This window comes from Pseudomonas sp. MF5691, assembly GCF_016405645.1.
GTDB lineage: Bacteria > Pseudomonadota > Gammaproteobacteria > Pseudomonadales > Pseudomonadaceae > Aquipseudomonas > Aquipseudomonas shahriarae.
The window spans coordinates 1-57,671 of record NZ_JAEKDC010000008.1 but is presented as its reverse complement, the minus strand read 5'-3'; the positions used below and the strand labels follow the sequence as shown (position 1 = coordinate 57,671).

At 61.3% G+C, this 57,671-nt stretch carries 46 protein-coding genes (1 of these 46 running past the window's edge); 34 read left to right on the top strand and 12 right to left on the bottom strand.

Annotated elements, in window-relative coordinates:
* Both secF and JFT44_RS13590 read left to right on the top strand, forming a co-directional pair.
* Positions 1–514: the 3' portion of a protein translocase subunit SecF gene (gene secF, locus JFT44_RS13595; RefSeq protein WP_057960571.1), read on the top strand. 401 nt of this gene lie to the left of the window's left edge; only the last 514 of its 915 coding nucleotides appear in the window; its start codon lies beyond the left edge, outside the window; the stop codon is at positions 512–514.
* Positions 515–637: 123 nt separating this feature from the next.
* Positions 638–1,180 (top strand): glycine zipper 2TM domain-containing protein, encoded by a 543-nt coding sequence (locus tag JFT44_RS13590; protein ID WP_029298576.1) that lies wholly within the window; start codon positions 638–640, stop codon positions 1,178–1,180.
* A 203-nt stretch (positions 1,181–1,383) separates the two neighbouring features.
* Here the strand turns inward: JFT44_RS13590 and suhB are convergent, their stop codons facing one another.
* Complete coding sequence (suhB, locus tag JFT44_RS13585; RefSeq protein WP_003175971.1) at positions 1,384–2,199, bottom strand: inositol-phosphate phosphatase; 816 nt, start codon at positions 2,197–2,199, stop codon at positions 1,384–1,386.
* Positions 2,200–2,344: 145 nt separating this feature from the next.
* Here suhB and trmJ point away from each other — a divergent pair, with 145 nt between their 5' ends.
* From trmJ to JFT44_RS13480, 21 genes are all read left to right on the top strand, one after another.
* Positions 2,345–3,115, top strand: a complete 771-nt coding sequence (gene trmJ / locus JFT44_RS13580) for a tRNA (cytosine(32)/uridine(32)-2'-O)-methyltransferase TrmJ (RefSeq protein WP_057960570.1) — start codon at positions 2,345–2,347, stop codon at positions 3,113–3,115.
* A gap of 2 nt (positions 3,116–3,117) precedes the next feature.
* Positions 3,118–3,903, top strand: coding sequence for a serine O-acetyltransferase (gene cysE, locus JFT44_RS13575; RefSeq protein ID WP_057960569.1), 786 nt, complete (start codon positions 3,118–3,120; stop codon positions 3,901–3,903).
* A 299-nt stretch (positions 3,904–4,202) separates the two neighbouring features.
* Positions 4,203–4,694 (top strand): Fe-S cluster assembly transcriptional regulator IscR, encoded by a 492-nt coding sequence (iscR, locus tag JFT44_RS13570; RefSeq protein ID WP_038446306.1) that lies wholly within the window; start codon positions 4,203–4,205, stop codon positions 4,692–4,694.
* Between the two features lie 50 nt (positions 4,695–4,744).
* On the top strand, positions 4,745–5,959 hold the full coding sequence (locus JFT44_RS13565) for an IscS subfamily cysteine desulfurase (protein WP_057437931.1): 1,215 nt from the start codon (positions 4,745–4,747) through the stop codon (positions 5,957–5,959).
* A 99-nt stretch (positions 5,960–6,058) separates the two neighbouring features.
* Positions 6,059–6,445 (top strand): Fe-S cluster assembly scaffold IscU, encoded by a 387-nt coding sequence (iscU, locus tag JFT44_RS13560; RefSeq protein WP_028617851.1) that lies wholly within the window; start codon positions 6,059–6,061, stop codon positions 6,443–6,445.
* Between the two features lie 28 nt (positions 6,446–6,473).
* Positions 6,474–6,797 carry an iron-sulfur cluster assembly protein IscA gene (iscA, locus tag JFT44_RS13555; protein ID WP_010565230.1) on the top strand — a complete coding sequence of 108 codons (324 nt, stop codon included), beginning with the start codon at positions 6,474–6,476 and terminating at the stop codon, positions 6,795–6,797.
* Positions 6,798–6,805: 8 nt separating this feature from the next.
* Entirely contained in the window at positions 6,806–7,327 is a 522-nt protein-coding gene (hscB, locus tag JFT44_RS13550) for a co-chaperone HscB (RefSeq protein ID WP_057437935.1), read from the top strand.
* A gap of 51 nt (positions 7,328–7,378) precedes the next feature.
* On the top strand, positions 7,379–9,241 hold the full coding sequence (gene hscA, locus JFT44_RS13545) for a Fe-S protein assembly chaperone HscA (RefSeq protein ID WP_057960568.1): 1,863 nt from the start codon (positions 7,379–7,381) through the stop codon (positions 9,239–9,241).
* Between the two features lie 3 nt (positions 9,242–9,244).
* Positions 9,245–9,586, top strand: coding sequence for an ISC system 2Fe-2S type ferredoxin (gene fdx, locus JFT44_RS13540; RefSeq protein WP_016977666.1), 342 nt, complete (start codon positions 9,245–9,247; stop codon positions 9,584–9,586).
* A gap of 14 nt (positions 9,587–9,600) precedes the next feature.
* Complete coding sequence (gene iscX / locus JFT44_RS13535; RefSeq protein ID WP_057437937.1) at positions 9,601–9,801, top strand: Fe-S cluster assembly protein IscX; 201 nt, start codon at positions 9,601–9,603, stop codon at positions 9,799–9,801.
* Positions 9,802–9,892: 91 nt separating this feature from the next.
* The gene (gene ndk, locus JFT44_RS13530) at positions 9,893–10,318 is read left to right on the top strand and encodes a nucleoside-diphosphate kinase (RefSeq protein ID WP_017846179.1); all 426 of its coding nucleotides are present in this window, start codon (positions 9,893–9,895) and stop codon (positions 10,316–10,318) included.
* A gap of 28 nt (positions 10,319–10,346) precedes the next feature.
* Positions 10,347–11,495: a 23S rRNA (adenine(2503)-C(2))-methyltransferase RlmN gene (rlmN, locus tag JFT44_RS13525; RefSeq protein WP_057437941.1), complete on the top strand. Its 1,149-nt coding sequence runs from the start codon at positions 10,347–10,349 to the stop codon at positions 11,493–11,495.
* 12 nt (positions 11,496–11,507) lie between these two features.
* Positions 11,508–12,266: a type IV pilus biogenesis/stability protein PilW gene (pilW, locus tag JFT44_RS13520; RefSeq protein WP_057437943.1), complete on the top strand. Its 759-nt coding sequence runs from the start codon at positions 11,508–11,510 to the stop codon at positions 12,264–12,266.
* Positions 12,266–13,261: a RodZ family helix-turn-helix domain-containing protein gene (locus JFT44_RS13515; protein WP_198792266.1), complete on the top strand. Its 996-nt coding sequence runs from the start codon at positions 12,266–12,268 to the stop codon at positions 13,259–13,261. Before pilW ends, JFT44_RS13515 begins: the two co-directional genes overlap by 1 nt.
* Before the next feature lie 2 nt (positions 13,262–13,263).
* Entirely contained in the window at positions 13,264–14,373 is a 1,110-nt protein-coding gene (ispG, locus tag JFT44_RS13510; RefSeq protein ID WP_057437947.1) for a flavodoxin-dependent (E)-4-hydroxy-3-methylbut-2-enyl-diphosphate synthase, read from the top strand.
* Positions 14,374–14,396: 23 nt separating this feature from the next.
* Positions 14,397–15,686: a histidine--tRNA ligase gene (gene hisS, locus JFT44_RS13505; RefSeq protein ID WP_057437949.1), complete on the top strand. Its 1,290-nt coding sequence runs from the start codon at positions 14,397–14,399 to the stop codon at positions 15,684–15,686.
* A gap of 41 nt (positions 15,687–15,727) precedes the next feature.
* Positions 15,728–16,369: a tetratricopeptide repeat protein gene (locus JFT44_RS13500; protein ID WP_057437951.1), complete on the top strand. Its 642-nt coding sequence runs from the start codon at positions 15,728–15,730 to the stop codon at positions 16,367–16,369.
* Positions 16,362–17,513 (top strand): outer membrane protein assembly factor BamB, encoded by a 1,152-nt coding sequence (gene bamB / locus JFT44_RS13495; RefSeq protein WP_057437953.1) that lies wholly within the window; start codon positions 16,362–16,364, stop codon positions 17,511–17,513. Before JFT44_RS13500 ends, bamB begins: the two co-directional genes overlap by 8 nt.
* Before the next feature lie 134 nt (positions 17,514–17,647).
* Positions 17,648–19,117 carry a ribosome biogenesis GTPase Der gene (gene der / locus JFT44_RS13490; protein ID WP_057437955.1) on the top strand — a complete coding sequence of 490 codons (1,470 nt, stop codon included), beginning with the start codon at positions 17,648–17,650 and terminating at the stop codon, positions 19,115–19,117.
* A gap of 218 nt (positions 19,118–19,335) precedes the next feature.
* The gene (locus JFT44_RS13485) at positions 19,336–20,484 is read left to right on the top strand and encodes a pyridoxal phosphate-dependent aminotransferase (protein ID WP_120731741.1); all 1,149 of its coding nucleotides are present in this window, start codon (positions 19,336–19,338) and stop codon (positions 20,482–20,484) included.
* Positions 20,472–21,263, top strand: a complete 792-nt coding sequence (locus tag JFT44_RS13480) for an amidohydrolase (RefSeq protein ID WP_057438035.1) — start codon at positions 20,472–20,474, stop codon at positions 21,261–21,263. The genes JFT44_RS13485 and JFT44_RS13480 overlap by 13 nt, the downstream gene beginning before the upstream one ends.
* Before the next feature lie 853 nt (positions 21,264–22,116).
* On the opposite strand, the gene leuA is transcribed toward JFT44_RS13480, so the two are convergent.
* The 4 genes from leuA to JFT44_RS13460 form a co-directional block, all read right to left on the bottom strand.
* A complete protein-coding gene (leuA, locus tag JFT44_RS13475) occupies positions 22,117–23,796 on the bottom strand; it encodes a 2-isopropylmalate synthase (protein WP_057960565.1) in 1,680 nt (559 codons plus the stop codon).
* 393 nt (positions 23,797–24,189) lie between these two features.
* Positions 24,190–25,011: a M23 family metallopeptidase gene (locus JFT44_RS13470; protein WP_128593883.1), complete on the bottom strand. Its 822-nt coding sequence runs from the start codon at positions 25,009–25,011 to the stop codon at positions 24,190–24,192.
* Positions 25,012–25,014: 3 nt separating this feature from the next.
* Positions 25,015–26,394 (bottom strand): exodeoxyribonuclease VII large subunit, encoded by a 1,380-nt coding sequence (gene xseA / locus JFT44_RS13465; protein WP_057960563.1) that lies wholly within the window; start codon positions 26,392–26,394, stop codon positions 25,015–25,017.
* Positions 26,395–26,424: 30 nt separating this feature from the next.
* Positions 26,425–27,315 (bottom strand): LysR family transcriptional regulator, encoded by an 891-nt coding sequence (locus JFT44_RS13460; protein ID WP_057960562.1) that lies wholly within the window; start codon positions 27,313–27,315, stop codon positions 26,425–26,427.
* Positions 27,316–27,414: 99 nt separating this feature from the next.
* Between JFT44_RS13460 and JFT44_RS13455 the strand changes: the two genes are divergently transcribed.
* From JFT44_RS13455 to guaA, 4 genes are all read left to right on the top strand, one after another.
* Positions 27,415–28,182, top strand: a complete 768-nt coding sequence (locus JFT44_RS13455; protein ID WP_198830805.1) for a sulfite exporter TauE/SafE family protein — start codon at positions 27,415–27,417, stop codon at positions 28,180–28,182.
* Between the two features lie 134 nt (positions 28,183–28,316).
* A complete protein-coding gene (locus JFT44_RS13450; protein ID WP_057437964.1) occupies positions 28,317–28,865 on the top strand; it encodes a hypothetical protein in 549 nt (182 codons plus the stop codon).
* 159 nt (positions 28,866–29,024) lie between these two features.
* Positions 29,025–30,494, top strand: coding sequence for an IMP dehydrogenase (guaB, locus tag JFT44_RS13445; protein ID WP_198830804.1), 1,470 nt, complete (start codon positions 29,025–29,027; stop codon positions 30,492–30,494).
* 81 nt (positions 30,495–30,575) lie between these two features.
* Positions 30,576–32,153 (top strand): glutamine-hydrolyzing GMP synthase, encoded by a 1,578-nt coding sequence (gene guaA, locus JFT44_RS13440; RefSeq protein WP_017134673.1) that lies wholly within the window; start codon positions 30,576–30,578, stop codon positions 32,151–32,153.
* 79 nt (positions 32,154–32,232) lie between these two features.
* Here the strand turns inward: guaA and JFT44_RS13435 are convergent, their stop codons facing one another.
* The 3 genes from JFT44_RS13435 to treR all read right to left on the bottom strand — a co-directional run bounded on the left by JFT44_RS13435 (position 32,233) and on the right by treR (position 34,130).
* Positions 32,233–32,544: a hypothetical protein gene (locus tag JFT44_RS13435; protein ID WP_057437965.1), complete on the bottom strand. Its 312-nt coding sequence runs from the start codon at positions 32,542–32,544 to the stop codon at positions 32,233–32,235.
* 88 nt (positions 32,545–32,632) lie between these two features.
* Positions 32,633–33,403 (bottom strand): APH(3')-II family aminoglycoside O-phosphotransferase, encoded by a 771-nt coding sequence (locus JFT44_RS13430; RefSeq protein WP_198830803.1) that lies wholly within the window; start codon positions 33,401–33,403, stop codon positions 32,633–32,635.
* A gap of 22 nt (positions 33,404–33,425) precedes the next feature.
* Positions 33,426–34,130 (bottom strand): trehalose operon repressor, encoded by a 705-nt coding sequence (treR, locus tag JFT44_RS13425; protein WP_057960558.1) that lies wholly within the window; start codon positions 34,128–34,130, stop codon positions 33,426–33,428.
* A 200-nt stretch (positions 34,131–34,330) separates the two neighbouring features.
* Between treR and treP the strand changes: the two genes are divergently transcribed.
* From treP to JFT44_RS13400, 5 genes are all read left to right on the top strand, one after another.
* Positions 34,331–35,773, top strand: a complete 1,443-nt coding sequence (gene treP / locus JFT44_RS13420; RefSeq protein WP_198830802.1) for a PTS system trehalose-specific EIIBC component — start codon at positions 34,331–34,333, stop codon at positions 35,771–35,773.
* Positions 35,774–35,892: 119 nt separating this feature from the next.
* Positions 35,893–37,539 (top strand): alpha,alpha-phosphotrehalase, encoded by a 1,647-nt coding sequence (gene treC / locus JFT44_RS13415; protein WP_120731751.1) that lies wholly within the window; start codon positions 35,893–35,895, stop codon positions 37,537–37,539.
* A gap of 72 nt (positions 37,540–37,611) precedes the next feature.
* The gene (locus tag JFT44_RS13410) at positions 37,612–38,832 is read left to right on the top strand and encodes a carbohydrate porin (RefSeq protein WP_057444517.1); all 1,221 of its coding nucleotides are present in this window, start codon (positions 37,612–37,614) and stop codon (positions 38,830–38,832) included.
* A gap of 169 nt (positions 38,833–39,001) precedes the next feature.
* Positions 39,002–41,533, top strand: coding sequence for a phosphoenolpyruvate--protein phosphotransferase (ptsP, locus tag JFT44_RS13405; protein WP_198830801.1), 2,532 nt, complete (start codon positions 39,002–39,004; stop codon positions 41,531–41,533).
* 2 nt (positions 41,534–41,535) lie between these two features.
* Entirely contained in the window at positions 41,536–41,820 is a 285-nt protein-coding gene (locus JFT44_RS13400; protein WP_198830800.1) for a PTS transporter subunit EIIB, read from the top strand.
* Between the two features lie 138 nt (positions 41,821–41,958).
* Here JFT44_RS13400 and mltF read toward each other — a convergent pair whose 3' ends face one another.
* The gene (gene mltF, locus JFT44_RS13395; RefSeq protein WP_057960554.1) at positions 41,959–43,419 is read right to left on the bottom strand and encodes a membrane-bound lytic murein transglycosylase MltF; all 1,461 of its coding nucleotides are present in this window, start codon (positions 43,417–43,419) and stop codon (positions 41,959–41,961) included.
* Positions 43,420–43,706: 287 nt separating this feature from the next.
* Here mltF and purL point away from each other — a divergent pair, with 287 nt between their 5' ends.
* Positions 43,707–47,603: a phosphoribosylformylglycinamidine synthase gene (gene purL / locus JFT44_RS13390; protein ID WP_115127489.1), complete on the top strand. Its 3,897-nt coding sequence runs from the start codon at positions 43,707–43,709 to the stop codon at positions 47,601–47,603.
* 4 nt (positions 47,604–47,607) lie between these two features.
* Positions 47,608–47,919, top strand: a complete 312-nt coding sequence (locus JFT44_RS13385; protein WP_057437975.1) for a hypothetical protein — start codon at positions 47,608–47,610, stop codon at positions 47,917–47,919.
* A gap of 92 nt (positions 47,920–48,011) precedes the next feature.
* On the opposite strand, the gene JFT44_RS13380 is transcribed toward JFT44_RS13385, so the two are convergent.
* From JFT44_RS13380 to ptsP (JFT44_RS13370), 3 genes are all read right to left on the bottom strand, one after another.
* Positions 48,012–53,723, bottom strand: coding sequence for a membrane-targeted effector domain-containing toxin (locus JFT44_RS13380; RefSeq protein ID WP_198830799.1), 5,712 nt, complete (start codon positions 53,721–53,723; stop codon positions 48,012–48,014).
* An 81-nt stretch (positions 53,724–53,804) separates the two neighbouring features.
* A complete protein-coding gene (nagE, locus tag JFT44_RS13375) occupies positions 53,805–55,511 on the bottom strand; it encodes an N-acetylglucosamine-specific PTS transporter subunit IIBC (RefSeq protein WP_057960551.1) in 1,707 nt (568 codons plus the stop codon).
* Positions 55,512–55,537: 26 nt separating this feature from the next.
* The coding region (gene ptsP / locus JFT44_RS13370) for a phosphoenolpyruvate--protein phosphotransferase (RefSeq protein ID WP_198830798.1) at positions 55,538–57,671 on the bottom strand (2,134 nt) is incomplete at its 5' end.

Sequence of the window (57,671 nt, the reverse complement as noted above, 5' to 3'; positions counted from 1 at the left end):
GCTGATGGCGCTGGCCGGCATCATGGTCTACCTGGCGTTCCGCTTTCAGTGGAAGTTCGGCGTCGGTGCCATTATCTCGCTGATCCACGACGTGATCGTGACCGTGGGTATCCTGGCGTACTTCCAGATCACCTTCGACCTGACGGTACTGGCGGCGGTGCTGGCGATCATTGGTTACTCTTTGAACGACACCATCGTGGTATTCGACCGGGTTCGCGAGAACTTCCGGGTGCTGCGCAAGGCGACGTTGATCGAGAACATCAACATCTCCACCACCCAGACCCTGCTGCGTACCATGGCGACGTCGATCTCCACCTTGCTGGCGATTGGCGCGCTGATGATCTTCGGTGGCGACAACCTGTGGGGCTTCTCCCTGGCGCTGTTCATCGGCGTCCTGGCAGGTACCTACTCGTCGATCTACATCGCCAACGTGGTGCTGATCTGGCTGAACCTCAACAGCGAAGACCTGATTCCTCCTGTTGCGACAGACAAGGAGGTCGACGAGCGCCCTTGATGGGTTTTTGTTGATCGGCTGTTACAAAGAAGGCGCGAGTATTGAACTCGCGCCTTTTTTTTTGCTCCAAGGCTGGGTATAGCGCGGACGTTTCAGTCCGCTTGTGATGGTCAGGAGGTTCACGTGAACAAGTCGTTACTGGTTGGTGCGGTATTGGGTGCTGTCGGTGTGACTGCCGGGGGTGCTGTCGCCACCTACAGCCTGGTAAAAAGCGGCCCTGAGTATGCGCAAGTGCTGGCAGTGCAGCCGGTCAAGACCCAGATCAAAACCCCGCGTGAGGTCTGCAAGGACGTCACCGTAACCCGGCAGCGTCCGGTGCAGGATCAGCATCAAATCGCTGGTACCGTGGTCGGCGCCCTGGCAGGTGGTCTGCTGGGTAACCAGATCGGTGGCGGTACAGGCAAGAAGATTGCCACCGTAGCTGGCGCAGTCGGTGGTGGTTATGCCGGTAACAAGGTTCAGGAAGGCATGCAGAACCGTGATACCTACACCACCACCCAGACGCGCTGTAATACCGTCAACGACATCAGCGACAAGGTTGTCGGGTATGACGTGCGTTACAACCTGGATGGCAAGGAAGGATCGGTGCGCATGGAGCGTGATCCGGGTAGCCAGATTCCAGTGGATAAAGAAGGGCGTTTGATCTTGGGCCAAAATCAACAGTAATCCCAGGCCTGGCGCAGCTCAAAATGTGGGAGCGGGCTTGCCCGCGATGGCGGTGAATCAGTCAAATGTGTCTAACCAGGCACTCCGCTATCGCGGGCAAGCCCGCTCCCATATTTGATTTGTGTTGTCGCTGAAAGCGAGGCATGGCCAAATCCCAGGCATAAAAAAAGCACCCCGAGGGGTGCTTTTTTGTGCTCGCTCGCTTAACGCTTCAGCGAAGCCGGCAGGTGCGGCTGGATCGCCGTCAGGACTGCCTTGAAGCATTTGGTGTTGCCTGCTACCACGTGACCCTTCTCCAGGAAGTCGTGACCGCCGGTGAAGTCGCTCACCAGGCCGCCGGCTTCTTGAATCAGCAGGGCGCCTGCGGCCATGTCCCACTCGGACAGGCCCGACTCCCAGAACGCATCAAAACGACCGGCGGCAACGTATGCCAGGTCCAGGCTGGCGGCGCCGGCGCGGCGGATGCCGGCGGTCTGGCCAACCAGGGCGCGGAACATGCCCAGGTAGTTTTCCAGGTTGTCCATCTGGTCGTCACGGAACGGAAAGCCGGTGCCCAGCAGGGCGCCGTCCAGGCTGGTGCGACCGCTGACACGCAGGCGACGACCGTTCAACTGGGCGCCACGGCCACGGCTGGCGGTGAATTCTTCCTGGCGAACCGGGTCCAGCACGACGGCGTGTTCCAGGCGGCCACGGTATTTGCAGGCAATGCTCACGGCAAAGTGTGGGATGCCGCGCAGGAAGTTGGTGGTGCCATCCAGTGGGTCGATGATCCACAGGTAGTCTTCGCCTTCGCCGCTACCTTTGTGCAGGCCGGTTTCTTCACCGAGGATGCCGTGGGTAGGGTAGGCCTTGCGCAGGGCGTCGATGATTTTCTGTTCGGCGGCGCGATCCACCTCGGATACATAATCCTTGGCGTCTTTTTCGTCGACCTTGATGGTATCCAGGCGCTCGATGGAGCGGAAGATCAATTCACTGGCGCTGCGGGCGGCGCGCAGCGCGATATTCAGCATGGGCTGCATGGATGTGTCACCTAAGGTTGTTAAAGAAAGCCGGGCATTCTAGCAGAAACTTTCTTCAGGTGAAGGACGACGTTCGCTTTCATGGCATAACCTTAGGCTGTTCTGTAATATTTGCCCCCCTTTCCCATGTCCGAGAGCGCCTCCCTTGCTGCAAAACATTCGTGTCGTCCTCGTCAATACCAGTCACCCCGGCAATATCGGCGGGGTGGCGCGGGCCATGAAAAACATGGGGCTGACGCGCCTGGTGCTGGTGGAGCCACGGGTGTTCCCGCACCACGAAGCTGACGCTCGTGCCTCAGGCGCCAATGACATCCTGGAAAAAGCCCAGGTTGTCGCCACCCTGGAAGACGCCCTGGTCGGTTGCAACCTGGTGCTCGGCACCAGTGCTCGTGACCGGCGCATCCCCTGGCCGCTGCTCGATCCCCGCGAGTGCGGGGCCAAAGTGGTCGAAGAGGCTGCTGGCGGTGCTGAAATCGCTCTGGTATTTGGCCGTGAAGACTCCGGCCTGACCAATGACGAGCTGCAGCGATGTCATTATCACGTGCACATTCCATCAGACCCTGAATTCAGCTCGCTGAACCTCGGGGCAGCCGTGCAGGTGTTGAGTTATGAAGTGCGCATGGCCTGGCTGGCAGCACAAGGCCAGCCGAGCAAGATGGAGAAGGACGAGGTCGCATCCACCAAAAGTGGTGAATTGGCCACCATGGATGAACTGGAACGGTTCTATGAACACCTGGAGCAGACCCTGGTGGCCATTGAATTCCTTGATCCGGAAAAACCACGGCACTTGATGGCGCGCCTGCGCCGGCTGTATGGGCGCAGCTCGGTCAGCCGGGCAGAGATGAATATATTGCGTGGCATCCTCACGGAAACCCAGAAAGCGGCCCGTGGCGAGCTTCTTAAGCGGAAGGATTAAAAATGTTCGAGCGTTTGCGAGAAGATATCCAGAGTGTTTTCCATCGTGACCCGGCGGCGCGCAACGCCTTTGAAGTGCTGACCTGCTACCCGGGCATGCACGCGATCTGGATTCACCGCTTGTCCGGTGCCTTGTGGGGCATGGGCTGGAAGTGGCTGGCGCGGCTGGTGTCGAACTTTGGTCGCTGGCTGACCGGGATCGAGATTCATCCGGGGGCCAAGGTCGGTCGTCGCTTCTTCATCGATCACGGCATGGGCATCGTTATTGGTGAGACCGCCGAAATTGGTGATGACGTGACCTTGTATCAAGGCGTGACGCTGGGCGGTACCACCTGGAACAAGGGTAAACGTCACCCAACCCTGGAAAACGGTGTAGTGGTAGGGGCGGGCGCCAAGGTGTTGGGGCCGTTTACCGTGGGTGCCGGTGCCAAGGTTGGTTCCAATGCGGTGGTGACCAAGGCGGTGCCACCGGGCGCAACCGTGGTGGGCATTCCTGGGCGGATCATCGTCAAGCCGGAAGTCGGCGATGAGCAGGAGGCCAAGCGCAAGGCCATGGCCGAGAAGATCGGCTTCGACGCCTATGGCGTCAGCGAAGACATGCCGGACCCGGTGGCTCGCGCCATCGGCCAGTTGCTCGACCACCTGCAGGCGGTGGATGGCAAGCTGGACGGGATGTGCGGCGCGCTGAAGGATCTGGGTAGTCCTTACTGTGCGAAAGATCTCCCTGAGTTGCGCGAAGAGGACTTCGCTGAGATCAAGGATGAGGCCGGTGCCACCAAGGCTGGTTAGGTTTTAAGTCCGATAAAATGCCCTGTGGGAGCTGGCGTGCCTGCGATAGCAGTCTGCCAGTCACCCCTTGGGCTGCTGATCCACCCCTATCGCAGGCAAGCCAGCTCCCCCATTTGATCTCCATTGGTCTTGAGATTGAGCCCTGGCCCTGTTCCTGCTGTTCGATCCCACCCCATCCTGCTATGATTCGCGCGCCCTTTTTACGGGTATTCCTGACTAAAGTACTAGGTCTTATAGTTGACTTAAATACTCGGGAATCGCATACTTGCTCCCATTCTGAAACACCTTGGTACTTGTCCATGAGACTGACTACAAAAGGCCGATATGCGGTGACCGCCATGCTCGATCTGGCCCTGCACGCGCAAAACGGGCCGGTGTCCCTGGCCGATATCTCCGAGCGCCAAGGCATTTCCCTGTCTTACCTTGAGCAGCTGTTCGCCAAGCTGCGCCGCAGCAACCTGGTTTCCAGTGTGCGTGGCCCGGGTGGCGGTTATCAGTTGTCCCGCGATATGCAGGGCATCCAGGTGGCCCAGGTGATCGACGCGGTCAATGAGTCCGTCGATGCTACCAAGTGCCAGGGCCTGGGTGATTGCCATGCCGGCGACACCTGCCTGACACACCACTTGTGGTGTGACCTGAGCCTGCAGATCCATGAGTTTTTGAGTGGTATCAGCTTGGCTGATCTTGTGACTCGCCGTGAGGTGCAGGAAGTAGCCCAGCGTCAGGACCAGCGCCGATGCAACACCAAGGTGCCGCGTCTGGACAAGATTGAAGCGTCCGCCGTCGAGTGACAGCCGAAGAGCTAACGGCACGCCAGCCAGCCTGATTTAGGAGAAAGTCCATGAAATTGCCGATTTACCTTGATTACTCAGCGACCACCCCGGTTGATCCGCGTGTCGCGCAAAAGATGAGCGAATGCCTGCTGGTTGACGGAAACTTCGGCAACCCGGCCTCCCGTTCCCACGTTTTCGGCTGGAAGGCCGAGGAAGCGGTGGAAAACGCTCGTCGCCAGGTCGCCGACCTGGTCAATGCCGACCCGCGTGAAATCGTCTGGACCTCCGGTGCCACCGAGTCCGACAACCTGGCAATCAAGGGCGCCGCGCATTTCTACGCGACCAAGGGCAAGCACCTGATCACCACCAAGATTGAGCACAAGGCTGTCCTCGACACCATGCGCCAACTGGAGCGTGAAGGTTTCGAGGTTACTTACCTCGAGCCCACCACCGACGGTATCGTCACCCCGGCAATGATCGAAGCCGCGATGCGTGAAGACACCATCCTGGTTTCCGTGATCCACGTGAACAACGAAATCGGCACCATCAACGACATCGCCGCCATCGGCGAGCTGACCCGCTCCAAAGGCGTGTTGCTGCATGTCGATGCTGCCCAGTCCACCGGCAAGGTCGATATCGACCTGTCCAAGCTGAAAGTCGACCTGATGTCGTTCTCGGCCCACAAGACCTACGGCCCTAAAGGCATTGGCGCGCTGTACGTGAGCCGCAAGCCTCGCGTCCGTATCGAAGCCACCATGCACGGCGGCGGTCACGAGCGCGGCATGCGCTCGGGCACCCTGGCGACCCACCAGATCGTCGGCATGGGCGAAGCCTTCCGTGTAGCCAAAGAAGACATGGCTGCCGAAAATGTGCGCATCAAGGCTCTCAGCGATCGCTTCTACAAGCAGGTCGAGAACCTTGAAGAGCTGTACATCAACGGCAGCATGACCGCCCGTGTACCGCACAACCTGAATTTGAGCTTCAACTACGTCGAGGGCGAGTCGCTGATCATGGCGCTCAAGGATCTGGCGGTTTCGTCCGGTTCGGCCTGCACCTCGGCTTCCCTTGAGCCGTCCTACGTCCTGCGCGCCCTGGGCCGCAACGACGAGTTGGCGCACAGCTCGATCCGCTTTACGTTCGGCCGTTTCACCACCGAAGAAGAAGTCGACTACGCAGCGCAGAAAGTCTGCGAAGCGGTCACCAAGCTGCGCACTCTGTCGCCGCTGTGGGACATGTACAAAGACGGTGTCGATATTTCCAAGATCGAGTGGGCGGCACACTAAATATAGAAGCCGCCACCCAAGCTCTGTAGGAACGTGGCGGAAAACGCAGGCGTTTCTACAGGGTTCCAGAGCGGCCCTGATGAGTGAGGATTCAGTACCATGGCTTACAGCGAAAAGGTCATCGACCACTACGAAAACCCGCGCAACGTCGGCAAGATGGACGCGGAAGATCCTGATGTGGGCACCGGCATGGTCGGCGCTCCGGCGTGCGGCGACGTTATGCGCCTGCAGATCAAGGTCAATGACGCTGGCGTTATCGAAGACGCCAAGTTCAAGACCTACGGCTGCGGTTCAGCCATCGCCTCCAGTTCCCTGGCGACCGAATGGATGAAAGGCAAGACCCTGGATGAAGCTGTCACTATCAGCAACACCCAGTTGGCCGAAGAGCTGGCCCTGCCGCCCGTGAAAATTCACTGCTCGGTACTTGCAGAGGACGCCATCAAGGCGGCCGTTCGCGATTACAAGCAGAAGAAAGGCTTGATCTAAGCATTTGGCGACGAGTAAGGAGTCAACGATGGCTATCAGCATGACAGAAGCGGCTGCGCGGCACGTGCGACGCTCCCTGGATGGGCGCGGTAAAGGTGAGGGGATTCGTCTGGGTGTGCGCACCACAGGCTGTTCCGGCCTTGCCTACGTGCTGGAGTTCGTCGACGAGGTGGTTGCGGAAGATCAGGTGTTCGAAAGTCACGGCGAGAAAGTGATCATCGACCCGAAAAGCCTGACCTACCTGGACGGCACCGAACTCGATTTCGTCAAGGAAGGGTTGAACGAAGGCTTCAAGTTCAACAACCCCAACGTACGCGGTGAATGTGGCTGCGGCGAAAGCTTCAACATCTGAGGCTATTTGTGGGTACTCCTTGTCATTTCGCTTTATTCGAGCTGCAGCCGAGCTTTCGGCTGGACCTCGAGCAGCTTGCCACGCGCTACCGTGAATTGGCGCGTGGGGTGCATCCGGATCGCTTTGCCGACGCTTCCGAGCGTGAGCAGCGCCTGGCGCTGGAGCAGTCAGCCAGCCTCAACGAAGCCTATCAGACGCTCAAAAGCCCTCCCAAACGCGCGCGTTACCTGCTCGCCATGGGTGGTGGCGAAATGCCGCTGGAAGTCACGGTCCATGACCCTGATTTCCTGATGCAGCAGATGCAGTGGCGTGAAGAGCTTGAAGACTTGCAGGACGAGGCCGATCTGGCTGGCGTCGCAGTCTTCAAGCGGCGTCTGAAAGTGGCCCAGGATGAACTCAACGAAAGCTTCGCAGCCTGTTGGGACGATGCAGCGCAACGTGAACAGGCCGAACGCCTGATGCGGCGCATGCAGTTCCTCGACAAGCTCACTTACGAAGTGCGCCAGCTAGAAGAGCGCCTCGACGATTAACCCAGTGCTGCACAGATTGCACGCCTGATAGACAGATAAGACCTGATTACCATGGCTCTACTGCAGATCGCCGAACCCGGCCAAAGTCCTCAACCGCACCAGCGTCGCCTGGCGGTTGGCATCGACTTGGGTACTACCAATTCACTGGTCGCCGCACTGCGCAGCGGTCTCTCCGAGCCGCTGCCCGATGCTGATGGCCAGGTCATCCTGCCATCCGCCGTGCGCTATCACGCTGACCGCATCGAAGTGGGCGAGTCCGCTCGGTTGGCGGCGTCTGCCGACCCGCTGAACACCATACTGTCGGTCAAGCGCTTGATGGGTCGTGGGCTGTCCGACGTCAAGCAATTGGGCGACCAACTGCCGTACCGCTTTGTCGGCGGCGAATCCCATATGCCGTTCATCGACACCGTGCAGGGGCCGAAAAGCCCGGTGGAAGTGTCGGCCGATATCCTCAAGGTACTGCGCCAGCGTGCAGAAACTACCTTGGGTGGCGAATTGGTCGGGGCGGTCATCACGGTCCCGGCTTATTTTGATGACGCCCAGCGCCAAGCCACCAAGGATGCGGCGAAACTCGCCGGTCTGAACGTGCTGCGCCTGCTCAACGAGCCGACGGCGGCAGCTGTGGCCTATGGCCTGGATCAGCACGCTGAAGGCCTGGTTGCTATCTATGACCTGGGCGGCGGCACCTTTGATATTTCGATTCTGCGCCTGACTGGCGGTGTGTTTGAAGTGCTGGCCACCGGTGGCGACAGTGCCCTGGGTGGGGATGACTTCGACCACGCCATTGCCGGTTGGATGATCACCAGTGCCGGTTTGTCCGCCGACCTGGATCCGGGCGAGCAGCGTAACCTGCTGCAAACCGCCTGCGCCGCCAAGGAAGCGCTGACTGACGCCGCATCTGTTGAAGTTTCCTACGGCTCCTGGTCGGCCCAACTGACCCGTGAAGCCTTTGATGCGCTGATCGAGCCAATGGTCGCCCGTAGTCTGAAGGCTTGCCGTCGCGCCGTACGTGATTCCGGCATCGAACTGGAAGAAGTTGGCGCGGTGGTCATGGTTGGCGGTTCGACCCGTGTGCCACGGGTTCGCGAAGCGGTAGCCGACGCCTTCGGCCGCCAGCCGCTGACCGAAATCGACCCGGATCAGGTGGTGGCCATCGGTGCCGCGATCCAGGCCGATACCCTGGCCGGCAACAAGCGCGATGGCGGCGAGTTGTTGCTGCTTGATGTGATTCCGTTGTCCCTGGGCCTGGAAACCATGGGCGGCCTGATGGAGAAGGTGATTCCGCGCAACACCACCATTCCCGTCGCCCGCGCCCAGGACTTCACCACTTATAAAGATGGTCAGACGGCCATGATGATTCACGTGCTGCAAGGCGAGCGCGAGCTGATCAGCGACTGCCGCTCCCTGGCGCGTTTTGAATTGCGCGGTATCCCGGCCATGGTCGCGGGGGCGGCGAAGATCCGCGTGACGTTCCAAGTTGACGCCGACGGCCTGCTCAGCGTGGCAGCACGCGAGCTGGGTTCGGGCGTTGAAGCGAGCATCCAGGTCAAGCCGTCCTACGGCCTGACTGACGGCGAAATCGCCAAGATGCTCAAGGATTCGTTCCAGTACGCCGGTGATGACAAGGTCGCCCGGGTGTTGCGTGAGCAGCAAGTCGATGCCCAGCGCCTGCTTGAAGCGGTGCAGGGCGCCCTTGAGGCCGACGGCGAGCGCCTGCTGGATGCTGAAGAGCGTCTGGTCATCGACCTGCAGATGCAGGAACTGGCCCAATTGATGAAAGGCACCGATGGCTATGCCATCGAACAACAGACCAAGCGCCTTTCACAAGTAACCGATGCCTTTGCTGCCCGTCGTATGAACCAGACGGTGAAAGCCGCCCTGGCGGGACGCAACCTGAATGAAATCGAGGAATAACTGATGCCACAGGTCATTTTTCTGCCACACGCCGAGCATTGCCCGGACGGTATGGTCGTGGAGGCTGAGACCGGCAAGTCCATTCTCGAAGTTGCCCATGACAACCATATCGAGATCGAGAGTGCGTGTGGTGGTGTTAACGCCTGCACCACCTGTCACTGCATTATCCGCGAAGGTTTCAACAGTCTCGAAGAGGCTGATGAGCTGGAAGAGGACTATCTTGATAGGGCGTGGGGCCTGGAACCGACTTCGCGCCTGAGCTGTCAGGCCAAGGTGGGGACAGAAGACCTCACCGTCGAAATTCCAAAGTATTCGCTCAACCATGCCGCCGAAGCGCCGCACTGATTCAAGGAAGTGTCATGAGTCTTAAATGGGTTGATGTGCAAGAAATCGCTATTCTGCTGGCCGACGGCCATCCGGATACGGATCCCTATTCGGTGAACTTTGTAGCTTTGCGTGACATGGTCATGGCGTTGCCAGGGTTCGAAGACGAGCGGGATCGTGGTGGTGAAAAGGTTCTCGAAGCGATCCAGACTGCCTGGAAAGAAGAACAGGACTGAAGCCTCCCTTACGCAGTTAGGCAATACCCAAGAACCCGCGTATAATTCGCGGGTTTAATTTTTCGCAAATTACCGTTTCTGGAGTTACACCATGGCTGTTCAACGTACTTTCTCCATCATCAAGCCTGACGCTGTTGCAAAAAACGTCATCGGCGAGATCACCACTCGTTTCGAAAAAGCCGGCCTGAAGGTTGTAGCTTCGAAACTCAAGCAACTGTCCAAGGCTGAAGCTGAAGGCTTCTACGCTGAGCACAGCGCTCGTGGTTTCTTCGGTGACCTGGTTGCCTTCATGATCTCCGGTCCTGTTGTTGTTCAGGTTCTGGAAGGCGAAAACGCTATCGCTCTGAACCGTGAGCTGATGGGCGCTACCAACCCTAAAGAAGCAGCTGCCGGCACTATCCGTGCTGACTTCGCTGATTCCATCGACGCCAACGCTGTACACGGTTCGGACTCCGAAGCCGCTGCTGCTCGCGAAATTTCGTACTTCTTCGCAGCTACTGAAGTAACCACTCGCTAAGCATTGGCTTAAGAGTGAAGGTGAATCCATGACTACATCGACTGTAAAAACCAACCTGCTGGGTCTGACTCAACAGGAAATGGAAAAATTCTTCGACTCAATCGGGGAGAAGCGTTTCCGTGCCGGTCAGGTAATGAAGTGGATTCACCACTTTGGCGTCGACGATTTCGACGCCATGACGAACGTCAGCAAGGCCCTGCGCGACAAGCTCAAGGCGATTGCTGAGGTCCGTGGTCCTGAAGTGGTCAGCGAGGACATCTCCAGCGACGGCACCCGTAAGTGGGTGGTGCGCGTGGCGTCCGGCAGCTGCGTCGAGACCGTCTACATTCCCCAGGGCAAACGTGGCACCTTGTGCGTTTCGTCCCAGGCAGGCTGTGCCCTGGATTGCAGTTTCTGCTCCACCGGCAAGCAAGGCTTCAATAGCAACCTCACCGCCGCCGAAGTCATTGGCCAGGTGTGGATTGCCAACAAATCCTTTGGCAGCGTCCCGGCGACCGTCGACCGTGCCATCACCAACGTGGTGATGATGGGCATGGGTGAGCCGCTGCTGAACTTCGACAACGTGGTTGCGGCCATGCACCTGATGATGGACGACCTGGGCTACGGCATCTCCAAGCGCCGTGTGACCCTGTCGACCTCCGGCGTGGTGCCGATGATTGATGAGCTGTCCAAGCACATCGACGTCTCCCTGGCGTTGTCGCTGCACGCACCCAATGACGCATTGCGTAACCAATTGGTGCCGATCAACAAGAAGTATCCGCTTAAGATGCTCCTCGAATCTTGCCAGCGTTATATGTCGTCCCTGGGCGAAAAGCGCGTCCTGACCATCGAGTACACCTTGCTCAAAGATATCAATGACAAGGTTGAACACGCGGTCGAGATGATCGAGTTGCTCAAGAACACCCCGTGCAAGATCAACCTGATTCCGTTCAACCCGTTTCCCCATTCTGGCTACGAGCGGCCGAGCAACAACGCCATCCGTCGTTTCCAGGATCAACTGCACCAGGCTGGCTTCAATGTGACTGTGCGCACCACCCGTGGTGAGGACATCGACGCCGCTTGTGGCCAATTGGTAGGACAGGTGCTGGATCGCACCCGTCGTAGCGAGCGTTACATCGCAGTGCGCGAATTGAGCGCCGACAGCGATCTGGCGCAGAACGCCGCGACACGAACCTGAGAGAGGATCTCTATGCCCTTGCGCCTTGCGCTGCTGTTGCTTGTTGCCAGCCTGTCGGTTGGCTGTGTTTCATCGGGCTCTGATAGTCCGTTGCAAACCGGCAAGGGCCGTGACGAAGCGCGTGCTGCCTATGTGCAGTTGGGGCTGGGATACCTGCGCCAGGGCCTGAGCGAGCAGGCCAAGGTGCCGCTGCAAATGGCCCTGGCCCTCGACAACCATGATGCCGACGCGAATGCGGCGTTGGCCCTGGTGTTCCAGGCCCAGGCCGAGCCCGAGCTGGCCGACCAGTATTACCGCAAGGCCCTGGCTGTTCGCCCCCATGATCCACGCCTGCTCAACAACTACGGCAGCTTCCTGTTTCAGCAGGAGCGTTATAAGCAAGCGTCCGGTTATTTCCAGCAAGCAGCCACTGATACCCTATATCCTGAACGTTCGCGGGTTTTCGAGAACCTGGGAGTGACCTCCGTGCGTCTCGGCCAGCGTGAAGATGCCCGCCAGCAACTGGAAAAAGCCCTGCACCTGAATCAGCGCCAGCCACGGGCCTTGCTCGAAATGGCCCAGTTGTCGTTTGAAGACAGGCATTATGTGCCGGCACGTGACTATTACGAGCGTTTTAGCCTGCTCAGTGGGCAAAATGCACGTAGTCTATTGCTTGGTGTGCGCCTGGCCACGGTTCATGAAGAACGCGACAAGGCCGCACGTTTTGGTCAGCAATTAGAACGACTCTATCCCGGTACCCCGGAATATCAGCAATACCTGTCGGAGCAATGATGAAAGCCGCGCACCCGGAAGTTGTAGCCGCTAATCGCGTAAACCCAGGCGAGACCTTGCGTCAGGCCCGCGAAAGCAATGGTTGGTCGCTGGAAGAAGTGGCCCTCAAGCTCAATTTGACCACCACTTCCCTGGGTAACCTGGAAAACGGCGCGTTCGACAAACTGCCAGGGCATACCTTCGCCCGTGGTTATATCCGCGCCTATGCCAAGCTGCTGGGCACTGACCAGGCCATCCTGGTCCAGCAATTCGACCAGTTCACCGGTACGGATTCCCAGGGCAGTAACGTACACGGTCTCGGTCGTATTGAAGAACCGGTGCGGGTTTCCCATACTATTTTGCGAATTGTCAGCCTGTTATTGCTGATTGCAGTGATCGGTGGTGGTTTTATCTGGTGGCAGGACCAGACCTCGCTGCGCAGCAAGGATCTGATCAGCAACGCCCTGGAACACGTCGAAGTCGAAAGCGCTGACGGTACCACCCAGATTCACCCCTTGGACGAACCGGAAGACCAGGCTGTCGTCCAGGGCCAGGCTGCCCCTGAAACCAATCTTGAGCTGCAAGCGGGCCAGCAGCCTGCCGAAGCCAGCGCTGAGCCAGCTCCGGCCGCCGTTGCACCGGCTCCAATGGCTCCCGTGGCCCAGGCCCCGGCCGCCACGGTCCAGGCGCCTGTTGTACCGGCCCAGGCTCCGGCCGCGCCAGTCGCACCAACAGTCGCTGCACCTGCCGACCAGGCGCCTGCCGGCGTGGCGGGGGATGGCCGTCTCCACATTACCTACGTCGCTGACTGCTGGACACAAGTCACCGATGGCAATGGCAAAGTCCTGTTCAGTGCTTTGAAGCGTAAGGGAGATACGCTTGAGCAGGTCGGCAAGCCTCCTTTGACGCTGCGTCTGGGCTTTGCCCGTGGCGCGCAAGTGGCCTATAACGGCCAGCCTGTAGACGTGGCGCCGTTCACCAGTGGCGAGACCGCTCGCCTGAAGTTGGGACAATAGTCATGCACGGCGAATCTCCAATCAAACGTCGCGTATCGCGCAAGATCTGGGTCGGCTCCGTGCCGGTGGGTGGTGATGCCCCCATCGCCGTGCAGAGCATGACCAACAGCGACACCAATGACGTAGCGGCCACCGTGGCCCAGATCAACCGCCTGGAAGCCGCTGGCGTCGATATCGTGCGGGTTTCCGTGCCGGATATGGACGCTGCCGAAGCCTTCGGCCGCATCAAGCAATTGGTCAAGGTACCATTGGTCGCCGATATCCACTTCGACTACAAGATCGCGTTGCGCGTGGCCGAACTGGGCGTCGACTGCCTGCGGATCAACCCGGGCAACATCGGTCGCGAAGACCGCGTGCGTGCCGTGGTCGACGCCGCCCGTGACCGCGGGATCCCGATCCGCATCGGTGTCAACGCTGGCTCCCTGGAAAAAGACCTGCAGAAGAAATACGGCGAGCCTACCCCGGCAGCCCTGGTCGAGTCGGCACTGCGCCATGTCGAGCACCTTGAACGCCTGAACTTCCAGGATTTCAAGGTCAGTGTAAAGGCTTCCGACGTGTTCATGGCGGTAGAAGCCTACCGCCTGCTGGCCAAGGAAATCGTGCAGCCATTGCACCTGGGCATCACCGAAGCCGGTGGTTTGCGTTCAGGCACAGTGAAATCTGCGGTGGGTCTCGGTATGCTGCTGGCCGACGGGATTGGCGATACCATTCGTATCTCCCTGGCGGCGGACCCGGTAGAGGAAGTGAAAGTCGGCTACGACATTCTCAAATCCCTGCATTTACGCTCCCGTGGCATCAATTTTATTGCCTGCCCGAGTTGCTCGCGGCAGAACTTCGACGTGGTGAAAACCATGAACGAGTTGGAAGTACGCCTGGAAGACCTGCTGGTACCGCTGGATGTTGCGGTGATCGGCTGTGTGGTCAACGGGCCGGGTGAGGCCAAGGAGGCGCACGTAGGCCTGACCGGCGGTACCCCGAACCTGATTTACATCGACGGCAAGCCGTCGCAGAAATTGACGAATGATAATCTGGTGGATCAGTTGGAACGGCTGATCCGCGAGAAAGCGGCCGAGAAGGTCGCCTCTGACGCAGCGCTGATCGCTCGCGGCTGATCGAACGAATTTAAGGATTTGATGTGAGCAAGTCTCTGCAAGCCATTCGTGGCATGAACGACATCCTGCCCGAACAGACGCCCCTGTGGCGCTATTTCGAGAGCACGGTCGCGCGCCTGCTGGATAACTACGGTTACAAGCAGATCCGCATGCCAATCGTCGAGTTCACCGAGCTGTTCAAGCGCTCCATCGGTGAAGTGACTGACATCGTCGAAAAAGAGATGTACACCTTCGAAGATCGCAACGGCGACTCCCTGACCTTGCGTCCGGAAGGTACCGCCGCGTGCGTGCGCGCTGTGCTCGAGCATGGCATCACCGGTGGTGGCCAGACCCAGAAACTGTGGTACATCGGCCCGATGTTCCGCCACGAGCGCCCACAAAAAGGCCGTTATCGCCAGTTTCACCAGATCGGTTGCGAAGTCTTCAACCTCGATGGCCCGGATATCGACGCCGAGCTGATCGTGCTGACCTGGCGCCTGTGGGGCCAACTGGGCATCCGCGACGCGGTCAAGCTCGAGCTCAACAGCCTGGGCACCAGCGAGTCCCGTGGCCGTTACCGTGAAGCCCTGGTCGAGTACCTGTCCGCTCACCTGGACAAGCTCGATGAAGACAGCCAGCGTCGCCTGAAGACCAACCCATTGCGCGTCCTTGATACCAAGAACGCCGAGACCCAGGCTGTGCTGGTCGACGCGCCGAAAATGGCCGATTACCTGGACGACGAGTCCCGCACGCACTTCGAGGGCCTCAAGGCACGCCTGGATGCGGCCGGGATTCCCTACGTGATCAACCCCAAGTTGGTGCGCGGCCTCGATTACTACAGCAAGACCGTGTTTGAGTGGGTCACTGACAAGCTCGGCGCCCAGGGCACCGTGTGTGCCGGTGGTCGTTACGACGGTCTGGTTGAGCAGATGGGTGGCAAGCCGACCACGGGCGTGGGTTTTGCCATGGGCATCGAGCGGCTGATCCTGCTGCTGGAAACCCTGGAGCAGATCCCTGAAGAAATTTCCCGTCAGGTGGACGTGTACCTGTGCGCCTTTGGCGAGGCAGCCGAACTGGCTGGCCTGGCCTTGAGCGAACAGTTGCGCGACCAACTGCCGAACCTGCGCCTGCAGGTCAATGCCGGCGCTGGCAGCTTCAAGAGCCAATTCAAGAAAGCCGACAAGAGCGGCGCGTTGTACGCGCTGATCCTGGGCGACGATGAACTGGCCCAGCAAGTGGTAAGTGTCAAACCCCTGCGTGGCCAGGGCGAACAACAAAGCATTGCCTTTGATGCGCTTGCCGCGCACTTGGCCACCTGCATCGTGCAGGGTTGAAGCTGTCAAACAGCCGAATTTAGCGATTAAGGAGTATTGGGGTGTCGAGTACTGAAGATGATCAGCTGGCCGAGTTCAAAGACTGGTGGCAGCGTAACGGCAAACCCCTGGTAACTGGCGGCCTGCTGGCGCTGGTGGTGGTGTTCGGTTGGCAGGCGTTCCAGAAGTATCAGGGCAATCAGTCGCAAGGCGCCTCGATGCTCTATCAGCAATTGCTGGAAACCACGCTGACGCCTACCGGCAAGCCTGATCCTGCCCAAGTGGCGGACCTGGCCGGCAAGCTGAAAAACGAATTTGGCGGTAGCACCTACGCCCAATACGGTAGCCTGTTCGTCGCGAAAGTCGCGGTCGATACCGGCAAGCTGGATGATGCAGCCTCCGAGCTCAAAGCCATCGCCGACAAGCCGAGCAACCCGACCCTGGGTGAAATCGCACGTCAGCGCCTGGCCCAGGTCCTGGCCGCACAAAACAAGGCCGACGAAGCACTGAAACTGCTCGACGGCGATGCTGACAAGGCATTTGTAGCCACTCGCGAAGAGCTCAAGGGCGACCTGCTGGTCCAATTGGGTCGTACCGACGAAGCCAATGCTGCGTACCAAAAAGCCAAGGCTGCGCTGTCTGATGAAGCAGCGGTCGGTGGCTTACAAATCAAGCTGGACGACTTGGCCAAAGGGGATGCGTGACGTGATCCGTTGGAAACATGCAGCATTGCTGGCTCTGGCCGTTTTGGCCGCGGGTTGCAGCAGCAACAGCAAAAAAGAACTGCCTCCGGCCGAGCTGACCAGCTTCAAGGAAGAAGTGGTCCTGCAAAAGCAGTGGAGCCGCTCTATCGGTGACGGCCAGGGCGACACCTACAACATGTTGGTACCGGCAATCGACGGTGACAACATTGTGGCCGCTGACGTGACCGGCGTGGTGATCTCCATGGATCGCATGAACGGCGACGTCAAGTGGAAGAAAGACCTCGAGTTGCCTGTTTCCGGCGCCGTCGGCGTGGGTTACGGCATGGTGATGATCGGCACGCTGAAAGGCGAAGTCGTGGCCCTGGATTCGAGCACCGGTGAAGAGAAATGGCGCGCTCGCGTGACCAGTGAAGTCCTCGCACCGCCTGCCACCAACGGCGATATCGTCGTGGTGCAGACCCAGGATGACCGTGTCATCGGTCTTGACGCCAACACCGGCGAGCAGCGCTGGCTGTACGACAGCACCCCTGCGGTGTTGACGTTGCGCGGTACCAGTGGTCCGGTTGTGACCAATAACCTGGCGCTGGCAGGTCTTTCGACCGGTAAAGTGGTCGCCCTGGATACCCAGAACGGCGTGCCAGCCTGGGAATCGCGGGTCGCCATTCCGCAAGGTCGTTCCGAGCTGGACCGTGTGGTGGACATCGACGGCGGCTTGCTGCTGTCGGGTGAAACCCTGTACGTCGCCACTTACCAGGGCCGTGTCGCGGCGCTGGACCTGCAAAGCGGCCGCGTCCTCTGGCAGCGTGATGCCTCCAGCTACGCCGGTGTCGCCCAAGGTTTTGGCAGCGTCTACGTGAGCCTGGCATCGGGCACCGTTGAAAGCGTCGATGAGCGTTCCACCACAGCCCTGTGGAGCAATGACTCGCTGGCTCGCCGTCAACTGTCGGCTCCGGAAGTGTTCTCCAGCTATGTAGCGGTAGGCGACCTGGAAGGGTACCTGCACCTGCTGAGCCAGGTAGATGGTCGCTTTGTCGGCCGTGAACGTATCGACAGCGACGGCCTGCGTGCGCGTCCGCTGGTAGTAGGCAACATGCTTTATGTGTTTGGTAACAGCGGCAAGCTGGAAGCCCTGACCATCAAGTAAGAACTATGCTTGGGGTAACCCCCAGGCGGCCCTGCTTCGGCAGGGCATGCGACACCTTCGGGTGTTGCCCCGAGCACCAGCCGCTGCCTTGCAGCGGCTTTTGTATTTTCTGAAATAACGCAGTGGAGAGCCGCATGGTTCCCGTAATCGCCCTGGTGGGCCGACCTAACGTCGGCAAGTCCACCTTGTTCAACCGCCTGACCAGGACTCGCGACGCCATCGTCGGCGACTTGTCCGGTCTGACCCGTGATCGCCAATACGGTGAGGCAAAGTGGCAAGGGCGCTCCTATATTATTGTCGACACCGGTGGTATCTCCGGTGACGAGCATGGCATGGACGAAAAGATGGCCGAGCAGTCGCTGCTGGCCATTGAAGAAGCTGATGTCGTGTTGTTCCTGGTGGACGCCCGTGCGGGCTACACCGCCGCCGACCAGATGATCGGCGAGCACTTGCGCAAACGTAACAAGCGCTCCTATTTGATCGCCAACAAGATCGACAACATCGATCCTGAAGCGGCCCGTGCCGAATTCAGCCCGATGGGCCTGGGTGACGCGATTCCTGTCGCCGGTGCCCACGGTCGCGGTATCACCCAGATGCTGGAAATCGCCCTGCGCGACTTCCCCAAGGATGACGCCGAAGAAGTTGAAGGCGAAGAAGAGATCGTCGCTGAAGGTGAGGAAGCCAAGCGCATTCCTGGCCCGAGTGAAAAAGACGGGATCAAGATCGCTATCATCGGCCGCCCCAACGTGGGCAAGTCGACCCTGGTCAACCGCATGCTCGGTGAAGACCGGGTAATCGTCTACGACCAGCCCGGCACCACCCGCGACAGCATCTACATCCCGTTCGAGCGTAACGACGAGAAGTACACGCTGATCGACACCGCCGGTGTGCGCAAGCGCGGCAAGATCCACGAGGAAGTTGAAAAGTTCTCGGTGGTCAAAACCCTGCAGGCGATCAAAGACGCCAACGTGGTGATCTTCGTGATGGACGCCCGCGAAGGCGTGGTCGACCACGACCTCAACCTGCTGGGCTTTGCCCTGGAGGCTGGTCGGGCGTTGGTGATCGCGATCAACAAATGGGACGGCATGACCCCAAGCGAGCGTGACTTCGTCAAGGTCGAGCTGCAACGCCGGTTGTTCTTCGTCGACTTCGCCGATATCCACTTTATCTCGGCGCTGCACGGTACTGGCGTGGGCAACCTCTACGCTTCGGTACAGAACTCGTTCAAGTCGGCGGTCACCCGCTGGCCGACCAACCGCCTGACCCAGATCCTTGAAGACGCGGTGGGCGAACACGCGCCACCGATGGTCAACAACCGCCGGATCAAGCTGCGTTACGCCCACTTGGGTGGTGCCAACCCGCCGATTATCGTGATCCACGGTAACCAGATCGAGAAGGTGCCCAAGTCCTACGTGCGTTACCTGGAAAACACTTACCGCCGTGTCTTGAAGCTGGTCGGCACACCGATCCGCATCGAGTTCAAAGGTGGCGAGAACCCGTACGAAGGTAACAAGAACAGCCTGACTGACCGCCAAGTGAACAAGAAACGTCGCTTGATGAGCCACAACAAAAAGGCTGACAAAAAGCGTAAAGACCGCCGCTGACAGTGGAGTGGGCTTGTGTGGGAGTGGGCTTGCCCGCGATAGCGATAGATCAGACACCAACCTGCTGACTGACCCAGCGCCATCCCAGGCAAGCCAATTCCTACAGACGTTAGGCGTTACCCAAAAAGGGCTCTGAATGAGCCCTTTTTTGTGCCTCACGATTGACCCCTCGGCGCATGCAGCTTACAACTTGTAACTCACCGCCAGGGGCCCACCGCATGATCACCAGCAAGTTGCCGAATGTCGGCACCACCATTTTCACCACCATGTCGCAACTCGCTGTCGAAACCGGCGCGTTGAACCTGTCCCAGGGTTTTCCTGATTTCAATGGTCCCCAGGCCTTGCTCGACGCGGTGGGCAAACACGTTGCCAGTGGTCATAACCAATACGCGCCGATGACCGGCCTGCCGGCCCTGCGCCAGCAAGTGGCAGCCAAGATCGCTCGCAGCTACGGCGTGTCGGTCAATCCCGACAGCGAAGTGACCATCACCCCCGGCGCCACCCAGGCAATCTTCTGTGCGATCCAGGCAGTGATCCGCAGCGGTGACGAGGTGATTGTCTTTGACCCGTGCTACGACAGCTACGAGCCTTCGGTGGAGCTGGCTGGAGGGCGTTGCGTGCATGTGCAACTGGGGCTGGCGGATTTCAGCCTGGATTTCGAACAGATCAAGGCCGCGCTGACCCCGCGTACACGCATGATCATCCTCAACACCCCGCACAATCCCAGTGGTGCCCTGATCACTCGCGCCGAGCTCGACCAATTGGCCGAGCTGATCCGCGATCGCGATATCTATCTGGTCAGCGATGAGGTCTACGAGCACCTGGTATTCGATGGCGTACCCCACGTCAGCGTCCTGGCCCACGAAGAGCTGTATCAGCGCGCGTTCGTGGTCAGCTCCTTTGGCAAGACCTACCACGTCACCGGCTGGAAGACCGGCTACGTGGTGGCGCCAGCGGCCTTGAGTGCGGAGCTGCGCAAGGTGCATCAATACGTCAGTTTCTGCGGTGTTACGCCATTGCAGTATGCCCTGGCCGACTTTATGGCCGAACACCCGGAGCATGTCGAGGAACTGCCCGCTTTCTACCAGGCCAAACGTGACCTGTTCTGCGATCTGCTGGCCCCCTCGCGTTTCAGTTTTACGCGGGTAGCCGGTACTTACTTTCAACTGGTGGATTACTCACAGATTCGCCCGGACCTGGATGACGTGGCCATGTCGCTGTGGATGACTCGCGAGCATGGCGTGGCGACAATTCCGGTCTCGGTGTTCTATCGGACCCCACCCCAAGGCCAGCGCCTGGTGCGCCTGTGCTTTGCCAAACGCGAGGAGACGCTGCGTCAAGCAGCCGAGAAACTATGCGTGATCTGAGTGCTTTACCCGACCTGAACATTGCACTGGTGCAGACCACCCTGGCCTGGCATGACCGCCAGGCCAACCTGGAGCATTTCGAGCTGCTGCTGGAGCAGGCCAGGGGCGCCGACCTGATCGTGCTGCCGGAAATGTTCACCACCGGCTTTTCCATGGAGTCCCAATTGCTGGCCGAAGCCGAAAACGGCCCGACCCATGAATGGCTCAAGACCCAGGCGCGGAAGTACAACGCGGTGATTACCGGCAGCGTGATCATCCAGGCCGCTGACGGCAGCCACCGCAACCGCCTGTTGTGGGCGCGGCCCGATGGCGAAGTGTTGCACTACGACAAGCGCCACCTGTTTCGCATGGCCGGTGAACACAATCACTACACCCCCGGCGAGCGCCAGGTGCAATTCGAACTCAAGGGTTGGCGGGTTCGCCCGCTGATCTGCTATGACCTGCGCTTCCCGGTGTGGAGCCGTGATGCCCAGGACACTGACCTGCTGCTGTATACCGCCAACTGGCCGGGTGCACGGCGCCAGCACTGGAACCGCCTGTTGCCGGCTCGGGCCATCGAAAACCTGTGTTATGTGGCGGCGGTGAACCGAGTGGGTACGGATGGCAAGGGCTTTGCCTACACCGGCGACAGCCAGGTCCTGGACTTTCAGGGCGAAAGCCTGCTGAGCGCAGGGGAGGCGGACGGGGTGTTCCAGGTGTGCCTGGAGGCGGCGCAATTGGCGGACTATCGCACGCGGTTTCCGGCAAATCTGGATGCCGATAGTTTTCAGTTTGTCTGACAGGGGCCTGTTGTCAGTGGGATAGCTATCGCGGGCAAGCCCGCTCCCACAGGGGAATGCATTCCAAATGTGGGAGCGGGCTTGCCCGCGATGAGGATAGGTATCTACAGATTTTTTTAGTGATTCTTAGGTTTGTGTACATATCCGTTGCTTCGGTCACGGCGGCTATTGGTTCCGCCCTTACGGCGGGTCACTTTTGGAAAAGAGCCCGGAGTGCCGGCCCAGCCAAAAGTAACCAAAAGGGCTCTTGCCCCACCACTCGGCACCTCGCCCAGGCTCGGTGTGCCCGTCATCCGACATTGATTTGGGGGGCCGCCGCGATGGGCCATCCATGGCCCAGCGCGGCTAACCCGGCGTCCTGCCGGGTTACCCCCCAAATCAATATCGGATGACGGCCAGCGTGGTTTAACGGGGCGCCTAAGATCAAAAGCAAAGCGAGGCGGCCTGACAGCCGACCTGATCGTCGAGATGTACGCATATACCTGTGGGAGCTGGCTTGCCTGCGAAGGCGGTGTATCAGTCGATAAATGTATTGGCTGATACACCGCCTTCGCAGGCAAGCCAGCTCCCACAAGGGGGAATGCAGCTTCGCGCCCCGGCTTTGCTGTTGCTGTTGCTGTTGTTCTGCTTTTGATCTGGCTTTTGATCTTAGGCGCCCCGTTAAACCACGCTGGCCGTCAGGGCGGAACCCTAAGTGGCCATGACCGCAGCAACGGATATGTACACAAACCCAATAAGCACTAGAAAAAAAAGTTGTGTAGATACCTATGCCGCGATGAGGCCACCACCACAACCCCAAACTAAAAAGGCCCCTGGATTCGCATCCAGGGGCCTTTGGCTTTTCAGCGGTCAGTTACGCTGCTTTCGCTTCCAGCTGGCTCAACGAGCGGTTCAGGGCGCTGAACACCGCCTTGAAGCTGGCGGTGGTGATGTTTTCATCAATCCCCACGCCATGCACCGGGCGTTCGCCGTTCACGCGCAGCTCGATGTAAGCCGCGGCCTTGGCGTTGGTCCCCGCGCCGATCGCATGCTCGTTGTAGTCCATGATCTCGACCCCAATCGGCAGGCCGGCCACCAGTGCTTCCAGTGCGCCATTGCCCTTGCCGTGCCAGCGCAGGTTGGTTTCGCCCTGGCCCTTGCCGGAAACTTCGACTTCTACCGAGCTGTTGCCGTTTTCTTCCTGCAGGCGATGGCTGACCAACGCGTACGGGGTGTTGGCTTGCAGGTATTCACGCTGCAACAACGCGTGGATCTGCGCGGCGGTCATTTCCAGGCCCACGCGGTCGGTTTCGGCCTGTACCACCTGGCTGAACTCGATCTGCATGCGGCGTGGCAAGCTGATGCCGTATTCCTGTTCCAGCAGGTAGGCGATGCCGCCTTTGCCCGACTGGCTGTTGACGCGGATCACCGCCTCGTAGCTGCGGCCAATGTCGGCCGGGTCGATTGGCAGGTACGGCACTTCCCACAAGGTATCCGGTTTCTGCTGGGCGAAGCCCTTGCGGATCGCGTCCTGGTGGGAGCCGGAGAATGCGGTGTGGACCAGGTCGCCGACATATGGGTGACGTGGGTGCACCGGGATCTGGTTGCATTCCTCGACCACTTTGCGCACGCCGTCGATGTCGGAGAAGTCCAGCTCAGGGTCCACACCCTGGGTGTAGAGGTTCAACGCCACAGTGACCAGGTCAACGTTACCGGTACGCTCGCCGTTGCCGAACAGGCAGCCTTCAACACGGTCGGCGCCAGCCATCAGGCCCAACTCGGTAGCCGCGACACCGGTGCCACGGTCGTTGTGGGTGTGCAGGCTGATGATCACGCTGTCACGACGGTTGATATGGCGACCGAACCACTCGATCTGGTCGGCATAGATATTCGGCGTGGCGCATTCCACAGTGGCCGGCAGGTTGAGGATCATCTTGTGCTCAGGCGTCGGGTTCCACACCTCGATCACCGCGTCACACACTTCCTTGGCGAATTCCAGTTCAGTAGCGCTGAAGGTCTCCGGGGAGTATTCGAAGGTCCACTGGGTTTCCGGCTGCTGGGCGGCGTACTTGACGAACAGCTTGGCCGCGTCGACCGCGATGGCCTTGATCCCGTCCTTGTCCTGGTTGAACACAATACGGCGGAAGGACGGCGAGGTGGCGTTGTACAAGTGCACGATGGCTTTCTTGGCGCCGCGCAGGGATTCGAAGGTGCGGGCGATCAAGTCTTCACGGCCCTGGGTCAGCACCTGGATGGTGGTGTCCTCGGGGATGTGGTTGTCTTCGATCAGGGTGCGCACGAAGTCAAAGTCGGTCTGCGAAGCGGCCGGGAACGAGGCTTCGATTTCCTTTACGCCCACCGCGACCAGGGTTTTCCAGAAGCGCAGTTTTTTCACCGCATCCATCGGTTCGATCAGCGACTGGTTGCCGTCGCGCAAGTCGGAGCTGCACCAGATCGGCGCGGTGGTGATGGTCTTCGACGGCCAGGTGCGGTCCGGGATATCAATGGTCGGGAATGCGCGGTATTTCGAAGACGGGTCTTTGAGCATGCTCATCAGAAGAATCCTTGTTGTAGGGCCGAGAAGAGGCGGCCTGCCAGAAAGCGTTTATTAGGGATGCAAACCGGGGACGAGGCAGATCGATTCAGCCTGGCAGTCGTGCGCTGACGAGGCACAGGCTGCGGTGCTGGCGGAGCTGAATGAGGGTGTGAGAGGTTTTCATAAGCTCAACCCTAACCGTCGGGGTGAAAGATGGCAAGCAGTCGAAAAAAATTGAGAGAAGTTCTGCTATTTCTGTGGGAAACGAGATTTTATGGTTGAGAAACGCTCAAGGCTTTGTTTTGTTTGCGTGAGGGTTTCAGGATGCGCAATCAGTGGAATTGAGCTGGCGTCATCGCGGGCACGTTGAATCGTTGCACCGCGATAACGCCCGTATGCCCAGCGATCACATCAAGGCTGGAACGCCCCAATAAAGATCGCCGGATCGACCCGCGCATCATTCAAGCTGATATTCCAGTGCATATGCGGCCCGGTCGCCCGGCCCGTCGCCCCGACCTTGCCCACCACCGTTCCACGCACCAATTGCTGGCCCACCTTCACGTCAATCTTCGACATATGGCAGAACATGCTGATAAAGCCCTGGCCATGGTCGACAAACACCGTATTGCCGTTGAAGAAATAATTGCCCACCAGAATCACCTTGCCATTGGCCGGGGTCTTGATCGGCGTGCCGGCAGGCACCGCGAAGTCCAGGCCCGAGTGCGGGTTGCGTTCTTCACCGTTGAAGAAGCGACGCACGCCGAACTTGCTCGACAGCGGGCCGTTCACCGGTTTGTCCAACACCAGGTTGCTTGGCAGGTTCGGGCTGAAGCTGCGGTAAGCCTTGAGTTGCACGGCCAGTTCGCCTTCGATGCGCTTGAGCTGCGCCGGAGCGGGGTTGACCTGGCTTTTGTTCTTCAGGGTGATGCGCTGTTCCGGGTACTTCTTGAAACCGACGATAAACGGCAGGGTGCGCCCACCGCTGCTGATGCGCTCGTTACCGGGCTTTACCGTCAATGGGATGCCGACAATCGCCAGCCAGTTGTCCTGTTCCTTGACCACCAGCACCGGTTTGCCCTGGTAGGTGGCTTTCGGTGCGGCGGCGGCGGGGCCCAGGTCGACCACGGCCACACCGCCGGGTACCGGCTTGTTCAGGGTGCGGGTGATGTAGCTGTCGGCGTGGGCATTGAAGGCGAGGCACAGCAGCATCAGCAGGCTAAATAGACGAGGCATCAATCAATCCAGTAATGAAAGGGTGACGGGTGTCAGGTGGTTATCTTCCACCCGCACTTGCAATTGGCCTTCACCGAGGCGCGCGGTCAGGCGTTGGCCGGTGTGGGTTTGTGCGGCATTGCGAATCGCCTGGCCGCGCTCGTCCAGCAGGATGCTGTAGCCACGGCCCAGGGTCGCCAGCGGGCTGACCACCTGCAACGTCTGCACCTGGCTTTGCAGTTGCAGACGACGGGCCTTGAGGCCCTCGCGCATGGCCCGGGGCAGGCGCTCGGCGAGGCTGTCCAGGCGCTGGCGCAGCAGGGCCAGTTGCCGCCCCGGATGCTGGCCGGCGAGGCGCGTTTCCAGGCGGATCAGGCGTTCGCGGCGGGTGTTGAGGCTGCGCTCGAACGCGCGGCGCAGGCGCATATCCAGGTCATCCAGGCGCTGGGCCTGCTGGCGCAGGCGCTCACCGGGGTGACGCAGGCGGCGGGCCATGCCTTCCAGGCGCAGGCGGTCGTGGGTCAGGCGATTGCGCATCAGCATCACCAGGCGCCGGTGCAGGCTTTCGACCTGGCGCACCAGATTGCTCGCATCCGGCGCCAGCAACTCGGCCGCCGCCGACGGCGTAGGCGCACGCACATCGGCCACGAAGTCACTGATGGACACATCGGTCTCATGGCCGACCGCACTGACGATGGGCGTGATACAGGCATCAATGGCCCGCGCCACGGCTTCTTCGTTGAAGCACCAGAGGTCTTCCAGGGAGCCGCCGCCACGGGCCAGGATCAGCGCGTCGAAGCCACGGGCATCCGCCAGCTTGAGGGCGCGGACAATCTGCGCCACGGCTTCGCGGCCTTGCACGGCGGTGGGGATCAGGGTCAGTTGCACGTTCGGCGCACGGCGGCCGAACACACTGATGATGTCGCGAATCACCGCGCCCGTGGGCGAGCTGATAATCCCGATGCGGCGTGGATGGGCCGGCAGCGCCACCTTGCGCTCGGCACTGAACAAGCCTTCGGCGCTGAGCTTTTCCTTCAAGGCGTCGAAGGCCAGGCGCAACGCGCCATCACCCGCCGGTTCCACGGTGTCGAGGATCAACTGATAGTCGCCACGGCCCTCGAACAGCGAGACCTTGCCCCGCACCTTGACCGCCAGGCCATCCTTCAGCGCCTGACGCACCCGTGCGGCATTGTTGCGAAACAGTGCACAACGCACCTGCGCGCCGCTGTCCTTGAGGGTGAAGTACACATGGCCGGAGGCGGGGCGGGCGAGGTTGGAGATCTCGCCTTCGACCCAGATATTGGTGAACACGTCCTCCAGCAACACCCGCGCGCGGCCGTTGAGCTGGCTGACAGTCAGGACTTCGCGGTCCAGGCCCAGGCGGGCAAACGGGTCTTTAATCATGGGAAGAGATCTTTAGTCATGGGCGGCAGTTTATAGGCATTCGCCCAAGGTTTGACAGAACTGCGCCACCAACGCGCTCGGCGCCTGCGCGCAGGCCAGGGCCACGGTGCTGTGGCAATCGGGGTCGGCCAGGGGCAGGAAGTGAATATTGGCTGGGGCAATATCGCGCATCGACTCGGGCAGCAGGGCGATGCCAAACCCGGCCTGGATCAGTTGCAACTGGGTGGTCTTGCGTGACATCACCCGTGCGGCCTTGGGGAAAAATCCGGCACGCATGCACAATTCGGCCGACAGATAACTCAGACCTCCGCGTTGCGGGTGGGGGATCGAGATAAACGCTTCGTCTTTCAGCTGTGCCAGTTCAATGGCCGATGTGTGCCGGGCCAAAGGGTGCGCTGGCGGCACGGCCAGCAACAGTGGCTCCTTATATAAAGGCACGATGCGCACCCCTTCGCGCTGACGCAGTACCGGCAGGCGCAGCAGGCCGACCTCCAGGCGACCATCGGCAATGTCTTCCAACTGCGCTTCGGAGGACAGTTTGACGATATCCATCGACACCCCTGGGCACTGTTCCAGCCAGGTGCTGATCCCGCGCAGTACCCGCCCACTCATCGGCACTGTGCTGGAGTGGCTCAGGCGCAGGGTGCCGAGCTGGCCGTGGCCGACCTGGGTCGCCAGTTCACTGGCCTTGTGCAACTCGCCCAGCAGGTTGCGCGCCCGTGGATAAAACGCTTCGCCGGCGGCGGTCAGTCTGGGTTGGCGGGCGGTGCGCTCGAACAGCGGGGTTTGCAGGATAATTTCCAGCTCCTTGATCTGCCGGCTAAGGGCCGATTGCGCGACAAACAGGCGCTCTGCGGCGGCGCTGAAGCTGCCGCTCTCGGCGATTTCGACGAAGTAACGCAGTTGCCGGGTGGAAATCACGAGTCATGCCTTTTCGAGATAGGTGGGGGGCTTGGAAGATATTAGTCGCAACCCATCCGCTTGGCTAAAGTGAGGGCCATCGCTGACAAGGAATATTGCATGAGCCTGGTTGAATTGATGGGGCAGTGGTCGTTCGGGGCGCTGGACTGGTTGGTAATCGGCCTGGGGATTGCCCTGGCCTACATCGTGTTTGGCATCGCCGGCTTCGGCACGGCGCTGGTGGCCGGGCCGATCCTGATTATGTTTATGCCGCTGTCGCAGATCATCCCGCTGCTGGTGCTGCTGGATGTCGTCGCGGCCTTTGGCAACCTGCTGCAATCGCGGCGGGATGTGGTCAAGCCGGAGCTGTTGCGATTACTACCGTGCATGGCGATTGGCTGCACCCTCGGCGTGATTTTCTTGCTCAACCTGCACTCGGACCTGCTGCTGCTGTTGATGGGCCTGTTTATCAGCACCTATGCCATCTACAGCCTGGCGGTAAGGGCCAAGCCCACGGCCCTGGCTGCCGGCTGGTCGGTCCCCATGGGCGTGGTGGGCGGATTGTTTGGTGCGTTGTTTGGCAGTGGCGGCTTTTTATATGCGATCTATCTGAACAGCCGCCTGCCCAAGGACGGCGCGCGGGCGACCCAAAGCGCGCTGATCAGCGCGAGCACGGTGGTGCGCCTGAGTCTGTTTTTGATCGCCGGGGTGTATGCCGAGTTGCCGCTGCTGATGTTGGCGGTGTGCTTGTTACCGGCGATGGCCCTGGGGCTGTGGGCGGGGCGGCGATTGACCCTGCGCATGTCCCGTGAGGCGTTTGTGCGCTTGGTGACATGGTTGGTGCTGGCCAGTGGCATTGCCTTGATTGGGCGGTATTTGAGTACTTGACCTGTGGGTTTCAGGGATTAAGCTGCCGGGCTCTAGGGCCTCATCGCGGGCAAGCCTGCTCCCACATTGAATGCAATCGAATGTGGGAACGGGCTTGCCTGCGATGGCGTCAGACGCCACACCGCAGGACTCCCATGAATTCCCAAAGCATCCTTGTCCCGAAAATCTCCACCTTGCCCGTCCACGAACCCCGCGCCCGGGCCATCGTGCGCTGGCTGGTGCGCAAGAACATCATCAAGGAAGAACTGACCACCTGCGGGCGCACCGGCAACCGCATGGGCTACGCCCTGGCCGACGGTGCCCGCGCCGTGGTGCTGCACCCCGAGGCGCTGCCGTTCAACGAGCCGGTCAATGGCCTGGAAATCATCTACAAACGCTGCATCTACACTCCAGCCAAGGGCTTTCTCGAAGAAGCCGGCTGCCCGGAATGCCTTAAAGAAGTCGGCGAGGCGCTGTTCGACAGCCTGGAAGACTGGATGCCCGGCCACACCGACAACTTCACCTGCCCGTTGTGTGGGCATGAAGATGACATCAACGGGTTTCTGTTCCTGCAGGAATGCGGCTTCTCCAACCTGGGCTTCATCTTCAACAACTGGGCGGAAGCGGGTTTCAAGCAGAGCTTTATCGACGAGTTTGCCGACTGGCTCGATCAGAAAATCAGCTGGGTCAAAGTCGAACTCTAGGAGCGCCCCGATCATTCCCGCGCTCTGCCTGGGAACGATCAGGGCCTGGAAATTCCCCATCTATCAGTATTACCAAGTTTGTCAGAGTTTTACGTTGAGGCCCGAGAGGTGTCTGAGTATAATGACGCGCTTCCATTTTCCCGCTCGGGAGCCCCCGCGATGCTGCGTATCAGCCAAGAAGCTCTGACATTCGACGACATTCTCTTAGTGCCCGGTTATTCCGAGGTGCTTCCTAACGAAGTCAGTCTCAAGACCCGCCTAACCCGTGGCATCGAGCTGAATATTCCCCTGGTTTCCGCTGCCATGGACACCGTCACTGAAGCCCGTTTGGCAATCGCCATGGCTCAGGAAGGCGGCATCGGCATCATCCACAAGAACATGACCATCGAGCAGCAAGCTGCCGAAGTGCGCAAGGTCAAGCGTTACGAAGCCGGTGTGGTGAAAGATCCAATCACCATCGAAGCCGACGCCACCGTACGCGACCTGTTCGACCTGACCCGCCTGCACAACATCTCCGGTGTTCCCGTGCTGCATGATGGCGACCTGGTCGGCATCGTCACTTCCCGTGACGTGCGCTTCGAAAACCGTCTTGAAGTCACCGTCCGTGAAGTGATGACGCCTAAAGAGCGCCTCGTCACGGTCAAGGAAGGCGCCGACAAGAACGATGTGCGTGAACTGCTGCACAAGCACCGCATCGAGCGCGTGCTGATCGTCGACGACAAATTCGCCCTCAAAGGCATGATGACCGTCAACGACATCGAAAAAGCCAAGGCTTACCCGCTGGCCAGCAAGGATGACCAAGGTCGTCTGCGCGTTGGCGCCGCCGTTGGTACTGGTAAAGACACCGGCGACCGCGTTGCGGCCCTGGTCGCTGCCGGGGTTGACGTGGTGGTAGTCGACACCGCCCACGGTCACTCCAAAGGCGTGATCGACCGCGTGCGCTGGGTCAAGCAGAACTTCCCTGACGTACAGGTGATCGGCGGCAACATCGCCACCGGCGCAGCGGCCAAGGCCCTGGCCGAAGCGGGCGCTGACGCGGTCAAGGTCGGTATCGGCCCTGGCTCGATCTGCACCACGCGGATCGTCGCCGGTGTGGGCGTGCCGCAAATCAGCGCCATCGCCAATGTTGCCGCTGCCCTTGAAGGCACTGGCGTACCGTTGATCGCCGACGGCGGCATCCGTTTCTCCGGTGACCTGTCCAAGGCCATCGTAGCCGGTGCCTCCTGCGTGATGATGGGCTCGATGTTCGCCGGTACCGAAGAAGCACCAGGCGAGATCGAACTGTTCCAGGGCCGTTCGTACAAGGCTTACCGTGGCATGGGTTCGCTGGGCGCCATGTCCCAGGCGCAAGGTTCCTCCGATCGTTACTTCCAGGACTCCTCGGCAGGCGCCGAGAAGCTCGTACCGGAAGGCATCGAAGGCCGTGTGCCGTACAAGGGCACCCTGAGCGCCATCATCCATCAGATGATGGGCGGCCTGCGTTCCTCGATGGGCTACACCGGCAGCGCCGACATCGAAGAAATGCGCACCAAGCCAGAGTTCGTACGGATCACCGGCGCCGGCATGGCTGAATCCCATGTCCACGACGTGCAGATCACCAAGGAAGCGCCAAACTACCGCGTAGGTTGAGGCTTCCAGCAAAACGTTAAGTAACCGGGGCTGTTCTTTCAGCCCCGAGTTGTTTCTGATTCATTAGACGAGACTGACTTCATGGCCCTCGACATTCACGCCCACCGCATCCTGATCCTCGACTTCGGTTCCCAGTACACCCAACTGATCGCCCGCCGCGTGCGTGAAATCGGTGTGTACTGCGAACTGCACCCGTTCGACATGGATGACGAAGCGATCCGCGAATTCGCCCCTAAAGGTGTCATCCTGGCCGGTGGCCCCGAGTCCGTGCACGAAGCCAACAGCCCGCGTTGCCCGCAAGCGGTGTTTGACCTGGGCGTGCCGGTCTTCGGTATCTGCTACGGCATGCAGACCATGGCCGAGCAACTGGGCGGCAAGGTTGAAGGTTCCGAACTGCGTGAATTCGGTTACGCCCGTGTCGACGTGGTCGGCAAGAGCCGCCTGCTGGACGGCATCGAAGACCACATCGACGCCGACGGCCTGTTCGGCCTCGACGTCTGGATGAGCCACGGTGACAAGGTCACCAAGATGCCGGAAGACTTCCACATCCTGGCCAGCACGCCGAGCTGCCCGATTGCCGGCATGTTCAACGACGAGCGCGGCTACTACGGCGTGCAGTTCCACCCGGAAGTGACCCACACCAAGCAGGGCGGCCGCATCCTGTCGCGCTTCATCCTCGACATCTGCCAGTGCGAAGCCCTGTGGACCCCGTCGAAGATCGCTGAAGACGCCATCGCCAACGTGCGTGCCCAGGTCGGTACTGACAACGTCCTGCTCGGCCTGTCCGGCGGCGTTGACTCCTCCGTAGTTGCTGCGCTGCTGCACAAGGCCATCGGCGACCAACTGACTTGCGTATTCGTCGACAACGGCCTGCTGCGCCTGCACGAAGGCGAGCAAGTGATGGCCATGTTCGCCGAGAACATGGGCGTCAAGGTGATCCGCGCCAACGCCGAAGATCAGTTCCTCAACAACCTGGCCGGCGAGTCCGACCCAGAGAAGAAGCGCAAGATCATCGGTCGCACCTTCATCGACGTCTTCGATGCCCAGTCCAACAAACTGGACAACATCAAGTACCTCGCCCAGGGCACCATCTACCCCGACGTGATCGAGTCGGCCGGCGCCAAGAGCGGCAAGGCCCACGTGATCAAGTCCCACCACAACGTGGGTGGCCTGCCTGAGGAAATGAACCTCAAGCTGGTAGAACCGCTGCGCGAACTGTTCAAGGACGAAGTCCGCCGTCTGGGCCTGGAACTGGGCCTGCCGTACGACATGGTCTACCGCCACCCATTCCCAGGCCCGGGCCTGGGCGTGCGCATCCTCGGTGAAGTGAAAAAGGAATACGCCGACCTGCTGCGTCGTGCCGACCACATCTTCATCGAAGAACTGCGCAAGGCCGACTGGTACCACAAAGTCAGCCAGGCCTTCGTCGTGTTCCAGCCGGTGAAATCGGTTGGGGTGGTCGGCGATGGCCGTCGCTACGCCTGGGTCGTGGCCCTGCGTGCCGTAGAAACCATCGACTTCATGACCGCCCGCTGGGCACACCTGCCGTACGAACTGCTGGAGACTGTCAGCGGCCGTATCATCAATGAAATCGAAGGTATCTCGCGCGTGACGTATGACGTGTCGAGCAAGCCGCCGGCGACGATTGAGTGGGAATGATCAGGCGTCCGGCACTGACCGGCACCCGCTAGCAAAAAGTACCCTGAAGCCCGCTTAATTGCGGGCTTTTGGTAATGGGTTACCGGCGGCCTTCGCACACCGGTGATTCGCCGATGCGGCCTTCCTTGCACAGGTCGATGTTATCTGTGCGCTTGAAGCCGGCGTCTTTCATGCAATAAAACTGCGTGAGCACCTGGTCAATCGGCGTCCTGTCCCCTGTCCCTGTCAGGTTGATATAGCCGCAGGCGGTCATAGCACTCTTGACGCCTTCTTCAGACACTCCGTTCTTCTTCCAATTGGTAAATTCCGGCGGCGGAGGTTGAAAGCCCCTGCCTGTGCAGCCAATCAATAACACAGCGCAAAAACTCAGCAACAGGCTCTTCGTGAGCATGGCGTTCTTCCTCATGGTTTGGCTCGGATATCGTATGCGTCGTATCAGCGAGCTTGTCGAGGTAGTGTCGAGGGCTGCTCAGGAGTAACTAGAAAAACTCATCCAACAGGCAGTAAAAAGCCATTCGCTGCTCATCAGGTTCCACACCATACCTCTCAAAGAACGGCCTGACCCATTCCTGCCCCAAGTTGCGCTCGACACTGCGGGCCGCCAGGGCCAGATCTTGATAACGGTCACTGACCCCCAGGCGGCCGCAGTCGATAAAACCACTGAAGTGACCGTTCGCTGCCATGAAGTTCGGCAGGCAGGCGTCGCCGTGGGTTACCACCAAGTCATGGATGGTGGGCCGTGTCGACAGGAGTTCGGCGAATACATCGGTGGCGCTACGTCCCAATCGCTCATCGTCGAAGTCCGTTACATCAATCAGCCCGGCGTTGATATGTGCCTGGGCGACGGTGATGCGCAGTTCCAGGGTGTGATCGAAGGGGCATTGCGCCACGGGGATCTGGTGCAATGTACGCAGGGCGGTGGCCAGGATGTCGATGATCTGCGCGGCAGAAAGGTCACTGCTACTGGCCAGGTCCTGTCCCGGGATGGCGCTCATCAGCAGCCAGTGGTGATGGTTTTCCTGCACCTCGTCCAGCACCACCGGCGCCGGCAGGCCCTGCTGTTGCAGCCAGTGAAGGCGCTCGATTTCATCGGCAAGCTCGGCGTGTTCTACGAGGGGCTCGGCCTTCAGGAACAGGTCCGTGCCGTTGTCCCTGCGTAGCCGGAAGACGTCAGCCCGCGACTCGCCGATGGCCTGCTGCTCGATCAGCGCATGGGGGAACTGTTCACGCCATTTGTTTGGAATATTCACAGGGCTTTTCCTTTTTTCTGCTTCAGCGCCGTGCGATATCCGAGAAGTAAAACTTATCCAGCGTATGCCGCGACTCGGTGTATTCGAACTGCCGCCCGTCCTGCAAAAATGTCTGGTTGCTCACCACAATCACATGGCTCTGGCCGTCGAGGTCCAGGTGCGCCTGGTCGTCCTTGCTGCGGGGCAGGGCTTCGATGGTGCGCTGGGCGTAGCTGATCTGCAGATGCAGGGTCTGTTCGATGAAGGCGTAGATCGACTGCTCGGCAATCGCCTGGTCCAATCCGGGGATCAGTTCGGCGACGAAGTGGTTGATGTCGAGGATCACCCGTTTGCCGCCGATGCGCCTTACCCGCTTGATGCGGGTAATCAGGGTGCCGGGCTCGGCCTCGATATGTTGCAGCAGCGAGCCTTCCAGCGGGAGTTGGGTGAACTCGACCACTTCGGTGCGTACGTCATCGCCCAGGTCGGCGTGGGTTTCGTGGAAGCTGACGATGCCGCCCAGTTGAAACTCAATCGGGTTGGGCGACAGCACGAAAGTGCCCTTGCCATGGATTTTTTGCGCGAACCCACGCTCCTGCAATTGCTCGATGGCCCGGCGCACGGTGCCACGGCTGGCCTGGTAGGTGTCCATCAATTCGGTTTCGGAGGGCAGGCGCGTGCCGCGTTGCAGGCGTTCGGTGGTGATGCTGGCAAGCAGATCGGTGTAGATCTGGTTGTATTTACTCATGGAGAGGGCTCTGTGCCGCGTTTGCTTTCAAGGCAGGAACCTTAGTGGCAGAGGCGGGCTTTGTCCATTGGCCCCTTGGAAAGCGGTGGGCGACTATTTTTGTAACTCGTACAGACGAGTTGTTGCTTTAACTCGTCTGTACGAGTACTTTTGCCCTCGGCATGCTGCCAATAACAAGAATCTAAAGTGGAAGAACAAGCATGAGCCACGACTATTCCAACATCGCCCGCGAGATTCTCCAGAACCTCGGGGGCAGCGATAACCTTGAGCAGGCGGCCCACTGCGTGACGCGCCTGCGCCTGGCCCTCAAGGACCCGAGCCTGGTCAACGGCAGTGCGTTGAACCAGGTCGACCTGGTCAAGGGCTCGTTCTTCACCGGCGGTCTGTTCCAGATCGTCATCGGCCCCGGCGAAGTCGAAAAGGTCTACGCCGCCCTACGCGAGCAGACCGGCCTTGCCGCCGCCACCATTGCCGACGTGAAGAAGAAGGGCGCCGACAAGACCAACGCCATGCAGCGCCTGGTGCGGGTGTTCTCCGATGTGTTCATGCCGATCCTGCCGGCGCTGATCATTGCCGGCCTGCTGATGGGCATCAACAACCTGATGGGCGCCAAGGGCATGTTCATCGAGGGCCAGACCTTGCTCGAGGCTTATCCGAACCTGGATGGCCTGTGGAGCCTGATCAACCTGATGGCCAACACCTCGTTTGTGTTCCTCCCGGCGCTGGTGGGCTGGTCGGCGGCCAAGCGCTTTGGCGGCAGTGAAATCCTCGGCATCGTGCTTGGCCTGATGCTGGTTCATCCGGACTTGCTCAACGCCTGGAACTACGGCAAGGCGGTGGCCGGGCTCGACGGCCAGAGCCTGCCGTACTTCGATATTCTGGGCTGGTTCCAGATCGAGAAGGTCGGCTATCAAGGCCAGATCCTGCCGATCCTGATGGCCGCCTACGTCATGAGCATGATTGAAAAATGGCTGCGGGCGCGGGTGCCGAATGCCATCCAATTGCTCGTCGTGCCGATCACCACCATCGTCGTCACCGGCGTGTTGGCCCTGGCAATCATCGGCCCGGTGACCCGGCACCTCGGCATCCTGATCACCGAAGGCGTGGTCACTCTGTTTGACCTGGCGCCAATGGTGGGCGGGGCGATTTTCGGCCTGCTGTATGCGCCGCTGGTGATTACCGGCATGCACCACATGTTCCTTGCCGTGGACCTGCAGCTGATCTCGACCCAGGGCGGCACGTTTATCTGGCCGATGATTGTCATGTCCAACCTGGCCCAGGGCAGCGCGGCCCTCGGGGTGTTCTACATGAGCCGCAATGCGCGGGACAAAAGCATGGCCTCGACCTCGGCGATTTCCGCTTACTTCGGCATCACTGAACCGGCGATGTTTGGGGTGAACCTGCGCTTCAAGTTCCCGTTCTATGCCGCCCTGCTGGGCTCGGCCCTGGGCAGCATTTTCCTCTCGCTGAACAAGGTGCAGGCCTCGGCCATCGGCGTGGGCGGCCTGCCCGGATTTATTTCGATCGTGCCGCAATCCATCGCGATGTTTGTGATCGGCATGGTCATCGCGATTGTCGTGCCGTTTGTTCTGACCTGTGGGTTGAGCATGAAAATTGTTCGGCCGGGTTATCGCGTCGCCTGATAGATCGCCATCGCAGGCAAGCCAGCTCCCACATCTGGAATGCGTTCCTCTGTGGGAGCCGGGCTTGCCCGCGATGAGGCCCGCAAGACCAGCACACCACTCTACTGAAGGAGCCCACCATGCAAGACTGGCAACACTCGGTGATCTACCAGATCTACCCCAAAAGCTTCCACAGCCATGCGGGTAACGCCACCGGTGACCTGCTGGGCATCGTGGACAAACTCGACTACCTCCAGTGGCTGGGCGTCGATTGCCTGTGGATCACCCCGTTCCTGCGCTCGCCCCAGCGCGACAATGGCTATGACATCAGCGACTACTACGCCATCGACCCCAGCTACGGGACCATGGCCGACTGCGACCTGCTGATCAGCGAAGCGGCCAAGCGCGGCATCAAGCTGATGCTCGATATCGTGGTCAACCACACCTCCATCGAGCACGAGTGGTTCCAGCAGGCGCGCAGCAGCCTCGACAACCCGTACCGCGACTTCTACATCTGGCGCGACCAGCCCAATAACTGGGAATCCAAGTTCGGCGGCTCGGCCTGGGAATACGAGGCGCAGACTGGCCAGTACTTCCTGCACCTGTTCGACCACACCCAGGCCGACCTCAATTGGGACAACCCCAAGGTGCGCGCCGAAGTCTACAAACTCATGCGCTTCTGGCGTGACAAGGGCGTGGGCGGCTTCCGTCTGGACGTGATCAACCTGATCTCCAAGCCGGCGGATTTTCCCGAAGACAACAGCGATGGCCGGCGCTTCTACACCGATGGGCCGAATGTGCATGCCTACCTGCAGGAAATGCACCGCGAAGTGTTCGAGGGCCACGCGCTGATCAACGTCGGCGAGATGTCCTCCACCAGCCTCGAACACTGCATTCGCTACTCGCGACCAGAGTCGAAAGAGCTGTCGATGACCTTCAACTTTCATCACCTGAAAGTCGATTACCCCAACCTGCAAAAGTGGGTGCGCGCCGACTTCGACTTCCAGCAACTCAAACGGATTTTCTCCGACTGGCAACTGGGCATGCAGGCCGGTGGCGGCTGGAACGCGTTGTTCTGGTGCAACCATGATCAGCCGCGGGTGGTCTCGCGCTTTGGTGATGACGGCGAGCACCGCGTGGTCTCGGCCAAGATGCTCGCCACGGCCTTGCACTTCCTCCAGGGCACGCCGTTTGTGTACCAGGGCGAAGAGCTGGGCATGACCAATCCGGGCTTCGACAGCATCGAGCAGTACCGTGATGTCGAGACCCTCAACATCTACCGCCTCAAGCGCGATGCCGGTGAGTCCGAGGCCTCGAGCATGGCTGCGATCATGCAGAAATCCCGCGATAACGGCCGTACCCCGATGCAGTGGGATAGCCAGGCCAATGCCGGTTTCAGCCGCGCTGAACCGTGGATCGGCATCCCGGCCAATGCGGCGCAGATCAATGTCCAGAGCCAGCTGGATGACCCGGATTCGGTACTGCATCACTACCGTGCGCTGATCGCCTTGCGGCGCCTTGAGCCGCTGATTCAAGAAGGCGTCTACCGCCAACTGCTGCAAGACCACGACAAGGTCTGGGCGTACCTGCGTGAAGGCCATGGCGAGCGTCTGTTGGTGCTGAACAACTTCTATGGCCAGCCCTGCGAAATCCAGTTGCCCAACAACCTGATCAGCGCGGCGAGTGAGCAACGCCTGCTGATCAGCAACTACCCCGACTGCCCGGTACCCACGGACACGGTCATCTTGCGTCCTTACGAGTCTTTTGTGCTGCACCTGACCGACTGAAACATCCCCTTTTCAGGCGCCGGCTTGCCGGCTCCGACAGGGAAAAAATAAGAAAAAATAATGGAGCGCTTCATGAAAACAACAATAAAGCTGGGCCTCGTTGCATCCTGTCTGACCCTGCCCCTGGCGGCGCATGCCCTGGAATTTGCCGGCTACCTGCGCAGCGGCGCCGGCACCTCGACCGGCAGCGGCCCGCAGCAATGTTTCCAACTGCCGGGCGCCCAATCCAAATACCGCCTGGGCAACGAATGCGAACAATATGCCGAGCTGGAGTTGCGCCAGGACCTGTTCACCCTGGATGACGGCTCGGTGCTGAGCGTGGATGCCATGGCCTCGCTGTACAACAAGTACGACCGCGAGCTGAAGTTCCAGGGCGAAAACAACGGCTCGGCGCGCATGCCGCAGATGTATGCGCAGTGGTCGAATATGCCTAGCCTCAATGGCGGCTCATTGTGGGCCGGCCGGCGCTACTACAAACGTAATGACATCCATATTTCCGACTTCTACTACTGGAACCAGAGCGCCACCGGCGGCGGCATCGAGGACGTGCTGATCGGCGATCTGAAATACAGCTACGCCCTGTCGCGCAAGGACAACCTGTACCAGAAGGAATACGCCACCCGTCACGACTTCAACGTCGCAGGCTTCAAGACCAACCCCGGCGGCGAGCTGGAGCTGGGCCTGAGCTATATCGAACAGGCGGGCGGGCGCGACACCCACAGTGGCTGGGCCCTCACTGCGCAGCATGTGCAGGCCGCGTTCCTCGGTGGCAAGAACAAGTTCGCCCTGCAGTACGGCGAAGGGCCGGGCACTGGCCTTGGCTACACCGGCAACACGGCACTGGAGCGCAGCAGCAAAAGCTACCGCGCGGTGGAGTTTTTCGACTGGCAAGTGACCCCGCGTTTTGGCGGCCAGGTCGAGGCGGTGTACCAGAAAGACGTGCGCCCCGGCAGCCAGGACCAGACCTGGATGTCCATCGGTGTGCGCCCGGCGTATGCCATCAGCGAGCAGTTCAAGCTGGTCACCGAACTGGGGCATGATCAGGTCGACGCCAGCGGCGGCACACGCAAACTCAGCAAATTCACCTTCGCCCCGACCTGGTCGCCCAAAGGCCCGGATTTCTGGGCGCGGCCGGAGGTGCGTTTGTACTACACCTATGCCACCTGGAACGAAGCGGCCAAGCGTGCGGCCAACGAACTGGCGGCGGGTTCGGCGTTGTCCGACACCGGCTCCTATGGCACCGCGCGGCATGGCTCCAACTTCGGTGTGCAGGTCGAATACTGGTGGAAATAAACACCGGCTTTATGTGGGAGCCGGGCTTGCCCGCGATACCGGCGGCTCGGTGTTCCAGTGCAACCGCATTGATGCAATCGCAGGCAAGCCAGCTCCCACTGGGGCCCATTTCACCCCGGGATTTGTACTCGGCCGATGATTTTTACAGAACCAAACAGCAGGTGATGTCATGACCACAACTCAACCCCTGGAACTGCTGGCGCCCCTGGCGGGTGTGCTGTTGCCCCTGGACCAGGTGCCGGATCCGGTGTTCTCCAGTCGCCTGATCGGCGATGGCGTGTGTATCGACCCCACCTCGCAGACCCTCTGCGCGCCGCTGGCCGGGGTGATCAGCAATGTCCAGGACAGTGGGCATGCGGTCAGCGTCACCGACGACTACGGCGTGCAGGTGCTGATGCATATCGGCCTGGATACCGTGAACCTGGCGGGCAAGGGTTTCACCCGGCTGGTCGAGGAAGGCCAGCGGGTTGAGGCAGGTCAGCCGTTGATCGAGTTTGATGCCGACTTTATCGCGCTCCATGCCCGCAGCTTGCTGACCCTGATGCTGGTGGTCAGCGGCGAGCCATTTGTGCTGCTGGCGACGGACACCGGGCTAGTCACCGCCGGGCAACCGTTGCTGCGGGTGACCCCGGTAATCCGTGCGGCCAACGACGAGGAAGAGGAGGGCGACGCACTGTTTTCCAAACCCCTCACGTTGCCCAATGCCAACGGCCTGCATGCCCGCCCGGCGGCGGTGCTGGCCCAGGCGGCCAAGGGCTTCAATGCGAGCATCTGCCTGCACAAGCAAACCCAGAGCGCCAACGCCAAGTCCCTGGTGGCGATCATGGCGTTGCAGACGGTGCAGGGCGATACCTTGCAAGTCAGCGCCGCGGGGCAGGACGCCGAGGCGGCGATTCAGGCGCTGGTCGCGCTGTTGCTGGAGGGCTGTGGCGAAACCGTAGCGGTGCTGGCCGAGGAGGTTAAACCGGTCGCGCCGTTGTCGTCGGCGAGCGTGTTGCGCGGCGTCTGTGCGTCGCCCGGTTCGGCGTTTGGCCAAGTGGTGCAGGTGGCCGAGCCGCAGCTGAATGTGCCTGAAGAGGGGGCTGGCGAGGCGCTGGAACGGGCCACCCTGGAACGTGGCTTGCGCGCTGCAACCCAGGCGCTGCAGGCGTTGCAGGACAAGCCCGGCGGCAGTGCCCAGGTAGAGATTTTCCGTGCCCATCAGGAATTGCTCGAAGACCCGACCCTGCTTGAACAAGCCCACGCCCTGCTCGCCAAAGGCAAGAGCGCCGCGTTTGCCTGGAACAGCGCCACACTCGCTACCGCCGGGCTGTTCGAGCAATCAGGCAGCCCCCTGCTGGCCGAACGCGCCGCCGACATGGCGGATGTTGGCCAGCGTGTGCTCAAGCTGATCCTCGGGGTTCAAGACGGCGCCTGGGAGTTGCCGGAGCAGGCCATCCTGATTGCCGAGCAATTGACCCCTTCGCAAACCGCCAGCCTCGATCCGGGCAAGGTGCTGGGGTTTATCACCGTGGCCGGAGGGGCCACCAGCCACGTCGCCATTCTTGCTCGCGCCCTGGGCTTGCCGGCGATGTGCGGTGTGCCGGCCCAGGTCCTGGCGTTGCCCGATGGCAAGCCCGTGTTGCTGGACGCCGACAAAGGCGAACTGCACCTCGACCCGGACCTGGCAGTGATCGAGACGCTGCGGGCTGCGCGCGAGCAGCAGGTTGTGCGCCGCCAGCGCGATCTGCAGCAGGCCGCCTTGGCCGCCATCACTCGCGATGGTCATCATATTGAGGTGACCGCCAACGTCGCCTCGCTGCAGGAGGTTCAGCAAGCCCTGGTCCTGGGGGCTGAGGGGGTCGGGCTGTTGCGCTCGGAGTTTCTCTACCTGGACCGCAACCGCGCGCCGAGCCCGCAGGAACAGGCCCAGACCTACAGCGCCATTGCCGGTGTCCTGGGCACCGAGCGCAATCTGGTGGTACGCACGCTGGATGTGGGCGGTGACAAACCCTTGGCCTATGTGCCGATGGACAGCGAGACCAACCCCTTTCTTGGCCTGCGCGGCATTCGCCTGTGCCTGGAGCGCCCGCAACTGTTGCGCGAGCAGTTCCGCGCAATCCTTGCCAGCGCGGGCCTGGCGCGGCTGCATATCATGTTGCCGATGGTCAGCCTGTTGTCGGAGCTGCATCAGGCCCGGCAGATCCTCGAAGAGGAAGCGCTGAACCTGGGGCTTACCGAGCTGCCGAAGCTGGGGATCATGATTGAGGTGCCGTCGGCGGCATTGATGGCGGATGTGTTTGCGCCCCATGTGGATTTTTTCTCGATCGGCACCAATGACCTGACCCAATACACCCTGGCCATGGACCGCGACCACCCGCGCCTGGCCAGCCAGGCCGACAGCTTTCACCCGGCGGTGCTGCGCCTGATCGCCACCACGGTCAAGGCCGCCCATGCCCATGGCAAGTGGGTGGGTGTGTGTGGCGCGCTGGCATCCGAAACACTGGCGGTGCCGATGTTGATCGGGCTGGGGGTGGACGAGTTGTCTGTCAGCGTACCGTTGATCCCGAGTATCAAGGCCACCGTGCGTGACCTGGACCTGGCGGACTGCCAACTGATCGCCCACCAGGTGTTGAATCTGGAAGAGGCCGCCCAGGTGCGCGAGGCCCTGAGCCTGTACCACGCAGCAACCGTCGAAACCTCATTGGTTGTGGAGAACTGAATATGTTCGAGAAATTGCAGCAGGCGTTCTGGAAAGCCCTGACCCCGGACCTGGTGGCGGAAACGCTGGTTGCCGAGCCGAAGGCTGACGGCATGTTGGCGCCGGCGGTGCTGAGTGCATTGGGCGGGGCGGCGAATCTCAAGACGCAGCAGCGGGTGGCGTTGACGCGGACCCGCGTGCAGCTACAGGACCCGGCGCTAGTGGACGAGGCGGCGCTGAAGACGGCGGGTATCACGGCGGTGATGGTGCTGGCGGGCGGGGTGGTGCATCTGATCACTGGCCTGTAGAACACCACAAAATAAATGTGGGAGCGGGCTTGCCCGCGATAGCGGTGGGTCAGTCAAATACTCATCAACTGACCCACCGCTATCGCGGGCAAGCCCGCTCCCACATTGGGTTTTGTGCTGTCTGATCGTTCCCGGGGGTCAGAGTTGGGGGGTATCTTGCGGCGGCTTGGTCTTGTCCACGCCCGGCACATGCAGGTTGCCTTCCACCATCTGGTTGCCCTCCAGCTGCGGCTGGGTCACCCAGGTCAGGATGTCGTAATAACGGCGGATGTTGGCCACGAAGTGCACCGGCTCGCCGCCCCGGGCGTAGCCGTAGCGGGTCTTGCTGTACCACTGCTTCTGCGACAGGCGCGGCAGCATTTTCTTCACGTCCAGCCACTTGTTCGGGTTCAGGCCTTCCTTTTGCGCCAGCTTGCGCGCGTCATCCAGGTGACCGCCGCCGACGTTATAGGCCGCCAGGGCAAACCAGGTGCGGTCAGGTTCGAGAATCTTGTCGTCCAGTTCGTTCTTGATCATCGCCAGGTACTTGGCGCCCCCCTTGATGCTCTGCCGCGCGTCCAGGCGGTTGGACACGCCCATGGCCTGGGCGGTGTTCTGGGTCAGCATCATCAGGCCGCGCACGCCGGTCTTGGAAGTGACGGTCGGTTGCCACAGCGATTCCTGGTAACCAATGGCTGCCAGCAGTCGCCAATCGACCTTTTCTTCCTTGGCCGAGGTCTTGAAGAACTTCTCGTACTTGGGCAGGCGCTGCTGCAAGTGCTGGGCAAAGGTGTAGGCGCCGACGTACCCCAGTACATCCACATGCCCGTAATAACGATCCTTGAGGCGCTGCAGGGTGCCGTTCTTCTCGACCTTGTCGAGGTAGCTGTTGACCTCGTTGAGCAGGCTGTTGTCTTCACCGGCAGCCACGGCCCAGCTCTGGTTGCTGGCGTTGCCCAGATCGAAGGCCACCCGCACGTTGGGGAAGTACACCTGGTTCATCGCCACTTCATTGGAGTCGACCAGGGTCAGGTCGATCTGCCCTTCATCGACCATGCGCAGCAGGTCGACCACTTCAACGGCATCGGACTCTTCGTATTCAATCGCAGGATTCTGCTTTTTCAGCTCGGCCAGTTGCTCGGCATGGGTGCTGCCCTTGAGCACCATGATCTTTTTGCCCACCAGGTCGGCCGCATTGGTGGGGCGGGATTGGCCGTTGCGATAGATGATCTGCGGGGTGACTTCCAGGTACGCATGGGAAAAGCGCACCTGTTGTTTACGCTGCTCGCTGCTGACCAGGCCAGCGGCGGCCAATACCGGACCGTCGGGTTTGCCCAACTGGTCGAACAGGTCATCGAGGTTGTCGGCGGTCTCGATTTCAAGCTTGACCCCCAGGTCGTCGGCAAAGCGCTTGACCAGTTCGTATTCGAAACCGGTTTCGCCGTTGCGGTCCTGGAAATAGGTGGCCGGGCTGTTTCGGGTGACCACCCGCAATACGCCATCCTCCTTGATTCGCTCGAGCGTGCTGGGCTTATCAACACAGGCGCTGAGCATCAGGAAGAGTCCGGTGGCGAGGAGCCATTTGGCACATCGCGGGCGCAAAGCAGTTGGGGAGAACATCTGGGCAGTATACGCAAACGGCCCACGGCGCCATATCTCGACAGCATGGGAGTTGTCTGCTAGCGCCTGCGAAACTGTGCTGCAGCCCGCAGAAACGTGGCCTGGGGCGCAATGGTGAGGGTGAAAATAACTGCGTCGGCCACCCTGGAAAACGCCCCGATACCGTGCAATCTGTGCCAACTGACGTTCGGCAGCGGCCAGCGGCACCGTTTCGGGTGCCGTTGGCGCAGGTTTACGCTAGAATGCACGGCCTCAAAGCACACCCCCTTCCCGAGGCTGTCCCGAAGATGTTGATCCTGCGCGGCGCTCCTGCCCTTTCTGCCTTTCGCCACAGCAAACTCCTTGAGCAACTGAGCCAGAAGGTTCCAGCTGTCACTGGCTTGTATGCTGAATTTGCTCACTTCGCCGACGTTAACGGCGTTTTGACCGCCGACGAACAGCAAGTGCTGGCACGCCTTCTGAAGTACGGCCCCAGCGTTCCCGTTCAAGAGCCGACTGGCCGCTTGTTCCTGGTTCTGCCACGGTTCGGCACCATCTCGCCCTGGTCGAGCAAGGCCAGCGATATCGCCCGCAACTGTGGCCTGGAAAAAATCCAGCGCCTGGAACGCGGGATCGCCTTCTACGTGGCTGGCCAGTTCAGTGATGCCGAAGCCGAGCTGATTGCCAGCAGCCTGCACGACCGCATGACCCAGATCATCGTCAGCCAGCTGGAACAGGCTGCCGGCCTGTTCAGCCATGCCGAGCCCAAGCCGCTCACCGCGATTGACGTGCTCGGCGGTGGCCGCGCCGCCCTCGAGAAGGCCAACACCGAGCTGGGCCTGGCCCTGGCCGAAGACGAGATCGACTACCTGGTCAACGCCTTCAACGGTTTGCAGCGCAACCCCCACGACATCGAACTGATGATGTTCGCCCAGGCCAACTCCGAGCACTGCCGCCACAAGATTTTCAACGCCAGTTGGGATATCGACGGCCAGAGCCAGGAAAAAAGCCTGTTCGGCATGATCAAGAACACCTACGTGATGCACAGCGAAGGCGTTCTGTCGGCTTATAAAGACAACGCCTCGGTGATCGTCGGCTCTGTCGCCGGCCGTTTCTTCCCGGACCCGGAAACCCGCCAGTACGGCGCGGTGCAGGAGCCGGTGCACATCCTGATGAAGGTTGAAACCCACAACCACCCGACCGCGATTGCCCCGTTCCCGGGCGCAGCCACCGGCTCGGGCGGCGAGATCCGCGACGAGGGCGCCACCGGCCGTGGCGCCAAGCCCAAGGCGGGCCTGACCGGTTTCACCGTGTCCAACCTGCAGATCCCAGGCTTCGAACAGCCGTGGGAAGTGCCATACGGCAAGCCTGAGCGCATCGTTACCGCACTCGACATCATGATCGAAGGCCCGCTGGGCGGCGCCGCGTTCAACAACGAATTCGGGCGTCCGGCCCTGACCGGTTATTTCCGTACCTTCGAGCAGTCCATCACCACCCCCCGTGGCGATGAAGTGCGCGGTTACCACAAGCCGATCATGTTGGCCGGCGGTATGGGCAACATCCGTGAAGACCACGTGCAGAAGGGCGAGATCCTCGTCGGCTCGAAGCTGATCGTGCTCGGCGGCCCGGCCATGTTGATCGGCCTGGGCGGCGGCGCGGCTTCCTCCATGGCCACCGGCACCAGCTCGGCGGACCTGGACTTTGCTTCTGTTCAGCGCGAAAACCCTGAGATGGAACGCCGTTGCCAGGAAGTCATCGACCGTTGCTGGCAGTTGGGTGACAAGAACCCCATCAGCTTTATCCACGACGTCGGCGCCGGCGGTTTGTCCAACGCCTTCCCGGAACTGGTCAATGACGGCGACCGTGGCGGCCGTTTCGAACTGCGCAATATTCCAAACGACGAGCCGGGCATGGCCCCACACGAAATCTGGAGCAACGAATCCCAGGAACGTTACGTACTGGCGGTCGGCCCTGAAGACTTCGCGCGCTTCCAGGCCATCTGCGAACGCGAGCGTTGCCCGTTTGCCGTGGTCGGCGAAGCCACTGCCGAGCCGCAACTGACCGTGACCGACAGCCACTTCGGCAACAGCCCGGTGGACATGCCCCTCGAAGTGCTGCTGGGCAAGGCCCCGCGCATGCACCGTTCGGCGGTACGTGAAGCCGAACTGGGCGATGATTTCGACCCAAGCAGCCTGGACCTGACCGACAGCATCGAGCGCGTGCTGCACCACCCGGCCGTGGCGAGCAAAAGCTTCCTGATCACCATCGGCGACCGCACCATCACCGGTCTGGTTGCCCGTGACCAGATGGTCGGCCCTTGGCAGGTGCCGGTGGCTGACGTTGCCGTGACCGCCACCAGCTTTGATGTGTACACCGGTGAAGCCATGGCCATGGGCGAGCGTACCCCGCTGGCCCTGCTGGACGCCCCGGCGTCGGGCCGCATGGCCATTGGTGAAACCATCACCAACATCGCCGCATCGCGTATTGGCAAGCTGTCCGATATCAAGCTGTCGGCCAACTGGATGTCCGCTGCCGGCCACCCCGGTGAAGATGCGCGCCTGTACGACACCGTCAAGGCAGTCGGCATGGAGCTGTGCCCGGAACTGGGGATCACCATTCCGGTGGGCAAGGACTCCATGTCCATGGCCACCCGTTGGAACGATGAAGGCACCGACAAGAGCGTTACCTCGCCGCTGTCGCTGATCGTCACCGGCTTTGCGCCAGTCACCGATGTCCGCCAGACCCTGACCCCGCAACTGCGCATGGACAAGGGCACCACCGACCTGATCCTGATCGACCTCGGTCGTGGCCAGAACCGCATGGGCGCCTCGATCCTTGCCCAGACCCACGGCAAGCTCGGCAAGCAGGCGCCGGACGTCGATGACGCCGAAGACCTCAAAGCCTTCTTCGCCGTGATCCAGGGCCTGAATGCCGATGGCCACCTGCTGGCTTACCACGACCGTTCCGACGGTGGTTTGCTGACCAGCGTCGTGGAAATGGCTTTCGCCGGTCACTGCGGCCTGAGCCTGAACCTCGACGGCCTGGCGGAAACTTCCGCTGACATCGCTGCCATCCTGTTCAACGAAGAATTGGGCGCGGTCATCCAGGTGCGCCAGGACGCCACCCCGGACGTGCTTGCACAGTTCAGCGCCGCTGGCCTGGGCGACTGCGTGGCCGTGGTCGGCCAGCCGATCAACAACGGTGTGATCAACATCGTGTTCAACGGCGACACCGTGTTTGAAGGCCAGCGCCGCCTGCTGCAACGCCAGTGGGCCGAGACCAGCTACCAGATCCAGCGCCTGCGCGATAACGTCGCCTGTGCCGAGCAGGAATTCGACGTGATCCTGGAAGAAGACAACCCGGGCCTGAGCACCAAGCTCAGCTTCGACGTCAACCAGGACATTGCCGCGCCGTACATCAAGAAAGGCATCCGCCCACAGGTTGCCGTGCTGCGTGAGCAGGGCGTCAACGGCCAGGTGGAAATGGCGGCCGCGTTCGACCGTGCCGGCTTCAATGCGATTGACGTGCACATGAGCGATATCCTCGCCGGTCGTGTTGACCTCAATGAGTTCAAGGGCCTGGTGGCCTGCGGCGGTTTCTCCTACGGCGACGTGCTGGGTGCCGGTGAAGGCTGGGCCAAGTCGGCCCTGTTCAACAGCCGTGCCCGCGATGCGTTCCAGGGTTTCTTCGAGCGTAACGACAGCTTCACCCTGGGTGTGTGCAACGGTTGCCAGATGATGTCCAACCTCCACGAACTGATCCCGGGCAGCGAGTTCTGGCCGCACTTCGTGCGTAACCGTTCCGAGCAGTTCGAGGCCCGTGTGGCCATGGTGCAGGTGCAGGAATCGAACTCGATCTTCCTGCAAGGCATGGCCGGTTCGCGCATGCCAATCGCCATTGCCCACGGTGAAGGCCATGCCGAGTTCGCCAGCGAAGAAGCGCTGCTCGAAGCCGACCTGTCCGGCACCGTGGCCCTGCGCTTTGTCGACAACCACGGCAAGGTCACCGAAAACTACCCGGCCAACCCGAACGGCTCGCCGCGCGGGATCACCGGGCTGACCAGCCGCGACGGTCGTGTGACCATCATGATGCCGCACCCGGAGCGTGTGTTCCGCGCGGTGCAGAACTCGTGGCGCCCGGAAGAGTGGAACGAAGACGGTGCGTGGATGCGCATGTTCCGTAACGCTCGTGTGTGGGTGAACTAAGGCCGTGTACAAGCTCAGCTTCTTTGTGCCCGACAGCCATGTGGAGGCGGTGAAAAGCGCCGTCTTCGCGGCCGGTGGCGGGCGCATCGGCGACTACGACAGCTGTGCCTGGCAAGTGCTGGGCCAGGGCCAATTCCGCCCGATGGACGGCAGCCAGCCGTTTATCGGGCAGGTGGGCCAGGTCGAAGTGGTTGAAGAATGGAAGGTCGAGCTGGTGGTGGCTGATGAGTTGATCAAGGCAGTTGTCGCTGCGTTGAAGCTCAGCCACCCCTATGAAACACCGGCTTATGAGGTGTGGCAGCTGGCGGATTTCTGATCGGCCGGCTGTAGACAGAAAACCCGCTGGGCCGACTTGGCCAGCGGGTTTTTTTGTGGGCGATCATGCCGCCATGGGCAAGCCTCAATCACTCACGGTGCGGGCACCAGCCCCACTTCAGCCTTCAAGGCGCTGATCAACAGGTTTTCGTAGCCGAACCGCTTGCCCTGCATCGGCTCCCAGCGCTCGACATAAAACAGGCCGTTGTGGTCGACCTTGATCGGTGTCGAGACGATTTCCCCGCTGCGGGAACGATGCAGCAGGTTGCTCTGCGCCGGCGACGGGCGTTCGATCAGGAACAGGCCGGGACGGTTCAGGCGTGTCCTGTCCGCGGGGACGAAGGGGGAGGGGGCCTTGATGCCTTCTACGCCGGCGTCCAGGATGAAATCGCTGCGCAGGGCTCGGGTGTAAGGCGTCAGGCCTTCGGCAAACGTCTCCCAGGTGCCGGGGCGAATGTTCTGCGCCAGTGCCGGGGCCGTGTCCCGGATTTGCAGGCTGACGGCGCCTTGCAGCTCCGCCAGGCCGGGCACCCCCAGGTTGATGTTGGTGTGGGCGCTGCCGATGAAGGCCAGCCATTTATGCGGTCCGTGGGCCGCCTGGTCGGCCTTGATCACCTGCGATGCGAAGTAGCTGAACATCTGGTTGCGCGACTGCACCGTGTCCCGCAGCCCCTTGACGTGGTAACTGGCCGTGCAGTCCAGGGCCCGGATGCGCAGGCCATGCCTGGCCGCCACCTGGATGACTTCGGTGTAGGTATCGTCGCCGTTGTAGCCTGGCATATGGCCGCGATCCAGCCGTGTGAGGTAGCGCTTGAGTGTGTCCGGCAGCCGTTGCGTACTGAGGAACATGTCCAGGTCCGCCTGATGCATATCGGTCAGCAGGTGTTCGACGTACAGCGTCTTGAACTCCAGTTCCTTGAGTTTTTTCATGTGGTCGCGCAGCCAGCGCTTGCTGGATTGCTCCTGGTGCCCTTCACCAAGGATCAGTCCCGGGAACTCGCTTTGACGCAGTTTTTCCAGAAATGCCTCTGGGGTCGTGTGGGCGGCCAGTTCGGCCGGGTCTGGCCTTGCCGGCGGTACCTGGCTGGCCAGGTAGGCCTGGGCATCGCTACTCAGGCGATCCCTGGCGCTCTGGAAGGCCTGGAATGCTTCGCGCTCGTGCGGATTCAGCGCAAAGTAGCGGCTGTCCAACCCGCGGTGGGCGACGATCTGTTGCGCAAGGTTGTCCCTGAGCGGTAGGGGAATGTCGTAGTCGCTGTAATGCGTCACGACCGCGGCAGTCGCCGCGCTGGACGACGCTGCGGGTTCGGGTGCCTTGTACGCGGTCTGCAGGGCCAGGCGGTAATCGCCCTTGGCCAAGGGATCGCCCGCAATGGCACCGGCGGTGTCGAGCCAGATCCCCACGGGTTGGCCCGGGGCCACGTCGTCCACCCGCAGGGCAACGGCACCTTGCAAGTCGGCCAGGCCGGGGGTGTCATCGAAAGTGCGCAGGCGCGATGAATCCACCAGGGCCACCCAGCGCTCACCGGGTGTGCCGATGGCGTCGGTCTCGAGGGCTTTGTGGGAGTAGAAGTTCCTGATCCCGTTGTCCCGGGGCGTGGTGGTCGGGGTGTCGGCCATTTGCAGGACGTCATCCAGTAGATAGGAGGTGGATGCGTCCAGGGCCCTGATCTTCATGCCCTTTGCCTGGGCCTTGCGCACCAGGGCCACGTAGGAGTATTCGGCATTCTCGGCAAAACCCAAGGCGGTATCGATGGTTTTCAGGTGCCGTTGGATATGTTGCCAGGATTTCCCGCTGTTCAGCTTCTCCAGTTTCGCCCGGAATATATCGGCTGGCAGGTGCTCGATGTACAGGTGTTTGAAGCCTTGGTTGAGCAAGCTGTCCATCTGCGTGATCAGCAGTTGTTTAGCGGCAATGGAGCCGGGTATCGCGCCGATGACCAGGGGCTTGTTCCCGGCAAAGGCATTGCTGGCGATCCATTGCGAGAAGGACGTGTCGGCGCCGATGGCCGGCACATCGGTGCGGGCTGGTAGTGGGGCGAGATGTTTGAAAAAGTGGCGGGCGTCGGCTGTCAGTTGCTCGGCCTGTTGCAAGTAGGCGGCGCGCACCGCTTTCAAGTCTCGGGCAGCATTCTCCAGTGCGACGTCCCGGGAGCCGAACTCCCATTCGGTTCGCTGCACTATCCCGGCCCGTACATCCGGGTTCAGGGCCAGCTCCAGTTTGCCCGCGTACTTCGCCGGGATTTCATAGTTCTTCAATGGCTCGGGTGGCTCGGGCAGCTTTTCATATTTCGGCGCGCCGCCAGTCACCCCGGTACGCCGCCAGACGCCTTGCGCATCGGGGGCGGCGAGGCGGGTAGTGGAAACCAGTCTGCCGGTCGCCGGGTCCAGGCGGTACAGCAAATAACGGCCGATCGGGTCGGGGGTCTTTTTTGCCCACAGGCCTTCGTCACCGAACAGCACGGCTTGCATGTCCTCAAGCGCCAGCGGCTTGGGCTCTAGTGGCTGGATCAGCTTCAAGACCTCGTTCAGCGCCGCCGCAGCCTCGGTGGCCGGGCGCACGGCCGGTTTTACCAGTTGTTTGAGCGACACCAGGGCCGGGCGCAGATCGGTAAAGGCCGCCCCGGCGCTGTTGAGCACGTAACCGATCAAGTGTTCCACGGCCGCCCCCGTATCGCCCTGCTGATAGGCGTGCAGCGCCAGCATGCCGTCCTTGAATGCCAACAGCATGCCCAGGCTCAGGCTGAGGGTGGGGAACGGCGCGGTAGCGATACCGCTGACCCACTCCACGCAGGTCCACAGAATACTGCTGATCATCTGGCTGCGATTCGCCGTGGTGCCTTCAACGTCGTCAATCTTGCGCTGCTGCTTCATGTCGTACAGCGCCTGGCGCAGATCCAGTAATGGGGTTTGCCCGTGGGTCGAGTCGTAGCGCGGCGGACTCACGGAGGTTTTGTTCAAGTCCTCGGGTAATTGCGCCTTGGCCTCTTCCAGGAAGTTGCGTACGCGCGCCTGGGATTGAGCACCGACCCGCAGGGTGAAATAGCCGACCATGCCGGGAGTCTTTTTCAGCAGATAGTTGAACTGTCGCGCCTCACGAAAGCTGATGCCATCGGGGGCGTTTGGGGTGTAAAGCAACGTCGGGAAACCGGCGTGGCTGAAGAGGAAGTTATCGATCACCCATTCGCCGTCTACCAGCAAGCGGTGGAGGGCGTAGGTGCCACGGACCTCGGTGCGGGTATCGCCCATGCTGGCAATGCTGCGTTCCAGCCAGTCGCCATCGACCCCGGCGATATGCCCTTGCAGGCGGCATTCCAGGGCGGCGTTCTGCATCTGCCGTTGGGTAATGCTCAGGGTGGCATTGCGCCGCAAGGCATAGTCGGCACTGCCGGCGTTGAGCAGCCGGCGTTTGACTTCGTTGATGTAGTGTTGGCCAACCCAGGTGCCGGTGATCGAGCGGGCGACCTTTTCAGCGGTCAGCGGGCTCAGGTCAACACCGGGCGGGCCTTTGAAGCGAGCGGCGCGCGAAAATTTCGCGTCAAGAAAGCCTACGCCGTCGGCGTAGCCATCGCGGTACAGCTGGGTGTAGGTCAGGGGGGTGGGGGTCCATGAGGCGAGCAGCGCCGGGGGCGAGAAGGCCCAGACCGTATCGGGGTCGATGTCGTTCTGATGGCGTCCGAGCAGTTCGTTCAGGCGTTCTCTGGCCCGTTCGTGCACGTAGGTGGAGAAGCTGGGAACCTGTGCATCGGACAACGGGAAGTCGTTGTAGGCCTGCAGTGCACCTTCGCTGTCTTGCGCCAGTTTCAGCAGTTTCTGGCGGTTGTCGACGCTGGTGGAGCGATACCAGTTCGGGGTGCCGAATTCATAGTCATCGACCCGGGTTGCCAGGACATGGGCCGACATGGCCTGGAGGCAGTCGGCATGCTTGCCGATATTGCCAAAGCGGATCTGTGTGTATTCCCGGGCGTGAAACTTGAAGCTCAGGCCCGTCAATACCTGTTTCATTGCATCGCGAAAACGCAGGGCAACCCGCTTGATCAGGTAGTCGGTGAGGCCGCCGCTGTCCTGGCTCCAGCCGAGGATATGGTTCTGGCACGCGATCTCACTGTCGAATGCCTGAAGCTGCTGCTGGCGCGGTGCCTCGGGGGTGCATAACAGCACACGGATCACGCTGCCGTTGGCATCGGTCTGGCGCAGCACCCACATATCCTGCAACTGGGCTTCGTGCAGCGACAGGGTGGCGGCGCTCAGGCGCGGGTCGGTGCCTTGGCGCAGGCTCTGCACCAACTGGAAGTCCTCTTCAGTGAGGTGCCCCTGAAGCAAGGCGGTGTAGGCCAGCGCGTTGATCCGCTGGTCGAGCATCTGTTCGATTGCCCGGCTGACGGCGGGTTTGCCGTGCATCTGCTGCTGGGCGTCGGCAAAGTCGATACGTGGCTGCAGGGTGCTCAGCGTCTGCGCCAGCCAGGCGGGTGTCAGGTCCCGATAGGCCTTGGGCAGCGCGCCATCCCGGTAGGTGAGTGTGGTTTTGTTGAGGAAGTCCGAGCCCGCCAGTGCATCGCCGGTTTGCAGGCCGCGCAGGGCCAGCTCGATCAGGTTGCGGTCATGTTCGTACTCGCCGATGGGCTCCACGTAGCGCCGGGTGTTGATCACCAGGTGTTCGGGCAGCAGGTCGTGGATGTCCAGCTCATCGCTCAGGCGTTCGAGCAGTTGGTAGCGGGCCAGCGCCTCGGGGCTGGTGACCGGACTCAGCAGGTCGAGCAGGTGCTGGCGTGCCTCGTTGTAGCTCGCCAAGTGGGTGGCGAGTGTGGCCCGACGGTCTGCACTGGCGCTGCGGTACCAGTCCGGTGCGCTCTGGCGCAGGTAGCGCTCCAGCAAGCGGCGGGCACGCCATGCCAGGCGTGGGCTGATGTCCGGCACAGAGGCGCTGATGGCGCGATCCAGGTCACTGATCAGTTGAGCGGCTGACGGCTGCGGATTGTCGACCAGGCTCAGCGCCCGCTCGATGTCCTGGGTGCGCTTGGCGATCAGGGCGGCGTCGGTGTGTTCAAACAGCGGGGTCTTGTCGATCGGCGTCAATTCCAGCGGCCAGATCGCGGCCGGTGTTATATCGCGATAACGCACGGGCAGCAGTTGCATGAAGTCGCGCCGTTGCTCGGCATCGTCCATGCCTTGGCGCAAGTGCGTATTCAGGTGCGCCAGGGAGCCTAGGCACTCGATCCCGCGGGTGGGGGTAAACAGAATTACCTCACCCAGGGGCAGGGCAGAACTCAGATCGCTGGGCACCGGGCTGGATTTCTCGGTCACCACAAAGGCCCCCGCCAGCTCGACGCTCTGCTCCTGATAACGCAAGGTCAGCGCATACAGTCCTGGGCGCAGCGTTATGCCCTGCGCTATACGCCCAAGCAAGGCCTGCTGTTGCGGGTGCAACAGGCGGTCCTCGGCACTGAGGGTTGTTGCATGGGCCAGGGCGACGTACCCGGCTTCAAAGGTCATAAAGGATTTGCGTGGCTTGCCATCTATCTGCTCATAGCGGTCGAGGTGCTGCAGATGGACGTTGAGCTTGGTCTTGAGCGTTGCCACGCGGCTGGCCAGGTTGCTCTGGGTAAGCCCTCGGTAGAGCGGCCGGCTCTTGTTCAGATACAGCTGCCGATAGGACATCAGCATGCCGTTGAGTTTTTCCAGATAGGCCAGTGCAGCAGAGGGTTTGTGTTCGGGCACTAGCGGCGCATCGACTTGAAGCAGGTGATGACCGATCTGATTGAGGTGGCCTTTGATGCCTTCAAAGGTTGGGGATGTGGTGCTCACAGGCACGCTCTCCATGCTGAGGATAAGAACCCTCAGCATGGGCAGCCGTGCCTTGGGCAGGGCGGTAGATAAGTAGCGGGCTCAGGCCCCGGTACGCACCGGGTCGCGGCTGGCAAGGGCCTTGAGGGCAGTGCTCAAGCCCTGGGCCGACTCGCCTACCAGCAGGTGCCAGATACCGCCGTCGAGCCGGCTGATGCCCTGGCAACCAAGGGTCTTGAGCTGGGATTCCGACAATGCCCGGTCATCGGCCAGGCGCAGGCGCAGACGGGTCATGGCCACGCAATCGAGCTGCAGCACATTGTCGCCGCCGCCCAGTGCGTTCAGCCATTGTTCGGCCTGGGGCGGGGCAACGTTGGCCACCGCGGGCTGAGGGCTGGGGGATGAGGGCGAGGGCTGGCCGGCTGTCGGCATGGCCAAGCGAATCTCATCGGCAATGCTGTCGGCCATCGGCCCCACCACCACCTGCAAGCTGCCGCCATTGCCAGGGCGCACCACGGCCATCGCCCCCAGGGCCTTGAGCTCGGCGTCCACGGCCTTGTTACGGTCGACCATGTCCAGGCGCAGACGGGTGGTGCAGGCGCCGACGCTGAGCAGGTTGTCGGCGCCGCCCAGGGCGCGGATATAGGCACTGGCCCGCTGGTTATCACTCATCGCTTCGGCCTGTACCACCTGGATATCTTCACGGCCAGGGGTCTTCAGGTTGAAGCGACGGATGCAGTAATTGAACACGCTGTAGTAGATCACCGCGTAGGCCAGGCCCACCGGGATCACCAGCCAGCCATTGGTGGATTTGCCCCAGCCCAGGACCATGTCGATGAACCCACCGGAGAAGGTAAAGCCCAGGTGAATATCCAGCAGGTTGGTGACCGCCATCGACAGGCCGGTGAGCAGCGCATGCAGCAGGTACAGGAACGGCGCGAGGAACATAAAGGCGAATTCGATCGGCTCGGTGACCCCGGTGAGGAATGAGGTCAGGGCCATCGACAGGAAGATCCCGCCCATGATCTTGCGCCGCTCCGGCAGGGCGTTGCGGTACATCGCCAGGCACGCGGCGGGCAGGCCGAAGAGCATCACCGGGAACATGCCGGTCATGAACTGGCCGCCTTTGGGGTCGCCGGCAAAGTAGCGGGTCAGGTCGCCGGTGACCACTGCGCCGGTGGCCGGATCAGTGAAGCTGCCAAACACAAACCAGGCCATGTTGTTGAGGATATGGTGCAGCCCGGTGACGATCAGCAAGCGGTTGAACACGCCGAACACAAAGGCGCCGAGGCTGCCGCTTTCCATCAGCAGCACGCCAAAACTGTTGATGCCGTGCTGCACCGGCGGCCAGATCAGGCCGAAGATCACCCCCAGGCCCACCGCCGAGAACCCGGTGACAATCGGCACAAAGCGTCGCCCGCCAAAGAACGCCAGGTACTCCGGCAGCTTGATGTCCTTGAAGCGGTTGTACAGGGCCCCGGCCATCAGCCCGCTGACGATCCCGGCGAGCATGCCCATGTTGATGGTGCTGTCCATGACCTTGAGGGTGGAGACCATCACCAGGTAGCCAATGGCTCCGGCCAGTCCGGCGGTGCCGTTGTTGTCGCGGGCAAAGCCCACGGCGATGCCGATGGCGAAGATCAGCGCCAGGTTGGCAAAGATCGCTTGCCCGGCGTCGTGCATCACCGCGATGTTCAACAGGTCGGTGTCACCCAGGCGCAGCAGCAGGCCGGCAATCGGCAGGATGGCGATGGGTAGCATCAGCGCACGGCCCAGGCGTTGCAGGCCTTCGATAAACAATTGGTACATGGCGAGTCTCCTTTTTCTTGTTGTTGTCAGCTCAACGGCCAATGGTGTTGGCAGGCTTGGCGCACGGCGCCGGCGCTGCTCAGGTTGAGCAGGGCCTGGCTCAGTTGCCGGCATTGCGCGGCGTCGAGGTGACGCACGCGGTCTTTGATGGCGGCAATCTGCGGCGGGCTGACGGACAGCTCCCGCACCCCCAGGCCCACCAGCACGGGGGTGGCCAGCGGGTCGGAAGCGAGGGCACCGCACACACCGACCCAGCGCCCGTGTTTAGCCGCGCCGCTGCAGGTCTGGGCGATCAGGCGCAGCAGCGCCGGGTGCAACGCATCGACCCGCGCGGCGAGGCCGGCGTGGTCGCGGTCCATGGCCAGGGTGTACTGGGACAGGTCATTGGTGCCGATCGACAAAAAGTCCGCGTGCTCGGCCAGTTGCTCAGCCATCAGCGCGGCGGCCGGGACTTCGATCATCACCCCCAGTTCCGGGCGCTGGGTCAGTTGCAGTTCGGCGCACAGTTCATCGAGGCGCTGGCGAATGTGCAGCAACTCGTCGACTTCACTGACCATCGGCAACAGGATCCGGCAACGTTGCAATGGGCTGACCTGCAGCAGGGCACGCAGTTGCTGGTCGAGCAGTTCCGGGCGCACCTGGGCCATGCGAATACCGCGCAGGCCCAGTACCGGATTGGCTTCGGCGGGCAAGGGCAGGTAGTCGAGTTGCTTGTCGCCGCCGACATCAATGGTGCGGATGATCACCGATTTGTCGCCCATGGCGTCCATTACCGCTTGATAGGCCTGGCGCTGTTCCTGTTCATCGGGCGCGGTGCGGCGGTCGACAAACAGAAACTCGGTGCGCAACAGACCCACGCCATCGGCGCCGTTGTCATAGGCAATCTGCGCCTCGCTGCTGGAGGCGACATTGGCGGCCACTTCAATGCCCACGCCATCCAGGGTGCTGGCGGCAGCATGGGCCTGGGCCTGTTGCAGCTGGCGCCGCTGTTTCTGCGCATCGCGGATCTGGTGGACCTGGGCGTGGCGGGCATCGTCCGGGTTGAGTTCCAGGCGCCCATTGGCGGCGTCCAGCACCACCCGTTGCCCTTGGGTTATTGCCAATACTTCACTGCCCAGCGCCACCACGCAGGGCAAGTCTTTGCCCCTGGCTAGGATCGCCACATGGGACGTGGCGCCGCCTTCGGCCATGCAGATACCGGCCGCGTTTTGCGCGCTCAGTTGCAGCAGGTCCGAAGGCGTCAGCTCATGGGCGACAACAATCGCGCCGGCGGGCAATTCGAACTGCCAGGCTTCGCCCAGCAGTGCGCGCAGCACCCGTTGCTGCAAGTCCCGCAGGTCGTTGGCACGTTCGGCAAACAACGGCTTGCCCAAGCCCAGCAACACCGCGCATTGGGCCTGGATCGCATCGCGCCAGGCATGGGTGGCGGCGCTGCCGTGCTCGATGGCAGCGGTGGCGGCCTCCAGCAGGGTCGGGTCTTCCAGCAGCGCCAGGTGGGCGGCGAAGATCTCTTCTTCCTCGACGGCCTGGCGCTGGCGGGCGTGCTCCAGGGTATTGCGGATTTCGCCGCGCACCTGTTCCAGGGCGCTGTCCAGGTGCTGCAACTGCTCATGGCGCGCATGGTTACGTGGGTCTTCTGGCAACTCGATGCTGTTGAGCCGGAACAACGGCCCGCAGACCAGGCCCGGCGCGGCGCACACCCCTTGCAATACGCCTGCTTCACGGTTGACTGGACGCGCAGCGGCTATCACCGGGGCCTGTACGGCTTCGGCAGTGGTGAGCGAAAGGGCGGCGACCAGTGCCTGCAGCGCCGCGTCGCAATCCTGGCCACGGCACGTGACCTGCACTTCATCCTGTTCACCAATGCCCAGCCCCATCAAGCCGATCAGGCTGGCGCACGACGCCGATTTGCCGGCGAAATGCAGCTGCGACAGGCTGCTGAAACCCTGGGCGGTCTTGCGGATCAGCGCGGCGGGCCGGGCATGCAAACCGCCGCGATGGGTGATGCGCACGCTGGCGCTGGCGTGCGCCTCGGCGGTGTCGGCCATCACGGGCTGCACGACGCCAGCCTGACGCGCAACGATGCGCAGCAGGGCTTCGCCGACCTTGACGGCGTTCACGGCCACGGGGCGCAGTTCGAACTGCTCACCGTTAGTGAGG

Bases quoted from the DNA above. Each gene is read 5' to 3' on its own strand.
- purL (WP_115127489.1), top strand. From the start codon at position 43,707: ATGTTGATCCTGCGCGGCGCTCCTGCCCTTTCTGCCTTTCGCCACAGC.
- JFT44_RS13450 (WP_057437964.1), top strand. From the start codon at position 28,317: ATGAATTCCCAAAGCATCCTTGTCCCGAAAATCTCCACCTTGCCCGTC.
- JFT44_RS13485 (WP_120731741.1), top strand. From the start codon at position 19,336: ATGATCACCAGCAAGTTGCCGAATGTCGGCACCACCATTTTCACCACC.
- iscR (WP_038446306.1), top strand. From the start codon at position 4,203: ATGAGACTGACTACAAAAGGCCGATATGCGGTGACCGCCATGCTCGAT.
- leuA (WP_057960565.1), bottom strand. From the start codon at position 23,796: ATGAGCATGCTCAAAGACCCGTCTTCGAAATACCGCGCATTCCCGACC.
- cysE (WP_057960569.1), top strand. From the start codon at position 3,118: ATGTTCGAGCGTTTGCGAGAAGATATCCAGAGTGTTTTCCATCGTGAC.
- suhB (WP_003175971.1), bottom strand. From the start codon at position 2,199: ATGCAGCCCATGCTGAATATCGCGCTGCGCGCCGCCCGCAGCGCCAGT.
- xseA (WP_057960563.1), bottom strand. From the start codon at position 26,394: ATGATTAAAGACCCGTTTGCCCGCCTGGGCCTGGACCGCGAAGTCCTG.
- guaB (WP_198830804.1), top strand. From the start codon at position 29,025: ATGCTGCGTATCAGCCAAGAAGCTCTGACATTCGACGACATTCTCTTA.
- rlmN (WP_057437941.1), top strand. From the start codon at position 10,347: ATGACTACATCGACTGTAAAAACCAACCTGCTGGGTCTGACTCAACAG.
- JFT44_RS13400 (WP_198830800.1), top strand. From the start codon at position 41,536: ATGTTCGAGAAATTGCAGCAGGCGTTCTGGAAAGCCCTGACCCCGGAC.
- JFT44_RS13565 (WP_057437931.1), top strand. From the start codon at position 4,745: ATGAAATTGCCGATTTACCTTGATTACTCAGCGACCACCCCGGTTGAT.
- fdx (WP_016977666.1), top strand. From the start codon at position 9,245: ATGCCACAGGTCATTTTTCTGCCACACGCCGAGCATTGCCCGGACGGT.
- ndk (WP_017846179.1), top strand. From the start codon at position 9,893: ATGGCTGTTCAACGTACTTTCTCCATCATCAAGCCTGACGCTGTTGCA.
- JFT44_RS13470 (WP_128593883.1), bottom strand. From the start codon at position 25,011: ATGCCTCGTCTATTTAGCCTGCTGATGCTGCTGTGCCTCGCCTTCAAT.
- treR (WP_057960558.1), bottom strand. From the start codon at position 34,130: ATGAGTAAATACAACCAGATCTACACCGATCTGCTTGCCAGCATCACC.
- bamB (WP_057437953.1), top strand. From the start codon at position 16,362: ATGCGTGACGTGATCCGTTGGAAACATGCAGCATTGCTGGCTCTGGCC.
- JFT44_RS13455 (WP_198830805.1), top strand. From the start codon at position 27,415: ATGAGCCTGGTTGAATTGATGGGGCAGTGGTCGTTCGGGGCGCTGGAC.
- treC (WP_120731751.1), top strand. From the start codon at position 35,893: ATGCAAGACTGGCAACACTCGGTGATCTACCAGATCTACCCCAAAAGC.
- pilW (WP_057437943.1), top strand. From the start codon at position 11,508: ATGCCCTTGCGCCTTGCGCTGCTGTTGCTTGTTGCCAGCCTGTCGGTT.
- mltF (WP_057960554.1), bottom strand. From the start codon at position 43,419: ATGTTCTCCCCAACTGCTTTGCGCCCGCGATGTGCCAAATGGCTCCTC.
- nagE (WP_057960551.1), bottom strand. From the start codon at position 55,511: ATGTACCAATTGTTTATCGAAGGCCTGCAACGCCTGGGCCGTGCGCTG.
- hscA (WP_057960568.1), top strand. From the start codon at position 7,379: ATGGCTCTACTGCAGATCGCCGAACCCGGCCAAAGTCCTCAACCGCAC.
- iscX (WP_057437937.1), top strand. From the start codon at position 9,601: ATGAGTCTTAAATGGGTTGATGTGCAAGAAATCGCTATTCTGCTGGCC.
- der (WP_057437955.1), top strand. From the start codon at position 17,648: ATGGTTCCCGTAATCGCCCTGGTGGGCCGACCTAACGTCGGCAAGTCC.
- guaA (WP_017134673.1), top strand. From the start codon at position 30,576: ATGGCCCTCGACATTCACGCCCACCGCATCCTGATCCTCGACTTCGGT.
- iscA (WP_010565230.1), top strand. From the start codon at position 6,474: ATGGCTATCAGCATGACAGAAGCGGCTGCGCGGCACGTGCGACGCTCC.
- JFT44_RS13435 (WP_057437965.1), bottom strand. From the start codon at position 32,544: ATGCTCACGAAGAGCCTGTTGCTGAGTTTTTGCGCTGTGTTATTGATT.
- JFT44_RS13410 (WP_057444517.1), top strand. From the start codon at position 37,612: ATGAAAACAACAATAAAGCTGGGCCTCGTTGCATCCTGTCTGACCCTG.
- JFT44_RS13515 (WP_198792266.1), top strand. From the start codon at position 12,266: ATGAAAGCCGCGCACCCGGAAGTTGTAGCCGCTAATCGCGTAAACCCA.
- JFT44_RS13480 (WP_057438035.1), top strand. From the start codon at position 20,472: ATGCGTGATCTGAGTGCTTTACCCGACCTGAACATTGCACTGGTGCAG.
- iscU (WP_028617851.1), top strand. From the start codon at position 6,059: ATGGCTTACAGCGAAAAGGTCATCGACCACTACGAAAACCCGCGCAAC.
- ispG (WP_057437947.1), top strand. From the start codon at position 13,264: ATGCACGGCGAATCTCCAATCAAACGTCGCGTATCGCGCAAGATCTGG.
- ptsP (WP_198830801.1), top strand. From the start codon at position 39,002: ATGACCACAACTCAACCCCTGGAACTGCTGGCGCCCCTGGCGGGTGTG.
- treP (WP_198830802.1), top strand. From the start codon at position 34,331: ATGAGCCACGACTATTCCAACATCGCCCGCGAGATTCTCCAGAACCTC.